The sequence below is a fragment of the Pseudomonas sp. Irchel s3b6 genome, assembly GCF_900187415.1.
Classification (GTDB): domain Bacteria; phylum Pseudomonadota; class Gammaproteobacteria; order Pseudomonadales; family Pseudomonadaceae; genus Aquipseudomonas.
Map to the genome: position 1 here is coordinate 221,123 of NZ_FYDM01000005.1, position 57,671 is coordinate 278,793.

Sequence of the window (57,671 nt, forward strand, 5' to 3'; positions counted from 1 at the left end):
GCGGCGGACAACGCGCCCTCCGTCAGCCCGGACACCCCGGTGGCCGAGGCACTGGAGTTGATGGACGAGCACGACCGGCGTTATGTCGTCGTCACCTGCGCCGACAACAAGGCCCTGGGTTACGTGCGCCGCCGCGACCTGCACCGTCAGAGCGGCAACTGCGGGCAATACCTGCGCGAATTCAACGCCACCGCAGCCTATGACGAACACTTGCGCATCCTGCTGTCGCGCATGTACGAGTTCAACCGCTCGTGGCTGCCGGTGATGGATGCCGAGCGGGTGTTCCTGGGGGAAGTGACACAGGAGTCGATTGCCGCCTACCTGAGCTCCGGACGTTCCCGGGGTGGCAAGACCAGCATCGTCTCGCCAGCCGAGGCTGCGCTGGCCTGATTGAAACTGTGGAGCAGCCGGTCGACGCTCGAGAGCTCGCGATGGACTTGAAAACGCCGCGTTTATTCAGACAGCACGCGTTATCGTTAACCACCATCGCGAGCAAGCTCGCTCCTACCCACTCCTGAATCACCTTAAATAGCCCTTTAACGGGAACATCACACTGTCACGCAGGTCGGTTACATCAGTAGCTGTCCGGGACCGCACGACGGAAGCGTGCAAAAACGCGACATTTTTTGTTGATCTCAAGCCCCTCACGCCCTAAAGTTCGCGCCGAACGTCCATGCTGGAAACGATCCATCCGGCTCAAGTACTGACGACGAGACAGCAAGGCCAAGGGCTGCACCGCCTCCCGTGGCCTTTTTGCTTTCGGCGACATGCCTTGGGAAGTAGGCGAACCAAAGTGGGGATACGGAGGACGTTCATTTGCACCCATTGATTACTAACGTTTGCCAGTAGGAGCTCCCAAGTATGTCGATCCAGGTCGAAGACTATTTCGCGCGCGAAACCTTTCAAAAAATGAAGGCGTTCGCCGACAAGCAAGAAACCCCGTTCGTGGTGATCGATACTGCGATGATCAGCCAGGCCTATGACGACCTGCGTGCCGGTTTCGAATTCGCCAAGGTCTACTACGCGGTCAAGGCCAACCCGGCCGTCGAGATCATCGACCTGCTCAAGGAGAAAGGCTCTAGCTTCGACATCGCCTCGATCTATGAGCTGGACAAAGTACTCGACCGTGGCGTCAGCGCCGACCGGATCAGCTACGGCAACACCATCAAGAAATCCAAGGACATTCGCTACTTCTATGAGAAGGGCGTGCGTCTGTACTCCACCGACTCCGAAGCCGACCTGCGCAACATCGCCAAGGCCGCACCAGGCTCGAAAGTCTATGTGCGCATCCTCACCGAAGGTTCGACCACCGCAGACTGGCCTCTTTCGCGCAAGTTCGGCTGCCAGACCGACATGGCCATGGACCTGCTGATCCTCGCTCGCGACCTGGGCCTGGTGCCCTACGGCGTGTCGTTCCACGTGGGCTCGCAGCAGCGTGACATCAGCGTATGGGACGCCGCGATCGCCAAGGTCAAAGTGATCTTCGAACGCCTGAAAGAAGAAGACGGCATCCACCTGAAGCTGATCAACATGGGCGGTGGCTTCCCGGCCAACTACATCACCCGCACCAACAGCCTGGAAACCTACGCAGAGGAAATCATCCGCTTCCTCAAGGAAGACTTCGGTGACGACCTGCCGGAAATCATCCTGGAGCCAGGCCGCTCGCTGATCGCCAACGCCGGCATCCTGGTCAGCGAAGTGGTGCTGGTCGCGCGTAAATCCCGTACCGCGGTAGAGCGTTGGGTGTACACGGATGTAGGCAAGTTCTCCGGCCTGATCGAAACCATGGACGAAGCCATCAAGTTCCCGATCTGGACCGAGAAGAAAGGCGAGATGGAAGAAGTGGTCATCGCCGGTCCTACCTGCGACAGCGCCGACATCATGTACGAGAACTACAAGTACGGCCTGCCGCTGAACCTGGCGATCGGTGATCGTTTGTACTGGTTGTCCACCGGCGCCTACACCACCAGCTACAGCGCGGTTGAGTTCAATGGCTTCCCGCCTCTGAAGTCGTTCTACGTTTAAGTCCCGCGCGTATATCCAGTCCTGAAATAGGTTTACACCTATTTCAGCCTCAAAACGCCCGATGCACCGCATCGGGCGTTTTGTATTTCAGGGACAAATGCGGTCGCTCTCCGTTTATAGATCATCACCGACTCATCCACCCTTTGCTTCGCTTGCGCCAGATCCTTTGGATCGGTGCAGCAAGAGTTCCCTCTTCAGAATCCCGTTTACCCTCTCGGCCATAGCGTTCTGATAGCCGTCAACAAGTAACAGGCAAGCCCTGGTGATGCTCAGGTCTTCGATTTGCCCTTGCGAGAGGACTTGCCGAGTCGTTTTTTACGACGGAAATACCGTAGCCGTTTATAAAAATATTGACGACTGCTTCGAAAAACTGAGTCTCTTTATAACTCAACTCGCCTTTTACGACCTGTGCGACGAGCGACAGTTTAAAAACACAGCGTGTAATCCCGCTACTGCGCCTTTTACCTGAATCCATTGTGTCCTCCTGAGAACAGGTCATAAGGGATACACCTTATTCATGGCGGGACAGCAATACAAAAAACCCAGTAAATATTCACAGGTTGTTTTATTTCCACCTCGCCCATGTTTATTAGCATTTCAAAAACAACAACCCCACACACTTATTGACCACACATCAAATACAGCCACCTGATAAACCGGCCTGACAATCAGCAACACCTCCCGCCCGACACATTCTGAAAACATTATTCGCTTAACCTTTATTATAATCACCATTACTTTTCCCTAACAGAAAGAGCGCATCACAACAACGCTAAAACATAAAAGGGATTTTCATGTTAGCCACTCAAGACCTAAACATCACCGCCAAAGAAATTAATTCACTCACTTCTGATTTCATGAGTGCAGTTTCCGGCACCCTCGCAGGTGTCGAGCGCGAACAAGGGTTACTGATCACAAACGACGACATTAAAAAAATCAAACGCTACGTCAGTGCCGGACTGGCACTGCCTACCGACATAAATGAAATAGAACAGATACATAAGTACGACCAACTGGATATCGCCGGACTTAAATCAGCCGATATGCAGGTTCTGTATAAAGCCATGAAAAATCACGCTGAGACCTGGTCTGCACTTGAGTCCAGCATGAAAACGGTCGGCTCGGATCTTTACGTCTTTGCTGACAACTTTACTTCCAGCAGCAATTCCATCATCAACTACCTGAAAACACTGCCAAGCTACATCAGCGGCATCGGGAAAATCGGAAATTTGACCCCAGAGGAAATCGACAAGCTTCCAGAAATACAATTAACCGGGGAGGAGAAACAAAAAATCCCGGCCTTATTGGAGTTGGTCAGCGAGCTAAAAACAGTCATCACCGAACACAGCCAAAGCACACAAACCACTAAAGTCAAAACAACAGAATTCAAGCGCACAATTACCAACACCCTGAAGCCAGCACTGGGTTTGAAAATAGCGCTTATCAATAGCCGAAACGTCAACAAAGAAATAAAAGAGCTTAACGAAAGACTCGACATCCTCAACCAACGAATCAACGAAAAAAATGCGGAAGTCGAGAAATATTCCGAGAGCAAATGGTGGGGACTGTTCGGAGGTGTAGTCGGTTTTATCGTCACTTCTACGATTTATGGTGACAAGGCCCAGCAGGCCCGACATGAACTTGGCCAGCTCACAGACGAACGACGCGACATCGAATCGAAAATTGCAACGACCCACGAGATCCTTGCCTCGTTGCTTGCGTTCGAAACCAGTCTCCAGGACCTGCAAGTCAGAGTGGAAGGCGCCGCTGGCAGCTCATCGAACCTCGAAAGCCTCTGGGAGTTAATACAGACGTATGTCGATTCTTCCAGCAAAAGACTGGATGGCGTTACCAATGCCATGTACCTGGTTTCTTTTGTTTCCAGGTTAACCTCGATGATGGAAAACTGGTCGGCGATAAAAAAACAGGCGGGCGATTTATTGACTGCCTTTAACAATGCCACGAGTAGCTCCTGACATTACCGAACGATACTCAAACACATTTACCACCACCTACACATTTAAAGGCAAGACAACCATGACCCTCCATACTCTCAGCACTTCATTCCAATACCCTGCACCCGACCTGAATAAAATTCAGAAAAGCAGGGAGGAACTCAATTATAAAATTCGCACCTTGAGCACTATTTATTTACCCGTCCTAGGGGAAGAGTTGAACGCGCTACAGATGGAAATCAATTCCACCGACGAACAGACACTGAAAGCCATCACCCAGGTACCCGCCGCACTACAAACCAGTGAAATTCAGCGATTTCATACCGTCATTGAAAAACTACAGCACGAAACGCCCACACCAGAACAGCAGGAGGCCATTGATAGTTACTACGGCGAAATAAAGTTACTGATTGAGGCCGGCACATCCGAAACATTGAAATTCGCGACAGGACTGAACAACAACCTGGCGAATTTGAAAGCAACCACACTCAGTGACAACCAATATCGGATCAATGAACTGGATGTTTCAATCAACAATATCACTCCGCGCCTCGCCGAAGAAAAACTCGCCATTGAGAAACTGGTAAAAAATGAAACAGAACTGAACGAAGCGATCAAAGTCATTGAAGCAACGGACACCTTCACGCTGATCAAGGAGCTTTTTCTCACGACCGAAAAACTGTCCGCACTTAATCTATCAGCCCCTCAACTTGAACTCGTCAAGGCAGGCATTGCCGCAGCAGGTAAAGTCCTGGGGTTGATCAGCGACGCTATCAAGTATGACAATCTGATTGAGGCCAGACGTCAGATACAAACGCAGCTAGATGACCGCCGCAAGAGCTCGTCTCTCATTGACAAAAACATAGAAACCCTTCAAGACCGAAAAAAACAATTAACTGAATTTCAGGCAATAAAAACTCCGAGAGAAGATTACACACGTGAAATGAGCATCATCGCCGAATCCATTAATAAATTTTTGGAGCTTACCAGGCATGACGCTTCCGACGAACTGAAGTCTGTCGTTAAACAGTTCATCGAACAGTCAAACGTCTTCATCAAGCATTTGGATAACCTTCGCAAGGAGTGGCGCAGCTAAACCGGGCGCCATCCAGCTCGGTGGAACACACAGATTAAGGCGAGGGGGAAAGTACTCCGTGCTTTTTCCCTCGCCTTGGTGGCCATCGCGGCCCCTTGACACTCAGTCCCACACTTCTCTGCCTAGACCGCAAGCGCCTGTTTTTGCAATTGAACGACGCGCTGTTGATAGCGCTGCGCCAGTGCCCGGAAATCGGGATGGGGAGCATGCAACAGTGCCTGGCTACTGACTCGCAAGAAGTTCAAATTCCCTGCCGCCAATACCTTATGGAGCCACACTAAGGCCTCCTCGACTTTCCCCGCGTTCGCCAGAACAGCCGCATAGCTGAATTGCCCGCGAAAATCTCCGCCCTCGGCAGAACGCTGATACCACTGAAGGGCAGCAGCAGGATCGGCCGGGCAGTACTGGCCGTCTTCAAGGTAACGGCCCAGCAGGTTCATCGACTTCGCATGACCCCGTTCGGCTGCGCGGCGATAGAGACTCAATGCTTGCAACTGATCCTCAACCACGCCGCGTCCGGTGGCCAGCAGGTTGGCGTAGTTGTACATCGCCCAATCCAGCCCGCCCTCCGCTGCGATCCGGTAGTGCCGCGCTGCAACCGAAGCATCGGCAGCACAACCCCAGCCATGTTCATGGCAACGGCCAAACATGTTGCGCGCCATCAGGTGCCCTTGTCGGGCGGCAATGTCGAACCAACGCAGTGCCAGCGGTTGATCCTGGGCGATGCCCTGCCCGTCCAGCAGGATCTGCCCGAGCAAGGCCTGGGCCTCGAGTTCGCCTTCCCGGGCTGAGATCAGTATCGCCTGGGCCGCCCGCGCAGGGCTTTCCTTGAGCATGGCTTTGAGCCGATCACCGTCGAGGACTTCCTCGCGGCGCAGTTGATAACTCATACCTCGACCCAGCGACGCAGCAGGTTGTGATAGGTGCCGGTAAGGCGAATCAGCGACGGGTGATCGGGCATGTCCCGGGTCAGTTGCTGGATCGCTTCGTCCATCTCGAACAGCAAGGCACGCTGGCTGTCTTCGCGCACCAGGCTCTGGGTCCAGAAAAACGACGCATAACGCGCACCACGGGTGACGGCATTGACCTTATGCAGGCTGGTCCCCGGGTAGAGCACCAGATCGCCGGCCGGCAACTTCACCCGTTGGGTACCGAAGGTGTCCTGGATTTCCAGTTCGCCACCGTCGTACTCGTCGGGGTCGCTGAAAAACAGCGTGGACGACAGATCGGTGCGCACCCGCTCGATGCTGCCCTTGGGCTGGCGCACGGCGTTGTCGATATGAAAGTCGAAGCTGCCACCTTCGGTGTAGCAATTGATCAGCGGCGGGAAGACCTTGTGCGGTAACGCCGCGGACATGAAGCGCGGGTTCTTCCACAGCCGCTCCAGCATGGCGGCGCCGATTTCCTTGGCCAGTGGATGGCCTTCAGGCAATTGCAGGTTGTGCTTGGCCTTGGCCGATTGATAGCCGGCGGTGATCTTGCCGTCGGCCCAATCAGCCTGCTCCAGAGCCTCGCGAATGCGCTGCACCTCTTCACGGGAGAACAAGCCGGGAATATGCAGCAGCATGGGGCGGTACCTGAAAGCGAAGGGATCGTAATGGTATTGATTCTTATTGACTATGTAAAATCGCCATGACGAACGAGACTGTAAAAACCGTAAGGACAAATTGTAAAGAATGTAAATTCAATGCAAATAGCAATGTATCTCAATTGATACAAATACGTATTTACCCTATATTCCGCCGCCTCAAATCCTTGGGGAGGGGAATTCACCATGTCACGCCAACCACTACAATCACCCGTTAGCTCACCGCGTTTGCTCGCTTCTGCCATTGGCATGGCGATCACCGCCAGCTCCGCAAGCCAGATGGTTTTCGCGGCCGAGAAGACTGACGAGAAAGCACCGAGCAATGCGATTGCTCTGGATGCCACCAGCGTGACCGGTGAGGCCCAGGAATCGACGTCCTACCAGGTAGAAAAAGCCTCTTCGCCCAAGTACACCGCGCCGTTGATCGATACCCCGCGTTCGGTGACCGTGATCCCGCAACAAGTCCTCAAGGACACGGGCGCCCTGAACATGCAGGATGCGCTGCGTACCGTGCCGGGTATCACCTTCGGTGCCGGTGAAGGCGGTAACCCGCAGGGCGACCGTCCCTTCATCCGTGGTTTCGACGCCCAAGGCGATACGTACCTGGACGGCGTGCGCGACACCGGTTCGCAAAGCCGTGAAATCTTTGCCGTTGAATCCATCGAAGTCAGCAAGGGCCCGAACTCCGCCATCGGCGGTCGTGGCGCGGCGGGTGGCAGCATCAACCTGGTGAGCAAGAAAGCCCACCTGGGCGACTCGCTCGACGGCGGCTTCACCTGGGGCTCCGACCAGACCCAACGCTACACCATGGACGGCAACTACCAGTTCAACGATACCGCTGCCGGCCGCCTGAACCTGATGAGCCACGAAAGCAACGTCGCCGGCCGTGACAGCGTCGACTACGACCGTTGGGGCGTCGCGCCATCCCTGGCCTTCGGCCTGGGCACCGACACTCGCGTCAACCTTGACTACTACCACCTGGAAAGCAACGACACGCCGGATTCGGGTATCCCGTATACCGTGCCGGCGTCAGGCAAAACCGCTGACCGCACCAAGAGCAACCCGGACAAGCCCTACGCTGGCGGCGACAGCAGCAACTTCTACGGCCTGACCGATCGCGACTTCCGCAAGACCCGTACCGATACCGCGACCTTCGCCATCGAGCACGACCTGAGCGACGCGCTGACAGTCAAGAACACCCTGCGCCACGGCAGCAGCATGCAGGACTACATCCTGACCCAGCCGGACGACAGCAAGGGCAACGTGAACAACGGCACCGTGTGGCGCCGCGCCAACACCCGGGTCAGCAACACCGACACCACCACTAACCAGACCGACCTGTTTGGTGACATCTACATCGCAGGCTTCAAGAACAGCTTCTCCACCGGCATCGAGTTCAGCCGCGAAGAAAGCGAGAAGTCCTCGTACAACGTCAACACCGACACCGTGCCGGGCGGCAGTGCCAACAGCAATTGCACCCCATCGATGATCGGCGCGCCAAGCGGCTACAACTGCACCTCGCTGTCCAATCCGACGCCGAGCGACCCATGGAACGGTGCGATTTCGCGCAACTACGCCGGGACAGACACAAAAGCCAATACCCGCGCCATCTACGCGTTCGACACCCTGGAACTGTCGCAGCAATGGCTGGTGAACATGGGCCTGCGTTACGACCACTTCAACACCAAGTACCGTACCTATGACGCTTCTGGCGCGACGCTCGTGACCAAAGGCAACGCTGCCAAAGGCGAGGACACCAGCGAGTTCATCACCGGTCAATTCGGCGTCATCTACAAGCCGGCCGAAAACGGCAGCATCTACGCCTCGTATGCCACTTCCGCCACCCCACCGGGCAACTTCGTCGGCGAGGGCATGGAAGGCAACTCGTTGCCGGGTACCACCGACCGTGCCGGCAACCTGCTCAACAGCGACATGGAGCCGGAAACCACCAAGAACTACGAGATCGGGACCAAGTGGGACTTGCTGAATGATCGCCTGTCGCTGACTGCCGATATCTTCCGCACCGAGAAAGACAACGCCCGCGTCCAGGTCGATTCCACCACCTATGAAAACGCCGGTACCACCCGCGTCCAAGGTCTCGAGCTGTCGGCCACCGGCAAGCTCACCGACAAATGGCAAGTGTTCGCCGGCTATGCCTACATGGACAGCGAGCAAGTCGATGGCGGCCCGATGAGCGTGACCGATGGCAACGAGCTGCCAAACACGCCTAAAAACAGTGCCAGCGTCTGGTCGACCTACCAGGTCACGCCGAAGCTGACGGTCGGTGGCGGCGCGTTCTACGTCGATGACGTGTTCGGCAGCGTGGCCAACACCACCATGGTTGATTCCTACGTTCGCTACGATGCCATGGCCGCCTACAAGCTGACCAAAAACATCGACCTGCAACTGAACGTGCAGAACCTGACCGACGAAACCTACTACGACAAAGCCTTCTCGACCCACTTCGCCAACCAGGCGGCGGGCCGTACGGCATTGCTGAGCACCAACTTCCACTTCTAATGGAAGCGGTTAGTGGCCTGTGTGGCCAGTTCTGTTAATCAACTTCGGCGCCAGCATCCGAATTTGAGCTAACGAACTAGCCGTACAAGCCACAAGGCCCCGTTCATCCTGATGAGCGGGGCTTTTGTGCGCAAGAAGGAAGGCTTCTCGACAACTCACGGCATAATGCGCGCCGTGAAACACATATTTGAACGAGCAAGGCGGTCGACGTGTTGAAGAAAACCCTGTTCCAGTTGCATTGGTTCTTCGGCATCAGCGCAGGCCTGGTGCTGGCCTTGATGGGCATCACCGGTGCCGCGGTGTCGTTTCAGGACGAGATCCTGCGGGCCCTCAACCCACAGGTCCTGCAGGTGGAAAAACGCCCGGCCGGTGTGCTGCCGCCCGTGGACCTGGTGGCCAGCGTCGAAGCCATCGAAGGCAAGAAAGTCGCGATGCTCTGGGTCGAAACCGACAGCGGCAACGCCGCACGCGTGTACTTCACCCCGCCCCCCGGCGAACGCCGCGGGCAGATGCGCTACTTCGACCCCTACACCGGCCAGTACATGGGCGATGCCGTCGGCCAGGGCTTCTTCGACCTGATGCTGAAACTGCACCGTTTTCTGGCCATGGGCGACACCGGCCGGCAAATCACTGGTGCCTGCACCCTGATCCTGATCTTCTTCTGCCTGTCCGGGTTGTACCTGCGCTGGCCGCGGCAGTGGCAAAGCTGGCGGGCCTGGCTGACCCTGGACTGGAAGAAAAAAGGCCGCGGCTTCAACTGGGACCTGCACTCGGTCGCCGGCACCTGGTGCTTGCTGGTGTACCTGCTGGCCGCCCTGACCGGCTTGTCCTGGTCCTATGAGTGGTACAACAAGGGCCTGAACAAACTGCTGTCCGACTCGCCGCAGAGCGAGCGCGCAGGCAAGGGGCGTGGCGCTAAACCGCCGGCAGGTCCGGCACCAGTGGCTGATTACAATGCCATCTGGAGCAGCATCTACAGCACGGCAGGCCCGGGTTTGAGCACCTATAACGTGCGCATGCCGCCAGTGGCCGGCCAACAGGCGACGGTGTTCTACCTGCTGAAGGATTCACCCCATGACCGGGCACTGAACCAGATCAGGCTCGACCCGGCCACCGGCGTCATCCAGCGGCATGATCGCTACAGTGACAAAAGCTTCAAGGCGCAACTGCTGACCAGCATCTACGCGCTGCACGTCGGCAGTTACTTCGGGATCGTCGGGCGGATCGTACTGATGGTCGGCGCCGCGCTGATGCCGCTGTTCTTCATCACCGGCTGGTTGCTGTACCTGGACCGTCGGCGCAAGAAACGCCAGGTCAAACAGGCGCGCAAAGACCTGGCGCCCACCACCGGCAATGCACCAGCATGGTTGATCGGGTTTGCCAGCCAGAGTGGTTTTGCCGAACAACTGGCCTGGCAGACCGCCAGCCAATTGCAGGCCGCAGGGCTGCCGGTCAAGGTGCAGCCCCTGGCCAGCGTGAGCGAACAGGACTTGCGCGATTCAGGCAATGCGTTGTTCGTCGTCAGCACCTTTGGCGATGGCGAGGCGCCGGACAGTGCCCGTGGTTTCGAGCGTAAAGTGCTGGGCCAGGCAGCAACGCTTGCCAGCCTCAATTACGCGATCCTTGGCCTGGGTGACCGGCAGTATCAGCACTTCTGTGGCTTCGCCAGACGCTTGCACGCGTGGCTGGCAGAGCATGGCGGCACCACGCTGTTTGCCCCGGTGGAAGTCGACAGTGGCGACCCCTACGCCCTGAGCCATTGGCAGCAGCAACTCGCTCAATTGACCGGACAAGCACCGGTCGAGACCTGGAAAGCGCCCGGTTACACCCACTGGACCTTGAGCGCCCGTGACCTGCTGAACCCCGACAGCGCAGGCTCCGAAGTCTATTTACTGAGCCTGACCCCACCCGACACCAGCAGCTGGCTGGCCGGCGACCTGGTGGAAGTGCTGCCACGCAATTGCCCGTGGGCGGTTGAGCACTTCCTGGACGGGCTGGGTATCCCCGGCAACACCCAGGTGCAACTCGATGGCTTGCCGGAGTCCCTGGAACAAGCGTTGACCAGCCGCCAATTGCCGGGCAATCGCGCTCACTTGGTGGGCCTGCACGCTCAGGCACTGGTGGATGCCTTGGTGCCGCTGGCCATGCGCGAGTATTCGATTGCCTCGATTGCCGCCGACGGGGTATTGGAACTGATCGTGCGTCAGGAGCGTCATGCCGATGGCAGCCTGGGCATCGGCTCTGGCTGGCTGACCGAGCACGCCGCCGTGGGTTCGTCGATCAGCCTGCGGGTCCGGCGCAACAGTGGCTTTCATCTGCCCGCCTCCCCGGTGCCGATGATTCTGCTGGGTAACGGCACGGGCCTGGCCGGCCTGCGCAGCTTGCTCAAGGCGCGGATTACCGAGGGCCAGACCCGCAACTGGCTGCTGTTCGGCGAACGTAATCGCGCCCATGACTACCTGTGCCGCGATGAGCTGGAAGGCTGGTTGATCGAGGGTGACCTGGAACGCCTGGACCTTGCGTTCTCACGGGATCAGGCCGAGAAAGTCTACGTGCAGGATCGCCTGCGCCAACAGGCCGTCGAGTTGAAGAAATGGCTGGCCGAGGGCGCTTCGATCTACATCTGCGGCAGCCTGCAAGGGATGGCCAGTGGGGTGGATCAGGTGCTCAACGACGTGCTGGGTACAGAAGCGGTCGAACGCTTGATCGAACAAGGGCGCTACCGCCGCGACGTTTACTGACACTCACCATCCGATGAGGGAGAGAGCCAGGCGACGCTCCGCTGGCTCGCTCCCGCATCAGGTCCGGCGCTCATACCGGCTGCAGCTTCTGCTCAAACACCCCCACCCCATCCAGATCGCGCAGCACCACGCTCATCTCCCCCGTCTGCCCATCGATGTTCACCTCGCCAAAAAACTGAAATCCGGCAAAGGGTGAGGTGTTCTGCGCAGGCGGCGCTTTCTCGAACACTACTTGCGGGCCGAAGGTTTTATCCAGCGGGTTGGGCCCGAAGCTGCCCGCGTTCAAGGGTCCGGCGACGAACTCCCAGAACGGTTCGAAGTCCTGAAAGGCAGCACGATCCGGGTGGTAATGGTGCGCGGCGCAGTAATGCACATCGGCCGTCAGCCAGACAACGTTGCGCACAGTCTGTGCCCTCAAGAACCCCAGCAATTCTGCAATTTCCAGCTCACGGCCCTGAGCCGGGCCGGGGTCACCGTTGGCCACCGCTTCCCAGCGCGGTACACCAGGGCTCACTTCGCCGTCCGGTACGCTCAGGCCAACAGGCATGTCGGCGGCGATGACTTTCCACTGTGCGCCGGACTGCTTCAGCTCACGCTTGAGCCAGTCCAGTTGCTCACGCCCCAGGAAAGGTTTCTCTGCGCCCAGGTTGTCATCGTTGGTCCCGCGATAGCTGCGCATGTCCAGCACGAACACGTCCAGCAGAGGTCCGTAACCCAGCTTGCGGTAGATGCGCCCGCCGTTGTCGGCTGTTTGCAAACGCATCGGCGCATATTCGAGCCAGGCTTGTCGCGCCCGACCGACCAGGCTGTGGATATCTTTATCTCTGTAGCGTTCGTCCAGCAACTTGCCCGGCGACCAGTTGTTGACCACTTCGTGGTCGTCCCACTGCCAGATCTGCGGCACTTCGGCGTTGAAGCGACGAATGTTTTCGTCCATCAGGTTGTAGCGATAATTGCCGCGATACTCATCGAGGGTTTCAGCGACTTTGCTCTTCGCCTCGCTGGTGATGTTGCGCCACACCCGGCCGCTTTCGGTAGTCAGTTGCGCCGGCACCGGGCCGTCGGCGTAGATGGTATCGCCGCAGTGGATGAAGAAGTCCGGCAGGCGCAAACGCATGGCCTCGTAGATACGCATGCCGCCGATGTCCGGGTTGATGCCGAAGCCCTGGCCGACAGTGTCACCGCTCCAGACAAAGCGGATATCCCGACGACTCTGCGGCACGCTGCGCAGGTGACCGAACCAGGGCTCGCTGGCCACACCGGTCCGGGCGTCTTCGAAGGACACACGGTAGAAAATCGCCTGGTCGGCGGGCAGTCCGGTCAACTCGACGCGCGCCGTGAAATCGGTGCGGGCGTCGGCCAGGGGCGAGACGAACCGGCGAGGGTTGTTGAACAGACTGCGGGTGTCCCACTCAACGACCATTCGCGCCGGACGATCGCTGCGGCTCCAGATCATTGCCCGGTCGCCCAACAGGTCACCGGACTGTACCCCGTCGGTCAGCTGCGGACGCTCCTTGACCGACGCGATGACCGCCGGAGCCAGGCCAGGCAACAACAGCCCGGCGCCAACGGCTTGCATGACTCGACGACGTCCCGGGTCGAATTCGCTCATGGTGTTCTCCCTGAAAAGGGAAACTTAAGCATGCCCGAATGAAACCGTTGTGACAGGCACACATCTGCGTGGCGAGGGAGCTTGATCCCTCGCCACAGGTCAATAGCAGCCGCCGAAACCGCCGACCTGTCAGGCCTTGGCGGGCTCCAGCGCCAGTTCGGTCACTTCCGGGCGCTTGACCACGGCATAGACCACCGCGGTCAGCAGACTGCCGGCGACAATCGCCAGCAGATACAACAACGCGTGATTGATCGCGTTGGGGATCAACATCACGAACAACCCACCGTGGGGCGCCATCAGCTTGCAGCCGAAGTACATCGACAGCGCGCCGGTCAACGCGCCGCCGGCAATGCTCGCCGGAATCACCCGCAACGGGTCCTTGGCGGCGAACGGAATCGCCCCTTCGGAAATAAAGCACAGCCCCAGCACCAGCGCTGCCTTGCCCGCCTCGCGCTCGGTCTGGGCGAACTTGCGCCGGGCGATGAAGGTGGCAATGCCCAGGCCAATCGGCGGCACCATGCCGGCGGCCATGGTCGCGGCCATCGGTGCATAACTTTGCGAGGCCAGCAGCCCCACCGAGAACGCATACGCCGCCTTGTTGATCGGCCCGCCGAGGTCGACGCACATCATCGCGCCCAGTAACACACCCAGCAGAATCGCATTGGTGGTGCCCATACTGTCGAGGAAGTGCGTGAGCCCGGCCAGCACCCCGGCCACCGGTTTGCCGACCACGTAAATCATGATCAGGCCGGTGAACAGGCTGGCCAGCAAGGGGATGATCAGAATCGGCTTCAACGCTTCCAGGCTTTGCGGCAAGCGCGCATAACGATTGATCGCCTGGGCCGCGTAACCGGCGATGAAGCCGGCAATGATCCCGCCAATGAAACCGGCCCCCAGGGTACTGGCCAGCAGACCGCCGATCATCCCCGGCGCCAGGCCCGGACGGTCGGCAATCGAGTAGGCGATGTAACCGGCCAGCAAGGGCACCATCAACTTGAACGCGGTGTCGCCGCCGATCTGCATCAGTGCCGCGGCAAGCGTGCCCTCTTCCTTGAACGCGGTGATGCCGAACACAAACGACAAGGCGATCATCAGACCACCGGCCACCACCATAGGCAGCATGAACGACACGCCCGTCAGCAGGTGTTTGTAGACACCGGTCTTCTCTTGAGCGGCCGGCCCCTTGGAGCCGCTTGAGGCCGCTTCCTGCTTGCCTTCTGCCAAGGCCTTGTTCAGCGTTGCTTCGGCGTGCTTGAGGGCAACGCCGGTACCGCATCGGTAGATTTTCTTGCCGGCGAAACGCTCGGTGGCGACTTCAATGTCCGCCGCCAGCAGCACCACGTCGGCATCGCTGATGGCTTGCGCGCTCAACGGGTTGCGCGCGCCGACCGAGCCCTGGGTCTCGACCTGCAAGTCATAGCCCAACCGCTTGGCCGCTTGCTGCAGGGCCTCGGCGGCCATGAAGGTGTGGGCCACACCCGTCGGGCAAGCCGTGACCGCCACCAGACGCGGGGCCGCCTGGCGGGTCGCCAGCGGTTCAGCCGCCTGCGGGGCAACGTAGACCTGGGCTTCTGAAGCGCCACGGCGCAGCACCGCGTCGACGTCCTGCAAGGCCTGGGACGGCGTGCTCTGGAACACGCGCTTGCCGACAAACCGCGACATGTCCAGCGCACCGGTGCTGACCAGCAACACCCACTCGGCCTCCTCAAGGGTCGCGGTGGACAACTGGCGCTCCGGGTGTGCCGGGTCATGCACTTCGACACTGGTGCTCCAGCCCTGGCGCTGCGCCGCCGCCTCCAGTAACCGGGCGCACAGCACACTGGTGACCATGCCATTGGGGCAGGCCGTAACGATGGCTAACTTCATGACCTACCCTCTTATTGTTCTGTCAGGGGATGAACGCGCACCCCCTGTTCGAGCCGCGCCAACTGCGCCGCATCGCCGATGCCAAAGCCGATCTGGGTGACCGCCATGGCGGCAATCGCCGTGGCGGTGCGCAACGTCTGTTCAGGCAGATCGGCACTGAGCAGGCCGTGGAGCATTCCGGCCAGCAATGAGTCACCCGCCCCGACCGTACTGGCCACACGAACCGTCGGCGATGAGGCATGCATCGCCGAGCCGACACTGAACCAATTCACGCCATCGGAACCGTGGGAAATCACCACATGCTCGATGCCTTTGGCGTGCAGGCGGCTCGCGGCTTGGGCTTGGGCGGCCACTGAAAGCGTTTCGTAACCCAGTGCATCGGCCAACTCCTGGGCATTGGGCTTGATCAACCACGGGCCGGCTGTCAGACCAACGCGCAAGGCTTCGCCACTGGTGTCGAGCGCCACTTTCAAGCCCAGTTGCTTCAAACGCACGATCAAGGTCTTCAACCAGTGCGCACTGACGCCTTGGGGTAGACTGCCCGCCACCACCACCGCGTCATGTCCTGGTGCTATCTGCTCCAACCGCGCCAGCAGCGCCTGCTGCGCCACCCCACTGACCACCGGTCCCGGACCGTTGATGTCGGTGATGCGCCCATTGGCTTCGGCCAGCTTGATATTGCTGCGGGTCTCTCCCGGCACACGGATAAAGCCATCGACAAATCCACGCTCGGCGAACAACGCCTCGAAGGCCTGGAGATTGTCCTCGCCAAGAAATCCACTGACGGTCAGTTGATGACCCAGATCGGCCAGTACCTGTGCCACGTTCACCCCCTTGCCGGCAGCATGGGTGTGCATGGTTTCACTGCGGTTGAGCTGACCGGGCTCCAGGTGCGACAGCTGAACCGTGAGGTCCAGCGCCGGGTTGAGGGTCAGGGTTAGAATCTTAGCCATTACAGTGCCTCCACTAACGCGCGCACTTCCTGTGCGCTGCCCACGGCCAATGCCTGTTGGGCCAGATATGTTGCCTGCTCAAGACTCAACTCGCGAACCCGCGCCTTGACCTCGCCGATACTGCGCGCCCCTACGCTCAACTCATCCACCCCCAGCCCCACCAGCACTGGTACCGCCAGCGGATCGGCCGCCAGCTCGCCACAGACGCCGACCCACTTGCCATGAGCATGGGCGGCCCGCACGGTGATGTCGATCAATTGCAGGACCGCCGGGTGCAATCCATCAGCCTGTGCCGATAGCGTCGGGTGACCCCGGTCGATGGCCAGGGTGTATTGAGTCAGGTCGTTGGTGCCAATGCTGAAGAAGTCGACTTCCCTGGCCAGCACCGGCGCCAGCAATGCCGCCGACGGCACTTCGACCATGATCCCCAGTTGCAGGTCGGCCACCGGGATTTCCAGACGCAGGCGTTCGGTCATGTCCCGCGCCTGGCGCCATTCGTCCAGGCTACCGACCATTGGAAACATGATTCGCAACGGGCGGTTGCCAGCAGCGCGCAGCAAGGCGCGCAACTGCGCCTGCATGACGTGCGGGCGCTGCAGGGTCAGGCGAATGCCACGCACACCCAGGAACGGGTTTTCTTCCTTGGCAATCGGCCAATACGGCAGCGGCTTGTCACCGCCGACATCAAGGGTGCGCACCACCAGCGGCCGCCCGGCCAGGCCATCGAGCACCCGACGATACTCGGCTTCCTGAGTGGCTTCGTCCGGTGCTTGTGGGTGCGCCATGAAAATCAGTTCGGTGCGCAGCAATCCAATGCCTTCGGCGCCCTGCTCCACTGCACTGTGCACGCCCGCGCTTTCACCGATGTTGGCGAACACTTCCACCGGATGACCGTCGAGGGTCAGCGCCGGTTGATGACGTTGTTCAGCGGCGACCTTGAGCCGCTGCTCGCGGCTGTCGCGTTCTTGAATCGCGCGCTGCAGGGTCGCGGCGTCGGCATCGACATGCAGTCGGCCGCGCTGGCCATCCAGCAGCAACGGGGTGCCCGGTGCCAGCAACAACACTGCCGCGCCCGCGCCGACCAACGCCGGGATACCCAGCGCCCGGGCGACGATAGCACTGTGGGCGGTGGCGCCACCCCGTGCGGTAAGAATGCCGGCGACCCGGGCCGGATCCAGCCGCGCCACATCGGACGGCCCCACTTCATCCATCACCAGAATGTACGGTTGCGCAGGCTCGCTCGGGGTTTCAATGCCGCACAACTGAGCCAGCACCCGGCGGCCGATATCGCGCAAGTCTGCCGCGCGTTCGGCGAGCAAGGCGTCCTGCAAGGACTCCTGTTGCCTGGCTGCCGCGTCGATCACCGCCATCCAGGCCGCTTGCGCACTCTCCCCCTGCTTGAGACGGGTATCGACCTCATCCGTCAATTCCGGGTCGTCGAGCATTTCCTGGTGAGTGATGAAAATCTCACGAATGGCCTTGGCCTGGCTGCGCTGGATCAGCCCTTCAATGCTGTGGCGCACCTCAGCCAGCGCCGCTTTCAGCCGCTCGCGCTCGATCGCGGAGGACTCGCCACGCAACGGGTAATCAATGGCTTGCTGAACCTGTATATGGGCCGGACCAATGGCAATCCCCGGCGCGGCGGCAATGGCCTGAACCAGGCTGCCCGGGCTCGGCGCGACGATCTCCAGGGTGTCTTCAGCAATCACCGCTGGTTGAACGGTCGCGGCCGGCAAGGGTTCAACGTCTTCCCCCAGCCCCTCTTCAATGGCCGCCAACAAGGCGGGCAAGGCGTCGGCGGCAATGCTTGGCTCAGCGATCAGCTCCAACACCTGCCCACGATGGGCACCCAGGCTCAGCAGTTTACTCAGGCTTTTCACCGATACCGCACTGTCCTGGCCATCGACGATCCGCACGCGAATCTCGCCCTCAAAGCGCTTGGCCAGTTGGGCGAGGATTTTCGCCGGCCGCGCATGCAAACCGTGCGCATTGGCCAGCGCGATGCGAGCGCTGGGCCAATCAGCCGGCAACTCGCCACCGAGCACCTCCAGGACCGCGCGACGACTGGTGGCCCGTCCCAGTTCATGGCCGCGACCTTCAATCAACAGGGCGCATAACCGCTCAAGCAATGCCTGGTGCGCTTCGCCCAGGCTGGCCAGGCAGAACAACCCGCTCAGTGGCTGGCCAAGGTAACGGATCGGTTTGTCCGGCGTCACGAACGCCAGGCCCGGGCGCTTGACCGTTTGCTCGCTGTGCAGCCACCACAAGCCATCGCCCAGGGGCAGCGCTTCAACCTGCTGCAGGACGGCCGCAAAACCGTTGCCCACACAATCGGCCTGACGCAACAACCGCGCGCCCCGCCAGACCAGCTCTTCGAAATCTTCGGCGCAGACCCCCAGGCCGATCATCTGGGCATCCAGCGCCAACTCCTGCGGGGCGCTTTGCAACAGCTTGAGCAAGGCTTCGGCAGAACCGGCTCGACGCAATGCCTGGCCCAGGTCGGTTTCACCCAAGGCGCGAGTCAGCAGTTGCAGCAGGTGTAAATGCTCGTCGGACTTGGCCGCGATGCCGATCGCCAGGTAAACCATCTGACCGTCGCCCCAGTCCACCCCGTCAGGGAACTGCAACAGACGCACACCCGTGGTGTGCACCAGATCACGGGTTTGCGGGGTGCCATGGGGAATGGCAATACCTTGACCGAGAAAGGTCGAGCCTTGGGCTTCACGTGCCTGCAACCCGCCAAGGTAACCCTCGGCCACCAGACCGTCGGCGACCAGGCTATCAGCCAGCACACGCAATGCAGCGGCTTTATCCACAGCCGACTGGCCCATGGATATCTGCTCTATAGTGAGCTCGAGCATGCTTTCTCCTTTTGGGTACGGGGGCCGCACCAGGTATTGTTTTGAATGAATAAGCTTAGGCTTTAATCCGCGCACTCTCTTTCAGGGCATCCTTTGGCGGTTTCACGGCAGTCATGGCCAAAGGCGCCAATGGAGAAGAAAATACGCTTGCTGAAACGTTTAATCTAGATGAATTGGCACGTTACTCGATAATCGCTCATGCTTGAAGTCCAACCGGTCGGATGCTTGCGACATTGGTCGCCTGCCGTAATCGGGTAGGATTGGCCACAATGTCGGGGCAAGCTCGAACAAACAAGGAATTCCCGGGTTGAAACTCAGTGATATCGCCCAGCTGGCCGGTGTGTCCGTGACCACCGCCAGCTATGTCATCAATGGCAAGGCCGAACAGCAGCGCATCAGCAACGCCACGGTCGAGCGTGTCCGCGCGGTGGTCGAGCAGCACGGCTTCACGCCTAATCCTCAAGCCGCCGGGTTGCGCAGTCGGCACACCCGCACCCTGGGCTTTATCCTGCCGGATCTGGAAAACCCCAGCTACGCACGGATTGCCAAATTGCTGGAGCAAGGTGCCCGGGCGCGCGGCTATCAGTTGCTGATCGCCAGCTCCGACGACGCCCCGGACAGCGAGCGGCAATTGCTGGCGCTGTTTCGCGCCCGACGCTGCGATGCCCTGATCGTTGCCAGCTGCCTGCCAGCCGGCGATGACAGCTATCGCCAGTTGCAGGCCAAGGGCTTACCGATCATTGCCATCGACCGGGTCATGGAGCCTGAGCATTTCTGCTCGGTGATCAGCGATGACCGCGAAGCCAGCCTGCAGCTCACACGAAGCCTGTTGCAACCGGCCCCCAGGCAGATCGCCCTGATTGGCGCGCGGCCCGAACTGAGCATCAGCCAGGAACGTGCCGCCGGCTTCAAACAGGCCCTGGTCGAGTTCAAGGGCCAGGTGCTGATCGAACACGGCGAGTCATTCAGTCGCGACTGCGGTCGGCAACTGATGGAAGAACTGCTGCAACGCCTGGGTCACTTGCCGGATGCGCTGGTGACCACCTCCTACGTGCTGCTGCAAGGCGTGTTCGATGCCTTGCACGACTTCCCGTTGAAGACCCGTCCACTGCGCCTGGGCACCTTTGGTGACACCCAGCTGCTGGACTTCCTGCCGCTACCCGTCAACGCCATGGCCCAGCAGCATCGACTGATCGCCGAAAAGGCCCTGCAACTGGCCCTCGCTGCCATTGAGCAAGACCACTATCAACCCGGCGTACAGGCCATTGCGCGGACGTTCAAGCAGCGCATTCACCAGGACTGAACCGTGGAGCTGATCGACAGCCATACCCATCTGGACTTTCCGGATTTCGACGCGGACCGTCAGGCGTTGCTGGCCAAAAGCCGCGCCTTGGGGGTCAAGCGGATGGTGGTGCTGGGGGTTTATCAGCGCAATTGGCAGCGGGTCTGGGACCTGGTGCAAAGCGATACGCACCTGTATGCCGCATTCGGCCTACACCCGGTGTATCTCGACGAACACCGCCCCGCCGACCTCACGGAACTGGCCGGCTGGCTGACCCGCCTGGCCGGCCATCGGCAGTTATGCGCGGTGGGTGAAATCGGTCTGGATTACTTCCTGGAGACCCTCGATCGCGAGCGCCAGCAAACATTGTTTGAAGCACAGTTACAGCTGGCCGCCGACTTCCAGTTACCCGCCCTGCTGCACGTTCGGCGCAGCCACGCAGCGGTGATTGCCACCTTGAAGCGCTTCAAGCTCAAACGTGCCGGGATCATTCACGCCTTTGCCGGCAGCCGCGAGGAAGCCCGCGAGTACATCAAGCTCGGGTTCAAGCTGGGATTGGGTGGCGCGCCGACCTGGCCGCAAGCGCTGCGCCTGCACAAGGTGATTGCCGACTTGCCGCTGGAGTCGGTGGTACTGGAAACCGACTCACCGGACATGGCCCCCGCCATGTACCCCAACCAACGCAACAGCCCTGCCCACCTGCCGGCGATTTGCTCGGCCCTGGCACCGATCATGGCCATCAGCCCGGAACAACTGGCGGCCGCCAGCACGGCCAACGCCTGCGAAGTGTTCAACTGGTAATCAACCGCAGCGGCCCTGTGCAAACGACCGTTGTGGTGGCCGTCAGACCCGAAAGGCGCTGATCAAGTGCTTCAACTGCACGACCTGGGCTGACAGGGCGCGGCTGGCATCTTCGGTCTGGTGCGCGCCTTCGGCGGTGCGCTCGCCAGCGCGGTTGATCTCGACAATGTTTTGATCGATATCGTGCGCCACGGCGGTCTGCTGCTCGACGGCGGCCGCAATCTGCTGGTTCTGGTCGACGATCATGCCCACCGCGCCGAGAATGTTTTCCAGGGCCTGCTGAACCTTCTCCGATTGCCCGACGGTGCCGCTGGCCATCTGATGACTGACGCCCATGGCCTTCACCGCGGCCCCCACGCCAGCGTGCAGCCTGGCGATCATCTGTTCGATCTCTTCGGTCGATTGCTGGGTACGCTTGGCCAGGGTGCGGACTTCATCGGCCACCACCGCAAAACCACGTCCCTGCTCACCCGCCCGGGCCGCCTCGATGGCGGCATTGAGCGCCAACAGGTTGGTCTGTTCGGCAATACTCTTGATCACTTCCAGCACGCGACTGATGGACTGGCTGTCGCTGGCCAGTTGATTGATCACCAGCACCGATGCGTCGATCTCGCTGGCCAGTTGAGCAATGCTGCCTTGCTGCGACTCGACCAACCCACGCCCGCTGATGGTTTCGTCGTTCACGCTGTGGGCGCTGCTCACCGCGGCGGCGGCACTGCGCGCCACTTCCTGGGAGGTGGCCGACATCTGGTTCATCGCCGTGGCAACCTGCTCGATCTGCGTGCGCTGACCGGCCACCGCCTGATTGCTCTGGGCTGACACCGTTTGCACCTGGCCGGCCTGACGCTCGACCTCATTGACGGTTTTGCCGACCCGTTCGATCAGGTCATGAATCTTGGCCACCGTGCCGTTGAACACGTTACCCAGCTCACCCAGTTCATCTCGGCTGTGGGCGGTGAACGTCACGGTCATGTCACCGGCCGCCACTTTGTCCATGACCCCGCCCAGGCGTTTGAGCGTGGTCCGGGTGGAGGCGTAGAAGCCGCCGTAGAGATAGAAAATCAGCACGAACACCACACTGAGCGCCACCGCTTGCAGCACCATGTGCGTACGGTTCTGTTCCAGGCGTTGCTGCAATTGGACCGCAAGAAACTTCAGCGTCGCGTCGTTCAACTGGTAGGTCTGCGCCATCAGACCGGTGACCTGATCGTAAAAACCCTGCCAAGGTGCGTCGAGGGTGTCGGCCATCACCACCTGGTCTTCGAACAGCTCGCTGGCTTGCTTGAGCGTGGCCTGGCTGGCATTGGCCGCCGGTTCCAGCACCTCGCGCGCAGCCTGGCTGGCACCCAGCGCGTCCTGCAGTTTGAGGGCATATTCAGCCTGCAGCCTTTCCATCTGCGCCAGCAGTTCATCGAAGCGGGTGGACGACGCGGAATTCAGAAAGCCCTGCCCCAACGAGAACGCGCCCATTGCCCGGCCATCGCCGAGGATCTGCGTGACTCGGGGGGTGACGTTGGTGAGCAGTTCACTCAGTTGACGGATGTCGCCCTGGTTGTCCCGGCTCAAGCCGGACTGGCTGGTGATGATCTGGCCGAAAATCTGCGCATTGCCGAGCAGCTTGCCGATCATCGCGCTTTTGCTCTGCAGGGACTTCTCCGTCTGCTGGGCCTTGAACGCTGCGATCATTTCATCGCGCTTGGCATCGAACACGCTGACCTGTTCCGGGTCGCTGGTCATCGCGTTCAGCGCTTGCAGGCGCTCCAGCACGCTCTGCTCAAGGGCACTGATCTTCGACTCGATATCCCCCGCCTTGCCGGACTGGCCGAGGCTCGTGTTGATCTGCACCAGATTGTTCAGGGTTTCCAGGTCGCGCCGCAGGGTCAGGCCGCTGCCCAACAGGTCGAGACTTTGCAATTCAACCCGCGTCCCCTGGAATTCACGATACGAATCGCGCACCAGATAGAAGTTGGTCACCAGCATGGGTAGCAGGAACAGCACGCTGATCAGGCTGAACTTCATGCCGAAGCTCAGGCGATTCATCAGTGCAATGGCGGGATAGAGCAAGCTCTTCACTGGAAGTCTCCCTTGGATTTCTTATTGTTATTGGCAGGCACGCAGAGACGGCAGATAGCCACCATGGCGCGCTACTGCTGTATAACTTAAATCGGCGGAAGGTTTTGTAACTTAAGGTTAACGGCAGGAAGCTGTGCAGGCCTGTAGCAACTGGCGGCTACAGGCCCACGGGGTCTTCAGAGCAGGACAGTCCAAAGGGCAAAACCGGCATACCAGACCACTGCCGCCCGCAGCAACAGCTCCCAAATCTGATCCAGGTTGTTGAGACCGTCAGGTCCGGTCACCGGCGGTGGAATTTCTCCCGCCACCATGCCGGCTTTCTCGATCAACTGCGCGGCGCTGATGTTCCAGTTCAGCAGTTCATGGAGCATGGCCCGGCTGACGGCGACAAAATTACCCACCAGGGCGAAACTTACCGCCAGCAAGCGCACGGGCAACCAGTCAAAGGCGTGCCGCAGTTGCGCAGCACGCTCCACCAGTGCCGGGCTCTGGCCGTGCTCCGCGGCCAGGGCCAGCAAGCGATAGCTCAGGGCCGCCACCGGACCGAGCAGGAAATACCAGAAAATCACCGCGAAAAAACCCTGGTATGCTTCCCACACCAAATAGCCTTGCACCCGTTGCAGCAATTGCTCACCGCTGTCAGCGCAAACATCCAGATCGCGCTGGGCGACATGGGCGGCCGCTTGCAGGTCTTCCCGGCGCCAGGCATCACGAAACGGCCCCAGGCCTCCGAGCAAGTCGCCCCGACCCAGGCTGTAGATCACCACCAGCAAATGCACCGGCAAGGCCAGCAACCCATAGGCCACCGGCTCCAGCGCCAGTAGCAGCAGGCCAAGCACGGTCACCGGCAACAGCACCAGCAGCGCCAACACCACCCATGGCCGGTCAGTCAACCGCGAGGTGCTTTCCAGCCGGGTCAGTTCACGCAACCATCCACTGTCACGCTGCACCCGGTGTCGCAGCGCCGAGAACTTCTCGATCCAGACAGCCAGCAGTAACACCAGAAAACTCATTGTCCTTCCCCTTTTTCCAACGCCGCGCGATAGCGTGCCCAGTCGAACGCCGGCCCTGGGTCAGTCTTGCGTCCTGGGGCGATGTCACTGTGCCCCTGGATACGCTCAGTGGTGATTGCCGTAAAAGCGGCCTGCAACTGGTTTGTGAGAGCCGTCAGCGCTTGATACTGGGCATCGGTGAACGGCAGATCATCGGTGCCTTCCAGTTCGATGCCCAGCGAAAAATCATTACAGCTTTCGCGTCCCTGGAAGCTGGAAACACCTGCATGCCAGGCTCGCTCAAGACAAGAGACAAACTGCGTGATCGTGCCGTCACGCTCGATCAGAAAGTGCGCCGACACGCGCAGGTCGGCAATCCCTGCAAAGTAGGGATGTTCGGTGACATCCAGACGGTTCTGAAAAAATTCCTGCACCTTGCCCGTGGCGAACTGCGCCGGGGGCAGACTGATGTTGTGAATCACCAGCAAGGAAATTTCACCCGAGGGGCGCGCATTGAAGTTGGGGGACGGGCAGTGACGCACCCCGTCAAACCAGCCACTCGCGAGGTCCAGCTGCATACAGGTTCCTTCAACAACGGCTTTGACAGGCTTCAGTATGCCGTGATCGCCCCCAAGGTTGCGATCACTTGCCACGATTGAGTCGGTGTAACTGGCCAATGACCGACTCCAGGGCCTGATCGAACAGCACGCTGTCGTCCTCGGCCAGACACAGGGAGGGGGACTCAAGCGGGTTCCGGTCCAGATCGTTCCGGGTGTCCGGTGTCGGTTCGTACCGTTGCAAGTGCGAGCGCAAACGCAGCAGGTCGCGAGTCGAGAGGGGTTGCGGTCGGGTACGGGTTTCAAGCCCCGGCGCGACACTGCCACGCAGGTGACACAACAGTTGCTGCAAGGCAACGAAGACCTCCTGCACAGGTTTGTCGTCCTGAGGGATGCCTGTTGCACAGGGCTCGACACAGCTGTAGATCAATGAAGGCTCCTCCACAGGGCACGCCACAGCGGCGTTGAGCTCTGGCAGCACACCAGTGGCGATCAACAACTGGTTGGCGTGCGCGTAGATCTGGGTGGCTTCGCTCAGCACGTAGCGCTCGAACAAGGTGAGGATGATCAGCTTGACCCGGGTCTCCACCCCCAGATTGCGCCCGGCCCGCAAGAAATACTCGCACAGCATCGTCGGTCCCAGCGGGTTGCGGGCGTCTTCCAGCGGCTTGCCCAGCAGCGCGCTCAGGCGCAGGGTCAACTGGCGCAGGGCCAGGCCATCGCGGTTGAGTGCCCTGGATACCATGGCGTGCAGCGCCACCTGCCGCTCATGGTCGTCCTGGCGCTCGACCGGGTCGACAGTCATGGTCAGCGGCAAGCTGGCATGTGCGGGAACGTACTGGATCAGCCCGGCAAAGGCCTCGTAGAAGCACTCAAGGAAGCCGCGCTCGATGTTCTTGCGTTTGAGGCGCAAGTCGCGCATGGCTTCAAAGAAAGTATTTTGCTCCGAGTTGTCCCGGGCCCGGTCAGCCATTTCAAACAGGGTATCGTCGGCGTTATCGAACAGCACCTGCAAACCCTGTCGCAATTGCTGCGTGGCCTTGTCGCGAATCTGAAGCGCAATCACCGACAGGCGGGCGAGCGGCGATGGACTCGCCTGATCGGTAGTGCCCTTGTGCAAAGGCACCACATTCCCGTCGTTGTGCATCCAAGCCTCCTGAAAGGGATAACGCTGCGGTCCGGTATCAACCGTGAACCCCATGGCAAACGCTCGCACCCCGTGCGCAGTGCTACGTATAACGCACACCATCAGGTTTCGATGTTCGGAAGGGAGTCGGACTCGTCAAAGCCATGACGTCAATCTCAAGGCGCGATTATCTGGCAAAAGTCGCTCCGAGTGCCAGCGGACTCTGCTCGCGCCCTTGAAATAGCGCTTGGGTCGAGCAAACGCGCAAGGGAGTACACCCTCAAGGCATTTGCCGCCTTGGGTTCGCTCCCGGCATGGCCCTATAATCGGGCCACTTTGTTTGTGGAGCCCGTTATGCCGAACCTACGCCTCGCCGATTTGACCGCCGAAATCGAAGCCAACGTGCGCCGTGCGTTGCTGGAAGATATCGGCAGCGGCGACATCACCGCACAACTGATCCCGGCCGAACGCCTGGCCAAAGCCACCATCATCACCCGTGACGCCGCCGTCATCAGCGGTACTGCCTGGGTTGATGCGGTGTTCCGCCAGCTGGATCCACGCGTGGCCGTGCACTGGCAAGTGCGCGACGGTGAGCGCGTGAGCCCCGATCAGATCCTGTTTCACCTTGAAGGCCCGGCCCGCTCGCTACTGACAGGCGAGCGCAGCGCGCTGAACTTCCTGCAATTGCTCTCGGGGGTAGCCACCCGCGCGCAATACCTGGCCGACTTCGTCGCCGACACCCAGGTCAAGCTGCTGGACACCCGCAAGACCCTGCCTGGGCTGCGCCTGGCGCAAAAGTATGCGGTGACCTGCGGTAGCTGCCACAACCACCGTATCGGCCTGTATGACGCCTTCCTGATCAAGGAAAACCACATCGCCGCCTGTGGTGGCATCGCGCAAGCCATTGCGGCCGCGCACAAGATCGCCCCGGGAAAACCGGTGGAAGTTGAAGTGGAAAATCTGTCGGAGCTCAAAGAGGCGCTGGCGGCGGGCGCCGACATCATCATGCTCGATGAACTGAGCCTGGACGACATGCGCGAAGCCGTACGCCTGAACGCCGGCAAGGCGAAGCTGGAGGCCAGCGGCGGTGTCAACGAAAGCACCTTGCGGCCAATCGCCGAAACGGGCGTGGACTACATCTCGATTGGTGCGATGACCAAGGACGTGAAGGCTGTGGACCTGTCGATGCGTCTCAGTCTCTGAGGAGCCGCGGCAAGCGGCGAGCTACAAGCCTCAAGCGGCGCGGCTTTGTCTTGTAGCTTGCCGCTTGAAGCTTCAAGCCGCTCCTAGACCACCAGATTGTTCATCTCGCAGTATTCTTCCCATTCGACACCCAGCACTTCAGCCGCTTCCTTGTGCAATGCAAGGCGTGTCGCTTCGTACTCTTCTGGCGTCGAGGTGTACTTGAGCGTCAGCTCCCACGGCTGCAAGCCCTGGGCTTCGGCTTCATCCTCGAACGCCCACTGGATCTGATCTTTCTGATCATCGGGACTCAGGTCCTTGATCTCGTCCATCAGTTCCGGCGCATCAAGCATGTACTTCCTGAGCGCTTCTGCGTGCCTGTCTTGCTGGGTCATTTCTTTCACGGTCATGGCGTTCTCGCTGATCTGGGGAATGGAAGATGGATCTGGATCATCAAGGATCTCTCTGACGCAGAAAAACCGCTTCAAGCCTGGTTTGTCTGGCCTTCAGAACCATTCGGGATCATCTGAAAACTGCTGGGCGATGCTCATGCAGACATCAAATATAGGATGTTTGGCCGACGATTTACACGGCTCTTTGCATCTATTCCATAAAAAGCCATGCACATCAGGTGCAGCAGCCTTCGGGAACATAAATCCTCCCCCAGGTCATAGCGATATGCCATATCAGCACTTCACAAGGAGCGCCACAGTGATGCGCAGTTTCCCGAAGCTTTCGTCCGCCCTGCTGCTCGGCACCCTGACATTGGCCAGCACTACCCACGCCGCGGTTGAAGTCTCCTCTGGCCCGGCGTCTTACGACGACAAAATCCCTGCCATCCACAGCTCATTCGATAAGGACACACTGGTCAGAAGCAACGTCAGCATCACTGATCTGGAAAACCTGCAGAAAACCGTGAAGGCCAATGTCGACGAACTGGAAACCCAGAAGCGCACCATCGGCGACCAGGCCCGCCAGATAGAAGAACTCAAGCGCAACAGCGGCTCAAGCGCCAACTCGAACAACAGCGAAATCTCGAACCTCAAGCAACAGATCAGCGATCAAGATCGCACGATCGATCAACTCAAGCGGATCGTCGAGGAATTGAGCCAGAAGGTGAAATAAGGGGAGTGGCGTCGAATCTTACTGTGCCAGTTCAACCCGTGCCACCGCTAGAATCTGGTCACCGGCTCACGCCGCTTTCGGCGTCCGCTGTGCTACCGGTATCCCGGTTGAATCCACAGGCGGATGCGGACATTGACAGGCATCATGACCGAAAGTCGCTGGTGCGCCTTGGATCAGCAAAGTATTTTGCTTATCATCAGTAACAATCCAATTACATATGAGTATTTCCTTGGGCTCTATCTTGTTCGACCTCATCGCCTTCGTCATTTTTGCCCTGGATATCTGGGCGATCTTCAATGTGGTGAAAAGTAATGCAGATACCCTGAAGAAAGTTCTCTGGGTGGCACTGGTTGCATTTCTCCCAGTACTCGGCCTGATCATCTGGGCTCTGACCGGCCCACGCGGCAACATTCGTCTGCCCTCATCCAACTGAGGCACAGCGCACGAGCTTAGCGTGATTGATCTGGAGCCGAACACCGTAGTATCCAACGGCCCAGACCAGGCCTGACTGACGTCGGGCCTCGGATTGCCTGTACCACCGTCCGCTGAAACCCTCCCGAGATGAGCCCCCCCCCACTGACTTCAAGCAGTATGCGTGCATGGCAACAATTCCACGCCATGACCATGGGTTGACCTGACATATAAGCGAATGAGTCGTTTGCAAAAACGCACCATGAGTGACCGTTGCAACGACTGCTCCTGATCAGGAACCATGGTAACGCCCTGGAAGATTACCTTTGCGCCCGTTGATCTCAGTCTGGTCGCGATCAGATCGAGATTCCTTTCGTACTCATCCAGCGGAACCGCGATTACCCCTCGACAGACATCGTGGCGGGAGGGGTGTCGTTTTGAAGCATTACCCCCCTGGGGGGCGCACCCCTTGTAGTGGGCCAAGGCGAAGTGACGGAGCCTCACTTTGAGCCGGACGGTTTAAACGTGAGCTATGGTCAGCCCCCAAAACCTTGGCAGGCAAGGAAGGTCTGGGAAACCATAGACAACAAAAAGCCCGCACCAGGCGGGCCTTTTGTGGGATTTCGGGTGGTTTTGACACCACCTGGAATTAAATAACGGTGCCCGAGACAGGAATCGAACCTGCGACCTTCGCGTTACGAGTGCGCTGCTCTACCGGCTGAGCTACACGGGCGGTGGGCTAAACCTAGCACCGCTTTTGAGGTCCGGCAACCTGTGGCGAGGGAGCATGCTCGCGCTGGGTTGCGAAGCAACCACCAAGGCGCTCGAGCAGGTCCGCTGCGATTGACGACTTACGACTGCTGCGCCCGAACGCGGACCGGCCGGCGGGAGCAAGCTCCCTCGCCACGGTACTTTCCTACAGACAAAAAAATGCCCCGCGGCTTTCACCGTGGGGCATTTTTACAGCGTTGAAGCAGTCAGCCTACGGGAGTGATTAAACGCCCGAAGCCTTGGCTGCTGCCACGTCTTTGATGGACAGCTTGATACGGCCGCGGTTGTCCACGTCCAGTACCAGTACTTCCACTTCCTGACCTTCTTTCAGGATGTCGGTCACTTTCTCAACGCGAGCATCGCTCAGCATCGAGATGTGAACCAGACCGTCCTTGCCAGGCAGGATGTTGACGAATGCGCCGAAGTCGACGATGCGCTCAACCTTACCGACGTAGATCTTGCCGATCTCGGCTTCTGCGGTGATACCCAGAACGCGCTGGCGTGCCGCTTCAGCCGCTTCCTTGGTTTCGCCGAAGATCTTGATCGAACCGTCGTCTTCGATATCGATCGAAGCCTTGGTCTCTTCACAGATCGCACGAATGGTCGCGCCGCCTTTACCGATGACATCACGGATTTTGTCGGTGTCGATCTTCATCGCGATCATGGTCGGAGCGTTTTCCGACAGTTCGGTACGCGACTGACCAATGATCTGGTTCATCTGGCCGAGGATGTTCAGGCGCGCTTCCAGGGCTTGGCCCAGAGCGATTTCCATGATTTCTTCGGTGATGCCCTTGATCTTGATGTCCATCTGCAGCGCGGTCACACCTTTGGCGGTACCGGCTACTTTGAAGTCCATGTCGCCCAGGTGGTCTTCGTCACCCAGGATGTCGGTCAGGACGGCGAATTTCTCGCCTTCTTTAACCAGACCCATGGCGATACCGGCAACCGGTGCCTTCATCGGAACGCCGGCATCCATCAGGGCCAGGGACGCGCCGCAGACCGAAGCCATGGAGCTCGAACCGTTGGACTCGGTGATTTCCGACACAACACGAATGGTGTACGGGAACACGTCGGCAGCCGGCAGCATGGCCTGAACCGAACGGCGGGCCAGACGGCCGTGACCGATTTCGCGACGACCAGCGCCACCCATGCGACCACACTCGCCTACCGAGAACGGAGGGAAGTTGTAGTGCAGCATGAACGGGTCTTTTTTCTCGCCTTCCAGGGTGTCCAGCAGTTGTGCGTCACGGGCGGTGCCCAGAGTCGCGACTACCAGAGCCTGGGTTTCGCCACGGGTGAACAGTGCCGAACCGTGGGTCTTCGGCAGAACACCGACTTCGATGTTCAGCGGACGTACGGTGCGGGTATCGCGACCGTCGATACGTGGCTTGCCGTTTACGATGTTTTCGCGAACGGTGCGGTATTCGATTTCACCGAAAGCCGCTTTGACTTCGCTGGAAGAAGGCTGGCCTTCTTCACCGGACAGCTTGGCAACTACCTGGTCTTTCAGTTCGCCCAGACGAGCGTAACGGTCGGCCTTGATGGTGATGGTGTAAGCCTGGGAGATCGCTTCGCCGAACTCGGCACGGATAGCGCCCAGCAGTTCGGTGGCTTCAGCCTGGGGAGCCCAGGTCCAGGTTGGCTTGGCAGCTTCGGCAGCCAGCTCTTTAACCGCGTTGATCACAACCTGGAACTCGTCGTGAGCAAACAGTACCGCGCCCAGCATCTGGTCTTCGGTCAGCTCTTTGGCTTCCGATTCAACCATCAATACCGCTTCCGAAGTACCGGCAACGACCATGTCCAGGCTCGAAGCTTTCAGTTGTTCGTAAGTCGGGTTCAGCAGGTAGCCGGTGCTTTCGTGGAACGCAACGCGGGCAGCGCCGATCGGGCCATCGAAAGGAATGCCGGAGATGGCCAGGGCAGCCGAGGTACCGATCATCGCAGCGATGTCCGGATCGGTCTTCTTGCTGGTGGAAACGACGGTGCAGACAACCTGCACTTCGTTCATGAAGCCTTCCGGGAACAGCGGACGGATCGGACGGTCGATCAGTCGGGAAGTCAGGGTTTCTTTCTCGGAAGGACGGCCTTCGCGCTTGAAGAAACCGCCAGGGATCTTACCGGCAGCGTAAGTTTTTTCCTGGTAGTGAACAGACAGAGGGAAGAAGCCCTTGCCTGGATCGGCTTGCTTGGCACCGACTACGGTCACCAATACGCTGACGTCGTCGTCAACGGTGACCAATACTGCGCCGGAGGCCTGACGGGCGATACGGCCAGTCTCGAGGGTAACGGTCGACTGACCGAACTGGAATTTTTTGATTACCGGGTTCACGGTGTCCTACCTTCTTTGTGGCTCTTGGGGAACTGGTTTTCTTGCGAAATTCTTGGGCAATGTCGGGAATCGGCCCGGCGTGTATTGTCCAGGTAAAACTACTGTCCAGATAAAACTTGAGGCTGGGAGCCTGCCATGTGCCAGCGGGAAACCCGCTGACGCACGACAGACAACCAACCTCTAGCGCAATCGCTTATTAGCGACGCAGACCCAGGCGAGCGATCAGAGCGCTGTAACGGCTCACGTCCTTGCCTTTCAGGTAGTCCAGCAGCTTACGACGCTGGTTTACCATGCGGATCAGACCACGACGGGAGTGGTGATCTTTACCGTTGGCCTTGAAGTGACCTTGCAGTTTGTTGATGTTGTGGGTCAGCAGTGCAACTTGCACTTCTGGAGAACCAGTGTCACCAACAGCTTGCTGGTAGTCAGCTACGATTTGGGCTTTTTCTTGAACGTCGAGAGCCATGAGGCAATCCTTTTATCAGGAAACTGTTTCAGAAAAACAGCTTCAACAGGCCAGGGACAAATCCCTGTATCTAAAAATGAGTAGTGACCGTGCCTGTTAACAGCCACCCTCGCCAGCCTGCTTAAAAGCTGCTGCGCTCGGTAATACTGCGTCAAAAACCGGCTCGGAATGCTCATTGACAGCAGTCAACTCCGCTTCCTCGCCTGTTTTTTCCTTGTCTTCCCTTCGCTCGCTACGCTTTTACGCAGACTGGTTTCGGTCATTCTGACCGAATCAGTCGACGTGGCGCGATGCGCCCGTCTTCGCTCACTTCACCGATTCCGATGAAGCGACCATTGTGATCCTGTACCCGTACCATGCCGAACTTCGGTGCATCCGGGGCGCGTACCGGCTGGCCGTTAAGCCAGTAGAACGAGCTGTGCTCCGAGAATTGCAGCAGCGGCCAATCCAGCAGACCACTGTCCGATGGCATCAGGAAGCGATCGACTGCTTCGTTGCCGCCTTCGGCATGTACCGCTTCCAACTCTTCCAGCGTGACCGTCTGGGCCAGGCTGAACGGACCGGCCTGGGTACGTCGCAATTCAGCCACGTAAGCGCCACAACCGAGCTGTTCACCGATATCTTCCACCAGGGTACGGATATAGGTGCCTTTGCTGCAATCTACGGCAAAGCGCGCAGTATCACCTTCAAAGGCCAGCAATTCCAAGCGCGCTATAGTAACAGAACGCGGTTCGCGCTCCACCACTTCACCTGCACGCGCCAGCTTGTACAGTGGCTGCCCATCACGCTTGAGGGCTGAGTACATCGGCGGTATCTGACTGATTTGCCCACGAAATTTTGGCAAGACCGCTTCAATATCGGCGCGACCAACGGTCACGGGGCGCTCCAGTAAAACATCACCCTCAGCATCTGCCGTGGTGGTGGTCTTGCCCAATTGCGCCAGGGTTTCATAACCCTTGTCGGAATCGAGCAGGTATTGCGAGAACTTGGTGGCCTCACCGAAGCACAACGGCAACACACCGGTGGCCAGCGGATCGAGGCTGCCGGTGTGACCGGCCTTCTCGGCATTGAGCAGCCAGCGAACCTTCTGCAAGGCCGCGTTGGAAGTGAACCCCAGTGGCTTGTCGAGCAGGATAATGCCGCTGACGTTACGACGGATACGTTTGACCTGAGCCACCGATTACTCCTTGGCGTCCTGGGCTTGGACCGCGACCGGGTGCTGATTGTCTTCAGCCACCGCGCGCTCGATCAATGCCGACAGGTGCGCGCCACGCACGACGCTTTCGTCGTAGTGGAAGTGCAACTGTGGAACGCTGCGCAGTTTCATCTCGCGAGCCAACTGCATGCGCAGGAAACCGGCGGCGGAATTGAGCACCTTGATGCTCTGGGCGATATCTTCGGCGCTGTCCTGCCCCATCACGGTGATGAAGATCTTGGCGTGACCGACGTCACGGCTGACTTCAACAGCGGTAATGGTGACCAGGCCGACGCGCGGGTCTTTGACTTCACGACGGATCAGTTGTGCCAGCTCGCGCTGCATCTGATCGCCGATACGTTGGGTACGGCTGTATTCTTTTGCCATGTCTTGTTACCTGTTACTGCCTCACGGTGAAACCCGTGTGGTCTGAAAGCGGCAAACGCCCGGCCTGACAGAAGCCAGACCGGGCGTTGCGTTTAGAGTCCGGGTGATGCGCCGTGCATTTGCATGCGGCTGCCCATCACGGCTCTTGAAGTGCGCGAGTTAGAGGCTGCGAGCAACCTGAACTTTCTCGAAGACTTCGATCTTGTCACCGACCTTGACGTCGTTGTAGCTCTTCACGCCGATACCGCATTCCATGCCGGCACGTACTTCGGAAGCGTCATCCTTGAAGCGGCGCAGGGATTCCAGCTCGCCTTCGAAGATAACGATGTCTTCACGCAGTACACGGATTGGACGGTTACGGTGCACAACACCTTCGATAACCATGCAACCGGCGATCGCGCCAAACTTCGGCGAACGGAACACGTCGCGGACTTCAGCAATACCCAGGATGTTCTCCCGGACGTCGCTGCCAAGCATGCCGGTCAGGGCTTTCTTGACGTCTTCGATGATGTCGTAGATCACGTTGTAGTAACGCATATCCAGACCTTCCTGCTCGACGATCTTGCGAGCGCCAGCATCGGCACGCACGTTGAAACCGAACAGTACAGCGTTGGAGGCCAGTGCCAGGTTGGCGTCGGATTCGGTGATACCACCGACACCGCCACCCACGACACGCACTTGCACTTCGTCGTTACCCAGGCCGTTCAAGGCACCGTTCAACGCTTCCAACGAACCACGGACGTCAGATTTGAGGACGATGTTAAGCGTCTTCTTCTCTTCCTGGCCCATGTTTTCGAAGATGTTTTCCAGCTTGCCTGCGTGAGCGCGCGCCAGTTTGACTTCGCGGAACTTGCCTTGACGGAACAGAGCCACTTCACGGGCTTTCTTCTCGTCGGCAACCACGCTCATCTCGTCGCCAGCGTCCGGGGTACCGTCCAGGCCGAGGATCTCGACAGGGATGGAAGGACCGGCTTCCTTGATTGGCTTGCCGTTCTCGTCGAGCATGGCGCGAACGCGGCCATAGTTCGAACCGACCAGGACCATGTCGCCTTGGCGCAGGGTACCGTCTTGAACCAGAACGGTTGCCACCGGGCCACGACCTTTGTCCAGACGCGATTCAACCACGACGCCACGGCCAGGAGCCGAAGGAGTCGCTTTCAGTTCGAGAACTTCAGCTTGCAGCAGAACAGCTTCGAGCAACTCGTCCACGCCAGTACCGACTTTCGCCGAAACCGATACGAACGGGGTGTCGCCGCCCCACTCTTCCGAGGTCACGCCGTGAACCGACAGTTCGCTACGGATGCGATCGAGATCGGCGCCCGGCTTGTCGATCTTGTTCACTGCAACAACCAGTGGAACACCGGCCGCTACTGCGTGCTGGACAGCTTCAATGGTCTGCGGCATCACGCCGTCGTCCGCTGCAACTACCAGGATCACGATGTCGGTCGCCTTGGCACCACGGGCACGCATGGCGGTAAACGCGGCGTGACCTGGGGTGTCGAGGAAGGTGACCATGCCGCGCTCGGTTTCAACGTGGTAGGCACCGATATGCTGGGTGATACCGCCGGCTTCGCCAGCCGCTACCTTGGCACGACGGATGTAGTCGAGCAGCGAGGTCTTACCATGGTCAACGTGGCCCATTACGGTCACGACTGGCGCACGGGAGAAAGCCTCACCTTCAAACTTCAGGGACTCGGCCAGGGAATCTTCCAGGGCAGTGTCGCTGACCAGGGTCACTTTGTGGCCCAGCTCTTCAGCTACCAGTTGAGCAGTTTCCTGATCGAGTACCTGATTGATGGTCGCTGGAGTACCCAGTTTGAACATGAACTTGATGATTTCAGCAGCCTTCACCGACATCTGTTGAGCGAGATCGCCAACAGTGATGGTTTCGCCGATCTTCACTTCACGCACGACAGGGCCGGTTGGGCTCTGGAAACCGTGAGCGTTGCGTTTCTTCAGCTTGGCCTTGCCGCGACCACCACGACGGAAGCCATCGCTTTCTTCGTCGGTAGTACGTGGCGCAACGCGTGGCGCAGGCGCTTTTTCCTTGACCGAAGCACGATGCGGAGCGTTTTTGCGCTCGCCATCGCCACTGCCACGACGATTGCTATCGTCGGCGCGTGGTTTGTCCGGACGGCGCTGTTCGTTCTGCTTGTTGCGAACGTCAGCAGACGGTGCTGGAGCAGCTGCAACGACTGGCGCGCTTTCGCGCACTGGTGCGGCAACTGCCGCCGGCGCTGCAACAGCGTCGTTAGTAGCGGTTTGCGCAGCAGCAGGCTGGCGACGCGCTTCTTCTTCGGCGCGACGCTTGGCTTCTTCTTCAGCCTTCTGACGAGCAGCATTTTCTACTGCGCGACGTTCTTCCAGTTCGCGTTTGCGCTCGGCTTCGATTTCTTCCGGGCTGCGCTGTACGAAAACTTTCTTTTTACGGACTTCAACGCTGATGCTTTTGCTGCCAGCAACCCGCAGGGTGCTGGTGGTTTTACGCTGCAGCGTGATCTTGCGTGGTTCTTCCACTTTCGCCTTGTGACTGCTTTTCAAGTGAGTCAGCAAAGATTGCTTCTCACTGTCAGTCACATGTTCTTCGGCGGCGGTGTGCGGCAGACCTGCCTCACGCATCTGCTGCAACAGGCGCTCTACCGGTGTTTTGACCTCATCGGCCAGTTGTTTCACCGTGACTTGCGTCATGCACTTCTCTCCTCAGGCCGCGCCTAATTACTCGAACCAGTGGGCTCGGGCGGCCATGATCAACTTGCCGGCACGATCATCGTCAATGCCGTCGATGTCGAGCAGGTCGTCAATAGACTGCTCGGCCAGGTCTTCGCGGGTAATTACGCCGCGCACCGCCAGTTCCATCGCCAAATCCTTGTCCATACCCTCAAGCGAGAGCAGGTCTTCGGCCGGATGGGCGTCTGCCAGCTTTTCCTCAGTAGCGATGGCTTTGGTCAACAAACGATCCTTGGCCCGAGCGCGGAGCTCGTTGACGATGTCTTCGTCAAAGCCGTCGATGTTGAGCATTTCTTCCAACGGTACGTAGGCAATCTCTTCCAGGCTGGTGAAGCCTTCATCTACCAGCACCTGCGCCAGTTCTTCGTCGACTTCCAGCTCGTCGATGAAGTTGCGCAGGATGTCGCCGGTTTCTGCTTGCTGCTTAGCCTGGATGTCCGATTCGGTCATCACGTTCAGGGTCCAGCCAGTCAACTGGCTAGCCAGACGCACGTTCTGACCACCGCGACCGATGGCCTGAGCCAGATTGTCTGCGCCAACGGCGATGTCCATTGCATGGGCATCTTCGTCAACGATAATTGCCGCAACCTCGGCCGGTGACATGGCGTTGATTACGAACTGCGCCGGGTTGTCGTCCCACAGGACGATATCCACACGCTCACCGCCCAGCTCACCGGACACCGCCTGGACACGCGAACCGCGCATACCAATGCAAGCGCCCTGCGGGTCGATACGTTTGTCCTTCGAGCGGACCGCGATCTTTGCACGCGAACCCGGATCACGGGAAGCGGCCATGACTTCGATCAGGCCTTCGGCGATTTCCGGCACTTCAATGCGGAACAACTCGATCAGCATTTCCGGCGCGGTACGCGACAGGATCAGCTGCGGGCCGCGGTTTTCAGTGCGGATTTCCTTGAGCAGTGCACGCAGGCGCACGCCGACACGGAAGGTTTCACGAGAAATGATGTCTTCACGAGCCAGCAACGCTTCAGCGTTGTTGCCCAGGTCGACGATCACGTTGTCGCGGGTGACTTTCTTCACGGTGCCGGAGATGATCTCTCCCAGGCGCTCGCGGTAAGCGTCAACAACCTGAGCGCGTTCGGCTTCGCGAACTTTCTGCACGATGACCTGCTTGGCAGTCTGTGCAGCGATGCGACCGAATTCGATGGACTCGATTTTCTCTTCGACAACGTCACCGACCTTGGCGCCAGGATGCGTTTCAGCAACCTTGCTTGGCCAGGTTTCGATGGCCGGATCGTCCAGGTCTGCTTCTTCGACGACCGTCCAGCGACGGAAAGTCTCATAAGCACCGGTGTGGCGATTGATTTCCACACGCAGATCGACTTCGTCCTCGAAACGCTTTTTGGTAGCCGTGGCCAGAGCCAGCTCCAGCGCTTCAAAAATTACGTTTGCCGGTACGCCCTTTTCATTGGATACCGACTCAACAACCAGCAGTACTTCTTTGCTCATCGTACGCCTCGCCTTTCGCAAGCCATTGGATCCGCGGGATCCGCAGTTTCTGGCACGTCTCAGTCAAAACTGGGAATAATGTTGGCCTTGTCGATCATATCGATCGGCAACAGGAACTCATGGTCATCAACCTGCACCACGACGTCCTGTTCTTCTACACCGCGCAGAAGGCCCTGAAAGTTGCGTCGACCTTCAAAAGGCGAGCGCAGCTTGATCTTCACTTGTTCACCGGCAAATTTTGCAAACTGCTCAATAGTGAACAGCGGGCGTTCCATGCCAGGCGAGGAAACTTCAAGGGTGTATTCAACGGCGATCGGATCTTCAACATCCAGCACACCGCTGATCTGACGGCTGACGATGGCACAATCGTCCACCAGCACGCCGCCCTCTTTATCGATATAAACGCGCAACATTGAGTGGCGACCTTGAGCCGAAAACTCAATACCCCAGCATTCATAGCCTAGGGCCACGACCACCGGGGCCAGCAAGGCCTGCAACTGTTCTAGCTTGCTCGACACCTGAACCCCCTCGTGCATGTATGTGCATGCTATGCAAAATAAAAAAATGGGCGAATCGCCCATCCCTGAAACGCCGTCGAATAACGGCGTTATAAAGTGTCCAGCTAACAAAAAGCCCCTGAAAAGGGGCTCCTGAAACTGGTTGCGGGGGCCGGATTTGAACCGACGACCTTCGGGTTATGAGCCCGACGAGCTACCAGACTGCTCCACCCCGCGACAAAGCTGGGGCGGAAGTATACGACCGATCCCTGACAGGGTCAATGTAACCTTCCACCTGCAAGAAAGCCCGCAACAGCGGGCTCTCCTGACTAATTGGTACCGAGAAGGGGACTCGAACCCCTACACCCTATGGGCACAACCACCTCAAGGTTGCGTGTCTACCAATTCCACCACCTCGGCAATACTACGTTTGAAACCCTTCTTACTTTTGCTCTTGAGCTGGAGGCACGTCAGTCGCATTGGTTGCCGACTTTTGCTCTTGAAGCACCGGGACATCATCAGAAGCCGGTTTTTGCACTGGAACTTCCAGAACCGCTGGGTTTGGCAAACCTACTTGAGTCAGCTGGTGAGCTTTCTCTTTAGCATAGTAACCTAACCCTAAGCTGGTTATGAAAAAACCTGCGGCAAGTATAGCAGTAAACTTACTAAGAAAGGTAGAGGAACCTTGGCTTCCGAACACAGTATTTGAAGCACCTGCTCCGAAAGACGCGCCAGCGTCCGCACCCTTACCCTGCTGCAGCAATACGAGAGCCACTACGCCCAATGCACCCAGCAGATGAAAAACGACTACGACTGTTTCCAGCATTTTTTCAGTTTCCCGCGGCGCGACAGATCGCACCGAACTCATCTGCATTCAGGGAAGCCCCACCAATGAGACCCCCATCGATATCCGGCATGCCGAACAGTTCGACCGCATTGGCCGCCTTCACGCTGCCGCCGTATAGAAGCCGCACACCTTGTGCGACTTCAGAATTCTCTGCCGCCAACTGGGCGCGAATGGCTGCATGCACATCCTGCGCCTGTTGCGGCGTTGCAGTCAGCCCGGTGCCAATGGCCCAGACCGGCTCGTAAGCGATCACTGCCTTGGCAAAGGCACCGACACCCAGCTCCTCAATGATACTGCCCAGCTGACGCGAGACAACCTCAAGAGTTTTTCCGGCTTCACGCTGCTCCAGGGTTTCCCCTATGCACAACATCGGAATCAAGCCACATGTCTGTGCCGCTGCGAACTTGCGGATCAGCATTGCGTCCTGCTCGCCCATGATCTGGCGGCGCTCGGAATGCCCGACAAGCACCAGGGAACAACCTGCATCCACCAACTGACTCGGTGCAACTTCACCGGTCAACGCACCTTGCCCGGATTCCACCGCAGAATTCTGCGCGCCGACTAAAATCGACTTTCCTTCCAGGCCTTCAATCACTTGATTGATATGCAGAAAAGGCGGGAATACCGCGACATCAACACTGCTCGGCAAGGCCAAGTCACGAAGGCCGTTGATCAGCTCAGCGACGCTGGCGCGGGTACCGTGCATCTTCCAGTTACCAGCTACCATAGGGCGACGCATGCTGTACCTCGTCGGTCAAAGTGGGCGCAGATGTTACCCAACACAATCATTGCTGGCAAGCCGAATTCAGGCAGAAACTTCAGCAACCAGTTTTGCCAGCTCTTCAGCGTATGCACGAACCTGAGTTTCGTCCTCGCCCTCGACCATTACGCGCACCAGCGGCTCAGTGCCGGACTTGCGCAACAAGACCCGACCGCGCCCCGCCATCGCCTTGGTAACCCGCTCGCTGGCCGCTTTGACAGCCGCATGCTCGACAGGATTTGCACCACCGGCAAAACGCACATTGATCAGGACCTGAGGACACTTGCGCAGCGCCTGTCGAGTCTGGGCGAGCCCTTCCTGACGCGCCTTCATGGCCATCAGCACTTGCAGCGCAGCGATAATCGCATCGCCGGTAGTCGTGTGCTGGAAGCAGACGATATGCCCGGAGTTTTCACCCCCCACCGTCCACTTACGCTCCAGCAGCTCGGCAATGACGTAACGGTCACCGACATTGGCCCGCACGAACGGAATCTTCAGCTCGGCGCACGCCAGCTCCAGACCCAGGTTGCTCATCAACGTACCGACCACACCACCCTGCAGAGAGCCGCGCTCCTGCAGGTCACGAGCAATGATGAACAACAGCTCGTCACCGTCGACAACGGCCCCCGTGTGATCGACCATCAATACGCGATCACCGTCACCATCAAAGGCAATACCCAGGTCAGCCTGTTCAGCCAGGACAGCCGCCTGCAACTGCCCCATATGGGTCGAGCCGCAGTTATCATTGATGTTCAGGCCATTGGGCTGCGCGGAGAGCACCACCACCTCGGCGCCCAACTCGCGAAAGACGCTTGGAGCAACCTTGTACACCGCACCGTGCGCACAATCGATAACGATCTTCAGGCCGGTAAAACTGGTACCGGTAGGCACACTGCTTTTGCAGAATTCGATGTAGCGACCCGACGCGTCGTTGATTCGCGACACCTTGCCGATCTTGCTCGACTCGACAACCGTCATCGTCGGCGCATCAAGCAATTCTTCGATCATCAATTCGACGTCATCCGGCAGCTTGGTGCCCTGCCCGGAGAAAAACTTGATGCCGTTGTCATCATGAGGGTTATGGGACGCACTGATCACGATGCCGGCCTCGGCATGAAAGGTACGGGTCAGATAGGCAATTGCCGGCGTAGGCATCGGCCCCAGCAGCATCACATCCGCACCCGCGGAGGTAAGCCCAGCTTCGAGCGCCGACTCGAACATATACCCGGAAATGCGCGTGTCCTTGCCAATCAGAACCTTGCAAACGCCCATTTTCCGGAACGCCATGCCAGCAGCCCAGCCGAGCTTAAGCATGAAGTCAGGAGTAATCGGGTAGGTGCCGACCCGACCACGAATACCGTCGGTGCCAAAATATTTCTTAGTCATAAGTGCTCCATCATTCTTATTCGGCTGATTCAACAGCAGTGATCATCCGTACCACATCCATCGTTTCGGCCACGTCATGCACCCGCAGGATGCGCGCGCCCTTGGCCACCGCCAACGCCGCGAGAGCCAGACCGCCATGCAGCCGCTCCCCCACCGGGCGATTCAACGCCTGCCCGATCATACTCTTGCGAGACACCCCGACCAGAAGAGGCCGCCCCAGGTCATGCAAGGCTTCCAAATGCTTGAACAGACTCAAATTGTGCTGCAGGTTTTTCGCAAACCCAAAACCGGGATCGAGAATGATCCGCTCAGCCGGGATACCCACCGCAGCACACTGCGCCATGCGCTCCGCGAGAAACTCGCCAACCTCGAGCGTTACATCGGCATAGTGGGGATTGTCCTGCATATCACCCGGCTCGCCGAGCATATGCATCAGGCACACCGGCAACCCCGTTGCCGCAGCGGCATCCAGGGCACCATCGCGACGCAGAGATCGAACATCATTGATCATCCCAGCGCCCAGACGCGCAGTTTCACGCATGACGGCTGGCGTCGAGGTATCGACCGAGATAATCACGTCAAGTTCACGATGAATCCGCTCGACAATCGGCGCGACGCGCTCGAGCTCCTCAAGCGGCGAAACCGCCCGGGCACCGGGTCGAGTCGACTCGCCCCCCACATCAATCAAGGTGGCGCCAGCAGCAACCATCGCCTCAGCATGTTTCAGGGCAGCATCGAGCTGACTGAAACGACCGCCATCGGAGAAGGAATCGGGAGTGACATTAAGAATGCCCATGACATGCGCATGGGCCAAATCAAGAACCCGGCTGCCGCAAGGCAACCGGGTTGAGGACTGAACAAAAGTCATTTCAAACCTTAGACGTCGGCAGCCGGGCCGCCGATAGGGGTTTCCGGACGTTCGTCCTGGACAACAGGAGGCGTACCGGAAGTACCGGTACCACCAGACCAGTCACGCGGCTCGCGCGGAGGACGACCCGCCATGATGTCGTCGATCTGATCGGCATCGATGGTTTCGTACTTCATCAGCGCATCGGCCATCGCATCGAGCTTGTCGCGATTGTCCGTCAGGATCTGCTTGGCCGTGCCGTAGCACTGGTCAATGATGCTACGCACTTCGGAGTCGATCAGCTTGGCCGTCTCGCCCGAGAAGCTGGCATGCTGACCACCACCGCCGCGACCCAGGAACACCTCGCCTTCTTCTTCGGCATACATCAAGGGGCCGAGTTTTTCGGAAAGCCCCCACTTGGTCACCATGTTCCGGGCGATCTGGCTGGCACGCATGATGTCGTTCGAAGCACCCGTGGTGACACCGTCAAAGCCAAGGGTCATCTCTTCGGCGATACGACCGCCGTAGAGCGAGCAGATCTGGCTGATCAAGGCACGCTTGGAGAGGCTGTAGCGATCTTCTTCCGGCAGGAACATGGTCACGCCCAGTGCACGACCGCGCGGGATGATCGACACTTTGTAGACCGGGTCGTGCTCAGGCACCACTCGACCCACAATGGCATGACCTGCTTCGTGATAAGCGGTGTTCTGCTTCTCTTTTTCGGACATGACCATCGATTTGCGCTCGGCGCCCATCATGATCTTGTCCTTGGCCAGCTCGAATTCCTTCATCTCGACGATGCGCTTGCCGGCGCGAGCCGCGAACAGCGAGGCCTCGTTCACCAGGTTGGCCAGGTCAGCACCAGAGAAACCCGGAGTACCGCGCGCGATCACTGCCGGAGCGACGTCGTCGCCCATCGGTACTTTACGCATGTGAACCTTGAGGATCTGCTCACGACCACGGATGTCCGGCAAACCGACGACAACCTGACGGTCGAATCGACCTGGACGCAGCAGCGCCGGGTCTAGCACATCAGGACGGTTGGTCGCGGCGATGACGATGATGCCGTCATTCATTTCGAAACCGTCCATCTCTACCAGCAACTGGTTGAGGGTCTGCTCACGCTCATCGTGACCACCGCCCATGCCAGCGCCACGGTGGCGACCGACGGCGTCGATTTCATCGATAAAAATGATGCATGGGGCGTGCTTCTTGGCCTGCTCGAACATGTCGCGAACACGGCTGGCGCCGACACCCACGAACATTTCGACGAAGTCGGAACCGGAGATGGTAAAGAACGGCACCTTGGCCTCACCGGCAATCGCCTTGGCAATCAACGTTTTACCGGTACCCGGAGGGCCAACCATCAGCACACCGCGAGGAATACGACCGCCCAGGCGTTGGAACTTGCCCGGATCACGCAGGAACTCGACCAGTTCGCCGACTTCTTCCTTGGCTTCGTCGCAACCGGCAACGTCAGCCAGGGTGGTTTTCACCTGGTCTTCGGAGAGCAGGCGCGCCTTGCTCTTGCCGAAGCTCATCGGCCCGCCCTTGCCACCTGCACCGCCTTGCATCTGGCGCATGAAGAACATGAAGACGGCAATGATCACCAGGATAGGGAAGCTTGCGACCAGTAGCTGGGTCCAGATGCTTTGCTGCTCAGGCTGCTTGCCCTCGACAACGACGTGGTTGTCCACGAGATCACCGATCAGACCGTTGTCCTGAATAGCCGGACGAATGGTCTTGAAGCTGTCGCCATCCGTGCGCTTGCCGGTAATGACATAGCCGTCCACGGCTACGCGCTCGACCTTGCCATCCTTGACCTGCTGGATGAAGTCGGAATAGTTGAGGGTCTGTGGCTCGTTAGGGCTGGAGAAGTTGTTCATCACCGTCACGAGGACAGCCGCGATGATCAACCACAGGATAAGATTCTTTGCCATATCGTTCAATTAACTACCCTCTGAAGCAAGCTCCGCAACTGGCGCGCGCCTCGCATGATATTCACCGGCCTAACTTACTACATTACCTACAACTCTGGCAGGCGCCGTCTGTAACCCTTTGTGAAACATTGACTACACAATATTCGTTAATGCTTGTGGGGCGAAATACTAAAAACCTATCACCCCGCAAAAAATCCTCGTTTTACTCACTCCGGCCGCGGTAGCCCCAAGCCAGCATGTATTGCTCGCGAGAGCTGCCACGGGAAGAGTCCGGCTTGATCATCTGGACCTTGTCGAATTTCTGACGAGCGTCCTTCACGTAAGCATCGAACCCTTCGCCCTGAAAAACCTTGATCACAAAATTACCGCCAGGCTTGAGTATCCGAGCCGCCAAATCAAGAGCCAGCTCGCAAAGAAACATGGCTTTTGGCATGTCCACTTCAGGCGTACCACTCATATTGGGGGCCATATCGGAAATCACAAGGTCCACCTGCGAATTACCCACGGCCTCAAGGATCTGAGCGAGCACCTGGTCCTGGGTGAAGTCACCCTGGATGAAAGTCACGTCCGGAATGCTGTCCATTTCCAGGATGTCCGAGGCAATCAGACGCCCCTGACCACCGATCAACCGACTAGTGACCTGCGACCAGCCACCGGGTGCTGCACCGAGGTCGACAACACTCATGCCCGGACGGATCAGCTTGTATTTCTCCTGGACCTCCAGAAGCTTGTAACTCGCACGCGAGCGGTAACCATCCTTCTGCGCCTGCTTCACATAGGGATCATTGACATGTCTTTTCAGCCAACCAAGGCTTGTCTTGGAACGCGCCATTGGGCACCTCGATGATAAGGGTCGTGATTAATTGGGCGGATCCACGCACCCTCGGGTAAAATGGCCGCCATTTTACAGAATCCAGACGAAAGGGTCAGATTATGCCGCTCACTCAAGAGCAGAAGAAACAGTACAAATCCATTGGCCACCATCTGAAACCAGTTTTGACTGTGGCTGACAACGGTTTGACGGAAGGTGTGTTAGCCGAACTGGAACGCGCATTGGGCGATCACGAGCTGATCAAGATCAAGCTCAGCATCCTCGATCGCGAATCGCGCCTGGCTGCCATTGCAGAACTGTGCAAGGTCGGCAAAGCGGATCTGGTACAGGTCATCGGCAAGATGGCGCTGATTTACCGCAAGAACTTCAGCGTAAACAAGCAGCTGTCGAACGTCCATCGCTTCAAGTGATGAAACGGGTCAAGGGTGTGCTTCGCGCACCCTGCCACCCCAACCTGGCACCGGCTGCATGACCAGCAGCAAACCGGAAAAACCCAGGACCAGGTAGCTGAACAGCAACCAATGCTCCGCCTCTGGCCATTCGATGCGCACCACGAAGTACATCGTGCTCGCGTACAGCGCCATCAACAGCAACTGTCCGCGCATATCGAGCCATAGACTGGCAAGGCCCTTGGTCTGAACCAGCACCAAAACCTGAAAAACCACGCACGCCGCTGAAAACCCGACCAGCAGCGCACTCAGCATGCCTGAAATCTCATGGATCAGCAGCGGCGCCAGGCCAATTTGGCCCAGCACCGGCAGCAGACCGACGTGCAACAACCACAGGCCGCCGACCCATAACACCTGGGTCAGCTGCCAAAGCATGGCGCCCGCGCGATGCAGGCGCCTGCCCTCAGACATGGCGGACTTCGACAATCTCGTACTCGATAACGCCACCAGGCGTTTTCACCGCCACCACGTCACCCTCTTCCTTGGCGATCAAGGCGCGGGCCAGTGGCGATCCGACCGAAATCTTGCCAAGTTTGAAGTCAGCCTCATCCTCACCCACGATGTGGTAAGTGACGCGCTCATCAGTCTCGACGTTGGCGATTTCAACGGTGGTGCCGAAAATCACTTTACCGGTGTGAGGAATGGACGTGACATCGATGATGACCTGATTCTGAATCCGGCCTTCAATGTCACGAATCCGCGCCTCGACCATACCCTGCTGCTCGCGAGCAGCATGGTATTCGGCATTTTCCTTCAAATCACCCAGCTCGCGAGCCGTACCGATGTCCTGGCTCAGCTTTGGACGTACGACCTTAGTCAGGTGAGCGTGCTCTTCTTCCAGGGCGCGAGCGCCCTGAACAGTCATGGGGTACTTGGTTATGCTCATGCCTTCAATCCTGCGTGTAGATCCTGCAAGCGGCGCACAGTCTTCTCGGGACCGAACTTCAGCGCTTCACAGATAGCTTCGCCTGCAGCAATGGTGGTGGTGCAGTAAATCTTGTGCTGCAAGGCATTACGACGAATGGAGTAGGAGTCAGCGATCGACTGACGACCTTCGGTGGTGTTGATGATCAGCGTGACTTCGTCATTCTTGATCATGTCGACCACGTGCGGACGACCTTCGGTCACCTTGTTCACACGGCGCACTTTCAGGCCTGCAGCCTCGATCAGCTTGGCAGTACCGGCAGTGGCGACCACTTCGAAGCCCAAGTTGATCAGATCACGGGCTACGCCTGCAACCAGCGGCTTGTCATCGTCACGCACACTAATGAACGCAGTACCGCCGGTCGGCAGCACTTCGCTGGCACCCATCTGGGCCTTGGCGAAGGCTTCGCCGAAGGTGTCGCCCACACCCATCACTTCGCCCGTGGACTTCATCTCTGGGCCGAGGATCGGGTCAACGCCAGGGAATTTGGCGAACGGGAACACCGCCTCTTTCACGCTGTAGAAGTTCGGAATGATTTCCTTGGTGAAGCCGATTTCCTTCAGGGTCTTACCGGCCATGACGCGAGCCGCGATCATTGCCAGGGAAACACCGATGCACTTGGAGACGAACGGTACGGTACGGGATGCACGCGGGTTGACTTCGATGACGTAGATGTCCTCGCCCTGCAGCGCCAACTGAACGTTCATCAGGCCGACTACGCCCAACTCCAGCGCCATCTTCTTGACCTGCTCGCGCATCTCGTCCTGGATGTGCAGCGGCAGCGAGTACGGCGGCAGCGAGCATGCGGAGTCACCGGAGTGAACGCCGGCCTGCTCGATGTGCTGCATGATTGCGCCGATCACCACGTCCTTGCCGTCGCAGACCGCATCCACGTCCATTTCGATGGCGCAGTTGAGGAAGTGGTCCAGCAGCACAGGGCTGTCGTTGGAAACCTGAACCGCTTCACGCAGGTAGCGCTTGAGTTCTTCTTCCTCGTAGACGATTTCCATCGCCCGGCCGCCCAACACGTAGGACGGACGCACCACCAGCGGGTAGCCGATCTTGCCAGCGGCACGAATGGCTTCGTCTTCGCTGCGCACGGTGGCGTTTGGCGGCTGACGCAGGTTCAGGCGCTGGACCATTTGCTGGAAACGCTCACGGTCTTCAGCACGGTCGATGGCGTCAGGGCTGGTGCCGATGATCGGCACGCCAGCCGCTTCCAGGGCGCGAGCCAGCTTCAACGGAGTCTGGCCGCCGTACTGGACGATCACGCCTTTCGGCTTCTCGACGCGCACGATTTCCAGCACGTCTTCCAGGGTCACTGGTTCGAAGTACAGGCGATCGGAGGTGTCGTAGTCGGTGGACACGGTTTCCGGGTTGCAGTTGACCATGATGGTCTCGTACCCGTCATCGCGCAGCGCCAGTGCCGCGTGAACGCAGCAGTAGTCGAACTCGATGCCTTGGCCGATACGGTTCGGACCGCCACCCAGGATCATGATCTTGTCGCGACCCGATGGCGCCGCTTCGCACTCTTCTTCGTACGTCGAGTAGAGGTAAGCGGTATCGGTAGCGAACTCGGCAGCGCAGGTGTCAACGCGCTTGTAGACCGGGAAAACTTCCAGCTTGTGGCGATGCGCACGCAAGCTCTTCTCGGTCACGCCCAGCAGCTTGGCCAGACGCTGATCGGAGAAGCCTTTGCGCTTGAGGCGGAACATCAGGTCTTTGTCGATCGCCGACAGACCCAGGGTCTTGACCTTCTCTTCTTCCTTGATCAGATCTTCGATCTGCACCAGGAACCAAGGGTCGATCATGTTCATGCCGAAGATTTCTTCGACCGTCATGCCAGCGCGGAAGGCGTCAGCCACGTACCAGATACGTTCGGCGCCCGGCACGGTCAGTTCGCGCTTGAGCACGCTCATGCTTTCCGGGTTGCTCAGGTCGAGCTTCTCGTCCAGACCGCAAACGCCGACTTCCAGACCGCGCAGGGCTTTCTGCAGGGACTCCTGGAAGGTCCGGCCGATGGCCATGACTTCACCGACCGACTTCATTTGAGTGGTCAGGCGGGCGTCAGCCTTGGCGAACTTCTCGAAGGCGAAGCGTGGCAGCTTGGTCACGACGTAGTCGATGGACGGCTCGAAAGACGCCGGGGTCTTGCCACCGGTGATGTCGTTCGACAGCTCATCCAGGGTGTAGCCCACCGCCAGCTTGGCAGCGACCTTGGCGATCGGGAAGCCGGTAGCTTTCGAGGCCAGCGCCGAGGAACGGGATACACGCGGGTTCATCTCGATGACGACCATGCGACCAGTGTTCGGGCAGATGCCGAACTGGACGTTGGAGCCGCCGGTTTCCACGCCGATCTCGCGCAGTACCGCCAGGGAGGCGTTACGCAGGATCTGGTATTCCTTGTCGGTCAGGGTCTGTGCCGGCGCCACGGTGATCGAGTCACCGGTGTGCACGCCCATCGGGTCGAAGTTTTCGATCGAGCACACGATGATGCAGTTGTCCTTCTTGTCGCGGACAACCTCCATTTCGTACTCTTTCCAGCCGATCAGGGATTCGTCGATCAGCAGCTCTTTGGTTGGCGACAGGTCCAGGCCGCGGGCGCAGATTTCTTCGAATTCTTCACGGTTGTAGGCAATACCGCCACCAGTGCCGCCCATGGTGAAGGACGGACGGATGATGCACGGGAAGCCGAGCTTCTCGAGGACCGCATTGGCCTCTTCCATGCTGTGGGCGATACCGGAACGCGGGCACGCCAGGCCGATGGATTTCATCGCCTTGTCGAAACGCGAGCGGTCTTCAGCCTTGTCGATGGTGTCGGCATTGGCACCGATCATCTCTACGCCGAACTTCTCCAGAACGCCTTCGCGCTCCAGGTCCAGGGCGCAGTTCAGAGCGGTCTGGCCGCCCATGGTCGGCAGCAGCGCGTCCGGACGCTCTTTCTCGATGATCTTGGCAACGGTCTGCCACTTGATCGGCTCGATGTAGGTGGCGTCGGCCATGGCCGGGTCGGTCATGATGGTGGCCGGGTTGGAGTTCACCAGAATGACGCGGTAACCCTCTTCGCGCAGGGCCTTGCAGGCCTGGGCGCCGGAGTAGTCGAATTCGCAGGCCTGGCCGATAACGATCGGGCCAGCGCCGAGAATCAGGATACTTTTAATGTCTGTACGTTTTGGCATGGGTTTGTCACTCAAATCCGCAGGTCAGTCGGCAAGCCGTCTTGTTCAATCTCTGACTTGAGGGGGCCGCCGGTGTCGGGACCACCCTCAAGCTTTGCTACATCAAGGCGAGCGATCAGCGTCGCTTGGCCATCTCGTTGATGAAGCGATCGAACAATGGCGCTACGTCGTTCGGGCCAGGGCTGGCTTCCGGGTGACCCTGGAAGCTGAAGGCGCTCTTGTCGGTACGCTCGATACCTTGCAGGGTGCCGTCGAACAGCGATTTGTGAATCGCGCGGACGTTGGCTGGCAGGGTCGCTTCGTCTACGGCAAAACCGTGGTTCTGGCTGGTGATCATCACCACACCGCTGTCCAGGTCCTGGACGGGGTGGTTGGCACCGTGGTGGCCGTGACCCATTTTCAGGGTCTTGGCGCCGGAGGCCAGGGCCAGCAACTGGTGACCCAGGCAGATGCCGAATACCGGAATCTCGGTCTCCAGCACGTCCTTGATCGCCTGGATCGCGTAGTCGCAAGGCTCCGGGTCACCCGGGCCGTTGGACAGGAACACGCCGTCCGGCTTGAGCGCCAGCACATCGGCGGCTGGCGTCTGGGCCGGCACCACGGTCACGCGGCAACCGCGCTCGACCAGCATGCGCAGGATGTTCACTTTGACGCCGTAGTCGTAGGCCACCACGTGGTACGGCAACTCGGAGGCTTCGATGGTCGCGTGGCTGTCGGTTTTCAGATCCCAGACAGTCGAACGCCACTCGTAGGTGTCCTTGGTGCTGACGACTTTCGCCAGGTCCATGCCTTTGAGGCCTGGGAAGCCTTGGGCAGCGGCGATGGCCGCTTCTTCGGAAATGTTGTCACCGGCCATGATGCAGCCGTTCTGCGCGCCTTTCTCACGCAGGATGCGCGTCAGGCGGCGGGTGTCGATACCGGCGATGGCCACAACGTTGTTGGCCTTCAGGTAGTCGGACAAGGACATCGTGTTACGCCAGTTGCTCGCCACCAGTGGCAGGTCCCGGATGACCAGGCCAGCAGACCAGACGCGATTGGACTCGGCATCTTCCGGCGTGGTGCCGGTGTTGCCGATGTGCGGGTAAGTCAGGGTAACGATCTGTTGGGCGTAGGAAGGATCGGTAAGGATTTCCTGATAGCCGGTCATGGCGGTGTTAAACACCACCTCTCCAACGGTTTGACCGTCGGCTCCAATGGCTTCGCCGCGAAAAATGCTGCCATCAGCAAGGGCGAGTATGGCTGGCTTAGTCAAGAAGACCTCCCGTAAATAAAGCCTGAAGGGGCGATCGCAGGTTGCAAAAAAGCGGAGTGACGTATGGACACGTCACCCCGCTTCTTCACTGAATTATTCTGCGCGCTTTTAGTGGACACACTAAAGCTGTAGCTTACAGAAAAAGGCTTTTTTGGTCCACCGCTAATGAGCCTTAAAGGCAGGAGAATGCGACAGGACGTCGCGTAGCGGCTGAAACGGGGCCCGAAGCATGAGTTCGAACCCCGTCGGTGGCGCATCTTACCGCAAGTCGAGCACATCCTGCATGTCATAAAGACCCGGCTCGCGACCATCAAGCCACAACGCAGCACGCACCGCCCCCTTGGCAAAGGTCATGCGGCTGGACGCCTTGTGAGTGATCTCCAGTCGCTCACCCTCGCAGGCGAACAGCACCGTATGATCACCGACCACATCCCCACCACGAACCGTGGCGAAGCCTATGGTTTCACGCTCACGAACACCGGTATGACCTTCACGCCCATAGACCGCGACCTTCTGCAGGTCACGATCCAGCGCCTCGGCGATTACCTCGCCCATGCGCAGGGCCGTACCTGAAGGCGCGTCGATCTTGTGCCGGTGATGGGCTTCGATGATTTCGATATCGGCATCATCGCCCAGCACCCGAGCCGCCATATCCAGCAACTTGAGCGAGAGGTTCACACCGACACTGAAATTGGCCGCGAACACGATGGGAATGTCCTTGCCCGCCTCAGCCAGCAACTGCTTCTGAGCAGCGTCCAGCCCCGTCGTGCCGATGACCATGGCCTTGCCCGCCTTGCGGCAAAACGCCAGGTTTTTCAGCATGACTTCCGGGAGCGTGAAGTCGATCAACACATCGAACTCTTCAGCCACCGCTTCCAGATTGGCCGACAACGGCACACCGATTCGGCCCAGACATGCCAGCTCGCCGGCGTCCACACCAATCAGCGTACTGCCCGGGCGCACGATTGCCGCCGTCAGGCCGGTGAGCGGCGCGCGCTGCTGCACCGCCTCCACCAGAATCTTGCCCATGCGCCCAGCAGCGCCCATCACAGCTATACGTCGCATACCGGATTCCTTACAGATCGCCGAAGAAACGCTTCACGCCTTCGAACCAACCCGTGGTCTTGGGTGAATGGCTGTTGTCATCCGCCAGGGAGCTACGGAACTCGTCCAGCAGTTCACGCTGACGACGACTCAGGTTGACCGGAGTCTCGACGGCAACACGGCACATCAGGTCACCCGCACCACCACCACGAACCGGCGCTACGCCTTTGCCTCGCACACGGAACTGCTTGCCGGTCTGCGTACCTTCAGGAATCTTCAGCTTGACCCGACCATCCAGGGTCGGAATTTCCAGCTCGCCACCCAGGGCCGCATCGACGAAGCTGATCGGCACTTCGCAGAACAGGTGCTTGCCGTCGCGCTGGAAGATCGCGTGCTCATGCACATTGATCACCACGTACAGGTCGCCTGTCGGCCCACCCTGAGTACCAGCCTCGCCTTCGCCCGAGAGACGGATGCGATCACCGGTATCCACGCCAGCCGGCACTTTCACCGACAGGGTCTTGTACTCTTCGACACGGCCTTCGCCGTTGCAAGAGTTGCACGGGTCGGCAATGATCTTGCCCTGCCCATGGCAGCGCGGGCAGGTCTGCTGCACCGAGAAGAAGCCTTGCTGCATACGCACCTGGCCGATACCGCCGCAGGTCGGGCAGGTCACGGGCGAGGAGCCCTTCTTGGCACCCGAACCGTCGCACGGCTTGCAGTTGACCAGTGTCGGCACACGGATATTCACGGTCGTGCCGCGTACAGCTTCTTCCAGGTTCAGCTCCAGGGTGTAGCGCAGGTCGCTGCCGCGCTGGGCACCGCCACGGGAACCGCCGCGACCACCGCCGAAGAAATCACTGAACACGTCACCGAAGATATCGGAGAAGTTCTGCCCGCCGAAGCCGGCACCGCCGCCACCCATGCTCGGGTCGACGCCAGCATGACCGTACTGGTCGTAGGCCGCGCGCTTGCTGGAGTCGGACAGCACCTCATAGGCCTCGTTGGCCTCTTTGAACATGTCTTCCGACGCTTTGTCGTCAGGATTACGGTCCGGGTGGTGCTTCATCGCCAAGCGGCGGTAGGCCTTTTTCAGGTCTGCCTCGCTCGTGCCACGCTCAACACCCAACACTTCGTAATAGTCACGCTTTGCCATAATTCTTTACACTCTTAAGGACGTCCGGCAAACCCCTCCTGAGCCTTGCCAAACTCGTTGAGCCCCAATACAGGCCCGGACCCAACTCACGTCAATTCAACGATCCTGGTCTTTGATTGCCGCCGGAAATCCGGCTTGCAGATGCGGTATTCATGAGCCGGAAAGCAGGAGCATCCCCGGTCGCACCGCCGAACGCTGTCGCATGCTGTAAAAATTCGTCTACTCCAGACACGCCAACGCGGGAGCAAGCTCCCGCGCGGCGACATCCTACCAGTCACCGCACAAAGGCAGTCAACCGGCCGACCAACAACTTACTTGTGGTCTTTGACTTCTTCGAACTCAGCGTCGACAACGTCGTCAGCCTTTTCAGCCGATTCGCCCTGCTGTGCCGCGCCTTCAGCTGGCTGAGCCTGTTCGGCGTACATCTTCTGCGCCACTGGAGCGGAGACTTTCGACAGCTCTTCAACCTTGGCTTCGATAGCGGCCTTGTCGTCGCCTTTAACAGCGGCTTCCAGGGCAACCACTGCGGCTTCGATTGCAGTCTTCTCTTCAGCAGTCACTTTGTCGCCAGCGTCCGCAACCATTTTGCGCGTCGAGTGAACCAGCGCGTCGCCCTGGTTGCGAGCCGTTGCCAGCTCTTCGAACTTGCGGTCTTCGTCGGCGTTGGTTTCAGCATCACGAATCATCTGCTGAATTTCTTCCTCGGACAGACCGGAGTTAGCCTTGATCACGATCGACTGAGTCTTGCCGGTGGCCTTGTCCTTGGCGCCTACGTGCAGGATGCCGTTGGCGTCGATGTCGAAGGTCACTTCAATTTGTGGCACGCCACGTGGTGCTGGTGGAATCTCGGCCAGGTCGAACTTGCCCAGGGACTTGTTCTGAGCAGCTTGCTTACGCTCGCCTTGCAGCACGTGGATGGTTACAGCGCCCTGGTTGTCGTCGGCAGTCGAGAACACTTGCGATTTCTTGGTAGGAATCGTGGTGTTTTTCTCGATCAGCGCAGTCATCACGCCACCCATGGTTTCGATACCCAGGGTCAGCGGGCTGACGTCGAGCAGCAGCACGTCTTTCACGTCACCGGCCAGTACCGCACCCTGGATGGCAGCACCCATGGCAACCGCTTCGTCCGGGTTCACGTCTTTACGGGCTTCTTTACCAAAGAAGTCGGTAACAGCCTTCTGAACCAGTGGCATACGGGTTTGACCGCCGACCAGGATCACGTCGTCGATCTTGCCAACGTCGATACCCGAGTCTTTCAGAGCGATGCGGCAAGGCTCGATGGTGCGTTGAACCAGGTCTTCCACCAGCGCTTCCAGCTTGGCGCGGGAGATTTTCACGTTCAAGTGCTTAGGACCGGTCGCGTCTGCAGTGATGTACGGCAGGTTGACGTCGGTCTGCAGGCTCGAAGACAGCTCGATCTTGGCTTTTTCAGCGGCTTCTTTCAGGCGCTGCATGGCCAGCGGGTCACCCTTGAGGTTCATGCCGCTTTCTTTCTTGAATTCGTCAACGAGGTAGTCGATCAGACGAATGTCGAAGTCTTCACCGCCCAGGAACGTGTCACCGTTGGTCGCCAACACTTCAAACTGGTGCTCGCCATCCACTTCGGCGATTTCGATAACCGAAACGTCGAAAGTACCGCCACCCAGGTCATAAACGATCACGGTGTGATCGCCCTTGGCCTTGTCCATGCCGTAAGCCAGCGCAGCGGCGGTTGGTTCGTTGATGATACGTTTTACGTCCAGGCCAGCAATACGGCCGGCGTCCTTGGTCGCCTGACGCTGGCTGTCGTTGAAGTAAGCCGGAACGGTAATGACCGCTTCAGTCACGGCTTCACCGAGGTAGTCTTCGGCGGTTTTCTTCATTTTCTTCAGGATTTCAGCCGAGATCTGTGGCGGCGACATTTTCTGGCCGTTCACTTCAACCCAGGCGTCGGCGTTGTCAGCCTTGACGATCTTGTAAGGGACCATCTGAATGTCTTTCTGTACCACTTCTTCGTCGAAGCGACGACCGATCAGACGCTTCACCGCGTACAGGGTGTTATGCGGATTGGTCACGGCTTGACGCTTGGCCGACTGGCCAACCAGGATTTCGCCATCGTTGGCGTACGCGATGATCGACGGCGTGGTACGCGCGCCTTCGGCGTTCTCGATAACTTTTACGTTGCCGTTTTCAAGAATGGAGACGCAGGAGTTGGTAGTCCCCAGGTCGATACCGATAATTTTGCCCATGTTCACTCTCCCGAAACTTTGGATTTGGTTGCCGCAGCAGTGGTGGCTAACTGCGGTAGCACTTAAACGCTTGACTTATAAATGGGGGCCTTGCGGCGGATTTCAAGCCTGCTCGTCAATCGACGGCGCAACCGGCGCCGGGGCCTTGCTGACCACGACCATGGCCGGGCGCAACAGGCGACCGTTGAGCACGTAACCCTTCTGGAACACCTTCAGCACGCTGTTGGGTTCCATGTCGGCGCTTTCCTGCATAGCCATCGCCTGGTGATGCTCGGCGTTGAACGGCTCACCCTCAGGATCGACCGCTTCCAGGTGATAACGCTTCAGGGTGTCCTGGAACATTTTCAGGGTCAGCTCGATCCCTTCGCGCATCGGACGAATGCTTTCGTCATCCGGGTTGGACAGCTCGAGGCCGCGCTCCAGGCTGTCGATGATCGGCAGCAGGTCGCCAGCGAACTTTTCCAGCGCGAACTTGTGAGCCTTCTCTACATCCTGCTCGGCGCGACGGCGGACGTTCTGCAGATCAGCCGCAACACGCAAAGCCTGATCCTGAGCGCCGGCCAGTTGCTCTTCGAGCACTTGCACACGAGCCACCAGGTCTTCACCCGATGTTTCGGGAGCCTGATTGGCGTCTAGATTTTGCGTATCCAGCGTCTGTTCGTCAGCCATAGATTTCTCCTTTCAAAATCGTGCGCGAACTCGACTCGCGCTTCTGCCCCGGTATATGGGGTCGCAATTTGCAGGTTCAAGGGCCTGCCTTGCACCAGGCAGCATTCCCCGCACAAAAACTGCCGACGGGTCATTACAGCGGGTTTTAAAAAAAACCTGGTACCAAGCAAATCGAGCTAAACACGGGCATTGTCAGGCACAAATAAAACACTGTATAAATAACCAGACTTTTTAGCCTGGGAGCGGCCTCTATGCTGGTGCACCTGTCCGTACATAACTACGCCATCGTTGAACACCTCGACCTGGAACTGGATCGCGGGATGAGCGTGATCACCGGGGAAACCGGCGCCGGCAAGTCGATCATGCTCGACGCCCTGGGCCTGACCCTGGGTGATCGCGCCGACAGCGGCGTGGTACGCCCAGGCGCGGACAAGGCAGACATCCTGGCCACCTTCGACCTGGCCGATATTCCGGAAGCCAGCGCCTGGCTGGCCGAGCGCGACCTCGACACCGACGGCCCGTGCATCCTGCGCCGGGTGATCACCGCTGAAGGTCGCTCGCGCGGCTACATCAACGGCAGCCCCTGCCCCCTTGGCGACCTCAAGGCCCTCGGCGAACTGCTGATCGATATTCACAGCCAGCACGAACACCAGTCGCTGCTGAAAACCGACACCCACCGCCGACTGCTGGACGAGTACGCGGGGGCGACGGACCTTGCCCGCCAGGTGCAGCTTGCGGCCCAGCGCTGGCGCCAGACCCGCCAGGAACTGGAGCGCCTCTCCAACTCCGGCGACGAGCAACGCGCCCGCCACCAACTGCTCAGTTATCAACTCGAAGAGCTGGAAAACCTCGGCCTGGGCGAGAACGAACTGGAGCAGCTTGAGCAAGAGCATAAAAACCTGACCAACGCCGAAACCCTGCTCGGCATTTGCCGACAGGTGGTCGAACAGTGCAGCGAGAGTGATTCGGGCAATGTATTGAACGCCCTGACGGCCAGCCTCAATCGCCTGACCAGCGTGAACAATTCGGTGGGCGCATTGGGCGAAGCCACCAACCTGCTCACCAGCGCACAAATCCAGGTAGAAGAAGCGGTCGGCGAACTGAACCGCTTCCTCGACAACTTCGATGCCGACCCGGCACGCCTCCAGCAACTCGAAGAACGCCTGGACACTATCTACACCCTGGCGCGCAAACATCGAATCCAGCCCACCGAAGTCGCCGAGCTTGCGCAGCGACTGATGGACGAGATCGAGACTCTCAATGCCAACGACGAGTCCATCGAGCGCCTGAGCGAAGAACTGGGGGCATACGCCCGGCACTATCATGAAAAGGCCCGGGAACTGAGCGATCTACGCCACCAGGCCTCGAGCAGCCTGGCCCATGCCGTCGAACAGGAAATCCAGCGCCTGGGCATGCCGGGCGGCCGCTTCACCATCGAGCTACGGCCCAACACCAGCACCGAACTGCTGCCCAACGGCCTTGAGCAGGTCGAACTGCTGGTCAGCGCCAACCCCGGGCAACCCCTCAAGGCCCTGGCCAAGGTAGCCTC

Annotated in this window: 45 protein-coding genes, 3 tRNA genes and 2 pseudogenes (2 of these 50 running past the window's edge); 13 read left to right on the top strand and 37 right to left on the bottom strand. The window is 59.1% G+C overall.

All coding sequences use genetic code 11. The features are described 5' to 3' along the window. Together CKW07_RS11635 and CKW07_RS11640 are read left to right on the top strand one after the other, a co-directional pair. Window positions 1-390 carry the final stretch of a betaine/proline/choline family ABC transporter ATP-binding protein gene (locus CKW07_RS11635; RefSeq protein ID WP_095145033.1) on the top strand. It extends 768 nt beyond the left edge of the window, so only the last 390 of its 1,158 coding nucleotides appear in the window; its start codon lies beyond the left edge, outside the window; it ends in the stop codon at window positions 388-390. Between the two features lie 471 nt (window positions 391-861). Beyond that, entirely contained in the window at window positions 862-2,025 is a 1,164-nt protein-coding gene (locus CKW07_RS11640) for a type III PLP-dependent enzyme (protein WP_095145034.1), read from the top strand. Between the two features lie 49 nt (window positions 2,026-2,074). Here CKW07_RS11640 and CKW07_RS25450 read toward each other — a convergent pair. Next, a pseudogene (locus CKW07_RS25450) lies at window positions 2,075-2,265 on the bottom strand (integrase core domain-containing protein); the annotation flags it as partial. Next, a complete protein-coding gene (locus CKW07_RS25455) occupies window positions 2,264-2,500 on the bottom strand; it encodes a hypothetical protein (protein WP_176465307.1) in 237 nt (78 codons plus the stop codon). The gene CKW07_RS25455 and the pseudogene CKW07_RS25450, both read right to left, overlap by 2 nt. 319 nt (window positions 2,501-2,819) lie before the next feature. Between CKW07_RS25455 and CKW07_RS11650 the strand changes: the two genes are divergently transcribed. After that, entirely contained in the window at window positions 2,820-4,001 is a 1,182-nt protein-coding gene (locus tag CKW07_RS11650) for an alpha-xenorhabdolysin family binary toxin subunit A (RefSeq protein ID WP_095145035.1), read from the top strand. 61 nt (window positions 4,002-4,062) lie between these two features. Continuing rightward, complete coding sequence (locus CKW07_RS11655; protein WP_095145036.1) at window positions 4,063-5,076, top strand: alpha-xenorhabdolysin family binary toxin subunit B; 1,014 nt, start codon at window positions 4,063-4,065, stop codon at window positions 5,074-5,076. 122 nt (window positions 5,077-5,198) lie between these two features. Here CKW07_RS11655 and CKW07_RS11660 read toward each other — a convergent pair whose 3' ends face one another. Both CKW07_RS11660 and CKW07_RS11665 read right to left on the bottom strand, forming a co-directional pair. Continuing rightward, window positions 5,199-5,966 carry a tetratricopeptide repeat protein gene (locus tag CKW07_RS11660; protein ID WP_095145037.1) on the bottom strand — a complete coding sequence of 256 codons (768 nt, stop codon included), beginning with the start codon at window positions 5,964-5,966 and terminating at the stop codon, window positions 5,199-5,201. After that, window positions 5,963-6,643: a Fe2+-dependent dioxygenase gene (locus tag CKW07_RS11665; RefSeq protein ID WP_095145038.1), complete on the bottom strand. Its 681-nt coding sequence runs from the start codon at window positions 6,641-6,643 to the stop codon at window positions 5,963-5,965. Before CKW07_RS11665 ends, CKW07_RS11660 begins: the two co-directional genes overlap by 4 nt. Before the next feature lie 207 nt (window positions 6,644-6,850). On the opposite strand from CKW07_RS11665, the gene CKW07_RS11670 reads away from it, so the two are divergent. Together CKW07_RS11670 and CKW07_RS11675 are read left to right on the top strand one after the other, a co-directional pair. Further along, window positions 6,851-9,184 carry a TonB-dependent siderophore receptor gene (locus CKW07_RS11670; RefSeq protein ID WP_095145039.1) on the top strand — a complete coding sequence of 778 codons (2,334 nt, stop codon included), beginning with the start codon at window positions 6,851-6,853 and terminating at the stop codon, window positions 9,182-9,184. Between the two features lie 209 nt (window positions 9,185-9,393). Continuing rightward, a complete protein-coding gene (locus CKW07_RS11675; protein ID WP_095145040.1) occupies window positions 9,394-11,925 on the top strand; it encodes a sulfite reductase flavoprotein subunit alpha in 2,532 nt (843 codons plus the stop codon). Window positions 11,926-11,995: 70 nt separating this feature from the next. On the opposite strand, the gene CKW07_RS11680 is transcribed toward CKW07_RS11675, so the two are convergent. The 4 genes from CKW07_RS11680 to ptsP all read right to left on the bottom strand — a co-directional run bounded on the left by CKW07_RS11680 (window position 11,996) and on the right by ptsP (window position 19,217). Then, window positions 11,996-13,537 (bottom strand): alkaline phosphatase, encoded by a 1,542-nt coding sequence (locus tag CKW07_RS11680; RefSeq protein WP_095145041.1) that lies wholly within the window; start codon window positions 13,535-13,537, stop codon window positions 11,996-11,998. Window positions 13,538-13,666: 129 nt separating this feature from the next. Continuing rightward, on the bottom strand, window positions 13,667-15,403 hold the full coding sequence (locus tag CKW07_RS11685; protein WP_095145042.1) for a PTS fructose-like transporter subunit IIB: 1,737 nt from the start codon (window positions 15,401-15,403) through the stop codon (window positions 13,667-13,669). 11 nt (window positions 15,404-15,414) lie between these two features. Then, on the bottom strand, window positions 15,415-16,356 hold the full coding sequence (pfkB, locus tag CKW07_RS11690) for a 1-phosphofructokinase (protein ID WP_095145043.1): 942 nt from the start codon (window positions 16,354-16,356) through the stop codon (window positions 15,415-15,417). Next, entirely contained in the window at window positions 16,356-19,217 is a 2,862-nt protein-coding gene (gene ptsP, locus CKW07_RS11695; RefSeq protein WP_095145044.1) for a phosphoenolpyruvate--protein phosphotransferase, read from the bottom strand. The genes pfkB and ptsP overlap by 1 nt, the downstream gene beginning before the upstream one ends. Window positions 19,218-19,524: 307 nt before the next feature. Here ptsP and cra point away from each other — a divergent pair, with 307 nt between their 5' ends. Beyond that, window positions 19,525-20,520 carry a catabolite repressor/activator gene (gene cra, locus CKW07_RS11700; RefSeq protein ID WP_095145045.1) on the top strand — a complete coding sequence of 332 codons (996 nt, stop codon included), beginning with the start codon at window positions 19,525-19,527 and terminating at the stop codon, window positions 20,518-20,520. Between the two features lie 3 nt (window positions 20,521-20,523). After that, the gene (locus tag CKW07_RS11705) at window positions 20,524-21,300 is read left to right on the top strand and encodes a TatD family hydrolase (protein ID WP_095145046.1); all 777 of its coding nucleotides are present in this window, start codon (window positions 20,524-20,526) and stop codon (window positions 21,298-21,300) included. A gap of 42 nt (window positions 21,301-21,342) precedes the next feature. Here CKW07_RS11705 and CKW07_RS11710 read toward each other — a convergent pair whose 3' ends face one another. The 4 genes and pseudogenes from CKW07_RS11710 to CKW07_RS11725 form a co-directional block, all read right to left on the bottom strand. After that, window positions 21,343-23,373, bottom strand: a complete 2,031-nt coding sequence (locus tag CKW07_RS11710) for a methyl-accepting chemotaxis protein (protein ID WP_095145047.1) — start codon at window positions 23,371-23,373, stop codon at window positions 21,343-21,345. 176 nt (window positions 23,374-23,549) lie between these two features. Then, window positions 23,550-24,386 carry a regulatory signaling modulator protein AmpE gene (ampE, locus tag CKW07_RS11715; protein WP_095145048.1) on the bottom strand — a complete coding sequence of 279 codons (837 nt, stop codon included), beginning with the start codon at window positions 24,384-24,386 and terminating at the stop codon, window positions 23,550-23,552. Beyond that, window positions 24,383-24,943: a 1,6-anhydro-N-acetylmuramyl-L-alanine amidase AmpD gene (ampD, locus tag CKW07_RS11720; RefSeq protein ID WP_095145049.1), complete on the bottom strand. Its 561-nt coding sequence runs from the start codon at window positions 24,941-24,943 to the stop codon at window positions 24,383-24,385. The genes ampE and ampD overlap by 4 nt, the downstream gene beginning before the upstream one ends. Before the next feature lie 163 nt (window positions 24,944-25,106). Beyond that, window positions 25,107-26,069, bottom strand: a pseudogene (locus CKW07_RS11725) (DUF1631 family protein); the annotation flags it as partial. 333 nt (window positions 26,070-26,402) lie between these two features. On the opposite strand from CKW07_RS11725, the gene nadC reads away from it, so the two are divergent. Next, window positions 26,403-27,251 carry a carboxylating nicotinate-nucleotide diphosphorylase gene (gene nadC / locus CKW07_RS11730; protein ID WP_095145051.1) on the top strand — a complete coding sequence of 283 codons (849 nt, stop codon included), beginning with the start codon at window positions 26,403-26,405 and terminating at the stop codon, window positions 27,249-27,251. Between the two features lie 83 nt (window positions 27,252-27,334). On the opposite strand, the gene CKW07_RS11735 is transcribed toward nadC, so the two are convergent. Further along, window positions 27,335-27,640 (bottom strand): DUF6388 family protein, encoded by a 306-nt coding sequence (locus tag CKW07_RS11735; RefSeq protein WP_095081625.1) that lies wholly within the window; start codon window positions 27,638-27,640, stop codon window positions 27,335-27,337. Window positions 27,641-27,944: 304 nt separating this feature from the next. On the opposite strand from CKW07_RS11735, the gene CKW07_RS11740 reads away from it, so the two are divergent. Both CKW07_RS11740 and CKW07_RS11745 read left to right on the top strand, forming a co-directional pair. Continuing rightward, window positions 27,945-28,355 (top strand): hypothetical protein, encoded by a 411-nt coding sequence (locus tag CKW07_RS11740; RefSeq protein WP_095145052.1) that lies wholly within the window; start codon window positions 27,945-27,947, stop codon window positions 28,353-28,355. A 217-nt stretch (window positions 28,356-28,572) separates the two neighbouring features. Then, window positions 28,573-28,788 carry a PLD nuclease N-terminal domain-containing protein gene (locus CKW07_RS11745; protein WP_095081631.1) on the top strand — a complete coding sequence of 72 codons (216 nt, stop codon included), beginning with the start codon at window positions 28,573-28,575 and terminating at the stop codon, window positions 28,786-28,788. 638 nt (window positions 28,789-29,426) lie between these two features. On the opposite strand, the gene CKW07_RS11750 is transcribed toward CKW07_RS11745, so the two are convergent. The 16 genes from CKW07_RS11750 to rlmE form a co-directional block, all read right to left on the bottom strand. Continuing rightward, window positions 29,427-29,499: transfer RNA gene (locus CKW07_RS11750), tRNA-Thr, on the bottom strand. A gap of 261 nt (window positions 29,500-29,760) precedes the next feature. Beyond that, window positions 29,761-31,866: a polyribonucleotide nucleotidyltransferase gene (gene pnp / locus CKW07_RS11755; protein WP_095145053.1), complete on the bottom strand. Its 2,106-nt coding sequence runs from the start codon at window positions 31,864-31,866 to the stop codon at window positions 29,761-29,763. A gap of 196 nt (window positions 31,867-32,062) precedes the next feature. Beyond that, window positions 32,063-32,332, bottom strand: coding sequence for a 30S ribosomal protein S15 (gene rpsO, locus CKW07_RS11760; RefSeq protein ID WP_003197723.1), 270 nt, complete (start codon window positions 32,330-32,332; stop codon window positions 32,063-32,065). Window positions 32,333-32,591: 259 nt separating this feature from the next. Next, entirely contained in the window at window positions 32,592-33,509 is a 918-nt protein-coding gene (gene truB, locus CKW07_RS11765) for a tRNA pseudouridine(55) synthase TruB (protein WP_095145054.1), read from the bottom strand. A 3-nt stretch (window positions 33,510-33,512) separates the two neighbouring features. Continuing rightward, on the bottom strand, window positions 33,513-33,914 hold the full coding sequence (rbfA, locus tag CKW07_RS11770) for a 30S ribosome-binding factor RbfA (protein ID WP_095145055.1): 402 nt from the start codon (window positions 33,912-33,914) through the stop codon (window positions 33,513-33,515). 159 nt (window positions 33,915-34,073) lie between these two features. After that, window positions 34,074-36,602, bottom strand: coding sequence for a translation initiation factor IF-2 (infB, locus tag CKW07_RS11775; protein WP_095145056.1), 2,529 nt, complete (start codon window positions 36,600-36,602; stop codon window positions 34,074-34,076). A gap of 27 nt (window positions 36,603-36,629) precedes the next feature. Next, window positions 36,630-38,111 (bottom strand): transcription termination factor NusA, encoded by a 1,482-nt coding sequence (gene nusA / locus CKW07_RS11780; protein WP_047537517.1) that lies wholly within the window; start codon window positions 38,109-38,111, stop codon window positions 36,630-36,632. 59 nt (window positions 38,112-38,170) lie between these two features. Next, on the bottom strand, window positions 38,171-38,629 hold the full coding sequence (gene rimP, locus CKW07_RS11785; protein ID WP_158248610.1) for a ribosome maturation factor RimP: 459 nt from the start codon (window positions 38,627-38,629) through the stop codon (window positions 38,171-38,173). A gap of 139 nt (window positions 38,630-38,768) precedes the next feature. After that, a tRNA-Met gene (locus CKW07_RS11790) sits at window positions 38,769-38,845 on the bottom strand. A gap of 97 nt (window positions 38,846-38,942) precedes the next feature. After that, window positions 38,943-39,028: transfer RNA gene (locus CKW07_RS11795), tRNA-Leu, on the bottom strand. A gap of 22 nt (window positions 39,029-39,050) precedes the next feature. Then, window positions 39,051-39,434 carry a preprotein translocase subunit SecG gene (secG, locus tag CKW07_RS11800; RefSeq protein WP_095145057.1) on the bottom strand — a complete coding sequence of 128 codons (384 nt, stop codon included), beginning with the start codon at window positions 39,432-39,434 and terminating at the stop codon, window positions 39,051-39,053. Between the two features lie 4 nt (window positions 39,435-39,438). Next, window positions 39,439-40,194: a triose-phosphate isomerase gene (tpiA, locus tag CKW07_RS11805; RefSeq protein WP_095145058.1), complete on the bottom strand. Its 756-nt coding sequence runs from the start codon at window positions 40,192-40,194 to the stop codon at window positions 39,439-39,441. A 66-nt stretch (window positions 40,195-40,260) separates the two neighbouring features. After that, a complete protein-coding gene (gene glmM, locus CKW07_RS11810; RefSeq protein ID WP_095145059.1) occupies window positions 40,261-41,601 on the bottom strand; it encodes a phosphoglucosamine mutase in 1,341 nt (446 codons plus the stop codon). A 16-nt stretch (window positions 41,602-41,617) separates the two neighbouring features. Next, window positions 41,618-42,469, bottom strand: coding sequence for a dihydropteroate synthase (folP, locus tag CKW07_RS11815; protein ID WP_095145060.1), 852 nt, complete (start codon window positions 42,467-42,469; stop codon window positions 41,618-41,620). An 8-nt stretch (window positions 42,470-42,477) separates the two neighbouring features. Then, a complete protein-coding gene (ftsH, locus tag CKW07_RS11820; protein WP_095145061.1) occupies window positions 42,478-44,388 on the bottom strand; it encodes an ATP-dependent zinc metalloprotease FtsH in 1,911 nt (636 codons plus the stop codon). 202 nt (window positions 44,389-44,590) lie between these two features. Further along, window positions 44,591-45,220: a 23S rRNA (uridine(2552)-2'-O)-methyltransferase RlmE gene (rlmE, locus tag CKW07_RS11825; protein ID WP_095145062.1), complete on the bottom strand. Its 630-nt coding sequence runs from the start codon at window positions 45,218-45,220 to the stop codon at window positions 44,591-44,593. Window positions 45,221-45,321: 101 nt separating this feature from the next. Here rlmE and CKW07_RS11830 point away from each other — a divergent pair, with 101 nt between their 5' ends. Further along, entirely contained in the window at window positions 45,322-45,630 is a 309-nt protein-coding gene (locus CKW07_RS11830) for a YhbY family RNA-binding protein (RefSeq protein WP_095145063.1), read from the top strand. Window positions 45,631-45,639: 9 nt separating this feature from the next. On the opposite strand, the gene CKW07_RS11835 is transcribed toward CKW07_RS11830, so the two are convergent. From CKW07_RS11835 to grpE, 8 genes are all read right to left on the bottom strand, one after another. After that, complete coding sequence (locus tag CKW07_RS11835; RefSeq protein ID WP_095145132.1) at window positions 45,640-46,044, bottom strand: MFS transporter; 405 nt, start codon at window positions 46,042-46,044, stop codon at window positions 45,640-45,642. Between the two features lie 28 nt (window positions 46,045-46,072). Next, entirely contained in the window at window positions 46,073-46,549 is a 477-nt protein-coding gene (gene greA, locus CKW07_RS11840) for a transcription elongation factor GreA (protein WP_095145131.1), read from the bottom strand. Window positions 46,550-46,551: 2 nt separating this feature from the next. Beyond that, complete coding sequence (gene carB, locus CKW07_RS11845; RefSeq protein WP_095145064.1) at window positions 46,552-49,773, bottom strand: carbamoyl-phosphate synthase large subunit; 3,222 nt, start codon at window positions 49,771-49,773, stop codon at window positions 46,552-46,554. 115 nt (window positions 49,774-49,888) lie between these two features. Next, complete coding sequence (gene carA, locus CKW07_RS11850) at window positions 49,889-51,025, bottom strand: glutamine-hydrolyzing carbamoyl-phosphate synthase small subunit (protein ID WP_095145065.1); 1,137 nt, start codon at window positions 51,023-51,025, stop codon at window positions 49,889-49,891. Between the two features lie 258 nt (window positions 51,026-51,283). Beyond that, window positions 51,284-52,090 (bottom strand): 4-hydroxy-tetrahydrodipicolinate reductase, encoded by an 807-nt coding sequence (gene dapB / locus CKW07_RS11855; protein WP_095145066.1) that lies wholly within the window; start codon window positions 52,088-52,090, stop codon window positions 51,284-51,286. Window positions 52,091-52,100: 10 nt separating this feature from the next. Further along, window positions 52,101-53,225 (bottom strand): molecular chaperone DnaJ, encoded by a 1,125-nt coding sequence (gene dnaJ / locus CKW07_RS11860; protein ID WP_095145067.1) that lies wholly within the window; start codon window positions 53,223-53,225, stop codon window positions 52,101-52,103. A gap of 311 nt (window positions 53,226-53,536) precedes the next feature. After that, window positions 53,537-55,453: a molecular chaperone DnaK gene (gene dnaK / locus CKW07_RS11865; RefSeq protein ID WP_095145068.1), complete on the bottom strand. Its 1,917-nt coding sequence runs from the start codon at window positions 55,451-55,453 to the stop codon at window positions 53,537-53,539. 102 nt (window positions 55,454-55,555) lie between these two features. Further along, window positions 55,556-56,122, bottom strand: a complete 567-nt coding sequence (gene grpE / locus CKW07_RS11870; RefSeq protein ID WP_095081668.1) for a nucleotide exchange factor GrpE — start codon at window positions 56,120-56,122, stop codon at window positions 55,556-55,558. A gap of 251 nt (window positions 56,123-56,373) precedes the next feature. Between grpE and recN the strand changes: the two genes are divergently transcribed. After that, window positions 56,374-57,671 carry the 5' portion of a DNA repair protein RecN gene (recN, locus tag CKW07_RS11875; protein ID WP_095145069.1) on the top strand. It continues 376 nt past the right edge of the window, so only the first 1,298 of its 1,674 coding nucleotides appear in the window; the start codon lies at window positions 56,374-56,376; the stop codon falls past the right edge of the window.

Bases quoted from the DNA above. Each gene is read 5' to 3' on its own strand.
- carB (WP_095145064.1), bottom strand. From the start codon at position 49,773: ATGCCAAAACGTACAGACATTAAAAGTATCCTGATTCTCGGCGCTGGC.
- infB (WP_095145056.1), bottom strand. From the start codon at position 36,602: ATGACGCAAGTCACGGTGAAACAACTGGCCGATGAGGTCAAAACACCG.
- dnaJ (WP_095145067.1), bottom strand. From the start codon at position 53,225: ATGGCAAAGCGTGACTATTACGAAGTGTTGGGTGTTGAGCGTGGCACG.
- CKW07_RS11745 (WP_095081631.1), top strand. From the start codon at position 28,573: ATGAGTATTTCCTTGGGCTCTATCTTGTTCGACCTCATCGCCTTCGTC.
- nusA (WP_047537517.1), bottom strand. From the start codon at position 38,111: ATGAGCAAAGAAGTACTGCTGGTTGTTGAGTCGGTATCCAATGAAAAG.
- CKW07_RS11670 (WP_095145039.1), top strand. From the start codon at position 6,851: ATGTCACGCCAACCACTACAATCACCCGTTAGCTCACCGCGTTTGCTC.
- CKW07_RS11640 (WP_095145034.1), top strand. From the start codon at position 862: ATGTCGATCCAGGTCGAAGACTATTTCGCGCGCGAAACCTTTCAAAAA.
- CKW07_RS11735 (WP_095081625.1), bottom strand. From the start codon at position 27,640: ATGACCGTGAAAGAAATGACCCAGCAAGACAGGCACGCAGAAGCGCTC.
- tpiA (WP_095145058.1), bottom strand. From the start codon at position 40,194: ATGCGTCGCCCTATGGTAGCTGGTAACTGGAAGATGCACGGTACCCGC.
- ampE (WP_095145048.1), bottom strand. From the start codon at position 24,386: ATGAGTTTTCTGGTGTTACTGCTGGCTGTCTGGATCGAGAAGTTCTCG.
- CKW07_RS11830 (WP_095145063.1), top strand. From the start codon at position 45,322: ATGCCGCTCACTCAAGAGCAGAAGAAACAGTACAAATCCATTGGCCAC.
- pfkB (WP_095145043.1), bottom strand. From the start codon at position 16,356: ATGGCTAAGATTCTAACCCTGACCCTCAACCCGGCGCTGGACCTCACG.
- CKW07_RS11740 (WP_095145052.1), top strand. From the start codon at position 27,945: ATGCGCAGTTTCCCGAAGCTTTCGTCCGCCCTGCTGCTCGGCACCCTG.
- ampD (WP_095145049.1), bottom strand. From the start codon at position 24,943: ATGCAGCTGGACCTCGCGAGTGGCTGGTTTGACGGGGTGCGTCACTGC.
- rbfA (WP_095145055.1), bottom strand. From the start codon at position 33,914: ATGGCAAAAGAATACAGCCGTACCCAACGTATCGGCGATCAGATGCAG.
- CKW07_RS11655 (WP_095145036.1), top strand. From the start codon at position 4,063: ATGACCCTCCATACTCTCAGCACTTCATTCCAATACCCTGCACCCGAC.
- rpsO (WP_003197723.1), bottom strand. From the start codon at position 32,332: ATGGCTCTCGACGTTCAAGAAAAAGCCCAAATCGTAGCTGACTACCAG.
- secG (WP_095145057.1), bottom strand. From the start codon at position 39,434: ATGCTGGAAACAGTCGTAGTCGTTTTTCATCTGCTGGGTGCATTGGGC.
- nadC (WP_095145051.1), top strand. From the start codon at position 26,403: ATGCCGAACCTACGCCTCGCCGATTTGACCGCCGAAATCGAAGCCAAC.
- CKW07_RS11680 (WP_095145041.1), bottom strand. From the start codon at position 13,537: ATGAGCGAATTCGACCCGGGACGTCGTCGAGTCATGCAAGCCGTTGGC.
- rlmE (WP_095145062.1), bottom strand. From the start codon at position 45,220: ATGGCGCGTTCCAAGACAAGCCTTGGTTGGCTGAAAAGACATGTCAAT.
- dapB (WP_095145066.1), bottom strand. From the start codon at position 52,090: ATGCGACGTATAGCTGTGATGGGCGCTGCTGGGCGCATGGGCAAGATT.
- glmM (WP_095145059.1), bottom strand. From the start codon at position 41,601: ATGACTAAGAAATATTTTGGCACCGACGGTATTCGTGGTCGGGTCGGC.
- ftsH (WP_095145061.1), bottom strand. From the start codon at position 44,388: ATGGCAAAGAATCTTATCCTGTGGTTGATCATCGCGGCTGTCCTCGTG.
- CKW07_RS25455 (WP_176465307.1), bottom strand. From the start codon at position 2,500: ATGGATTCAGGTAAAAGGCGCAGTAGCGGGATTACACGCTGTGTTTTT.
- CKW07_RS11660 (WP_095145037.1), bottom strand. From the start codon at position 5,966: ATGAGTTATCAACTGCGCCGCGAGGAAGTCCTCGACGGTGATCGGCTC.
- CKW07_RS11685 (WP_095145042.1), bottom strand. From the start codon at position 15,403: ATGAAGTTAGCCATCGTTACGGCCTGCCCCAATGGCATGGTCACCAGT.
- folP (WP_095145060.1), bottom strand. From the start codon at position 42,469: ATGACTTTTGTTCAGTCCTCAACCCGGTTGCCTTGCGGCAGCCGGGTT.
- grpE (WP_095081668.1), bottom strand. From the start codon at position 56,122: ATGGCTGACGAACAGACGCTGGATACGCAAAATCTAGACGCCAATCAG.
- dnaK (WP_095145068.1), bottom strand. From the start codon at position 55,453: ATGGGCAAAATTATCGGTATCGACCTGGGGACTACCAACTCCTGCGTC.
- ptsP (WP_095145044.1), bottom strand. From the start codon at position 19,217: ATGCTCGAGCTCACTATAGAGCAGATATCCATGGGCCAGTCGGCTGTG.
- CKW07_RS11650 (WP_095145035.1), top strand. From the start codon at position 2,820: ATGTTAGCCACTCAAGACCTAAACATCACCGCCAAAGAAATTAATTCA.
- CKW07_RS11665 (WP_095145038.1), bottom strand. From the start codon at position 6,643: ATGCTGCTGCATATTCCCGGCTTGTTCTCCCGTGAAGAGGTGCAGCGC.
- CKW07_RS11835 (WP_095145132.1), bottom strand. From the start codon at position 46,044: ATGCTTTGGCAGCTGACCCAGGTGTTATGGGTCGGCGGCCTGTGGTTG.